The 55,965-nt window shown below is 70.8% G+C and carries 52 protein-coding genes and 2 pseudogenes; 32 read left to right on the top strand and 22 right to left on the bottom strand.

The window, feature by feature from the left end:
- The first annotated feature begins 384 nt into the window (after positions 1 to 384).
- From ACFXBC_RS09945 to ACFXBC_RS09920, 6 genes are all read left to right on the top strand, one after another.
- Positions 385 to 912, top strand: a complete 528-nt coding sequence (locus ACFXBC_RS09945) for a flavin reductase family protein (protein ID WP_385021048.1) — start codon at positions 385 to 387, stop codon at positions 910 to 912.
- A 238-nt stretch (positions 913 to 1,150) separates the two neighbouring features.
- Positions 1,151 to 1,702: a nucleoside 2-deoxyribosyltransferase gene (locus tag ACFXBC_RS09940; protein WP_385021044.1), complete on the top strand. Its 552-nt coding sequence runs from the start codon at positions 1,151 to 1,153 to the stop codon at positions 1,700 to 1,702.
- 95 nt (positions 1,703 to 1,797) lie between these two features.
- Entirely contained in the window at positions 1,798 to 2,661 is an 864-nt protein-coding gene (locus ACFXBC_RS09935) for a dihydroorotate dehydrogenase (RefSeq protein ID WP_385021041.1), read from the top strand.
- Positions 2,658 to 3,521, top strand: a complete 864-nt coding sequence (locus tag ACFXBC_RS09930) for a creatininase family protein (RefSeq protein ID WP_385021036.1) — start codon at positions 2,658 to 2,660, stop codon at positions 3,519 to 3,521. The genes ACFXBC_RS09935 and ACFXBC_RS09930 overlap by 4 nt, the downstream gene beginning before the upstream one ends.
- Positions 3,518 to 4,867, top strand: a complete 1,350-nt coding sequence (locus ACFXBC_RS09925) for an NtaA/DmoA family FMN-dependent monooxygenase (protein ID WP_385021033.1) — start codon at positions 3,518 to 3,520, stop codon at positions 4,865 to 4,867. The genes ACFXBC_RS09930 and ACFXBC_RS09925 overlap by 4 nt, the downstream gene beginning before the upstream one ends.
- A gap of 205 nt (positions 4,868 to 5,072) precedes the next feature.
- Positions 5,073 to 5,630 (top strand): NADPH-dependent FMN reductase, encoded by a 558-nt coding sequence (locus tag ACFXBC_RS09920; RefSeq protein ID WP_385021029.1) that lies wholly within the window; start codon positions 5,073 to 5,075, stop codon positions 5,628 to 5,630.
- 121 nt (positions 5,631 to 5,751) lie between these two features.
- Here ACFXBC_RS09920 and ACFXBC_RS09915 read toward each other — a convergent pair whose 3' ends face one another.
- A complete protein-coding gene (locus ACFXBC_RS09915) occupies positions 5,752 to 6,162 on the bottom strand; it encodes a winged helix-turn-helix transcriptional regulator (protein ID WP_385021026.1) in 411 nt (136 codons plus the stop codon).
- A gap of 91 nt (positions 6,163 to 6,253) precedes the next feature.
- Between ACFXBC_RS09915 and ACFXBC_RS09910 the strand changes: the two genes are divergently transcribed.
- The 3 genes from ACFXBC_RS09910 (at position 6,254) to ACFXBC_RS09900 (ending at position 11,030) form a co-directional block, all read left to right on the top strand.
- Complete coding sequence (locus ACFXBC_RS09910) at positions 6,254 to 7,831, top strand: MFS transporter (protein WP_385021023.1); 1,578 nt, start codon at positions 6,254 to 6,256, stop codon at positions 7,829 to 7,831.
- 305 nt (positions 7,832 to 8,136) lie between these two features.
- Positions 8,137 to 9,372, top strand: coding sequence for an Ig-like domain-containing protein (locus ACFXBC_RS09905; protein ID WP_385021020.1), 1,236 nt, complete (start codon positions 8,137 to 8,139; stop codon positions 9,370 to 9,372).
- Positions 9,373 to 9,527: 155 nt separating this feature from the next.
- Positions 9,528 to 11,030 (top strand): hypothetical protein, encoded by a 1,503-nt coding sequence (locus ACFXBC_RS09900; RefSeq protein WP_385021107.1) that lies wholly within the window; start codon positions 9,528 to 9,530, stop codon positions 11,028 to 11,030.
- 186 nt (positions 11,031 to 11,216) lie between these two features.
- Here ACFXBC_RS09900 and ACFXBC_RS09895 read toward each other — a convergent pair whose 3' ends face one another.
- Positions 11,217 to 12,263, bottom strand: coding sequence for an NAD(P)-dependent alcohol dehydrogenase (locus ACFXBC_RS09895; protein ID WP_385021017.1), 1,047 nt, complete (start codon positions 12,261 to 12,263; stop codon positions 11,217 to 11,219).
- Positions 12,264 to 12,432: 169 nt separating this feature from the next.
- Between ACFXBC_RS09895 and ACFXBC_RS09890 the strand changes: the two genes are divergently transcribed.
- Positions 12,433 to 13,293 carry a helix-turn-helix domain-containing protein gene (locus ACFXBC_RS09890; protein ID WP_385021014.1) on the top strand — a complete coding sequence of 287 codons (861 nt, stop codon included), beginning with the start codon at positions 12,433 to 12,435 and terminating at the stop codon, positions 13,291 to 13,293.
- Between the two features lie 216 nt (positions 13,294 to 13,509).
- Here ACFXBC_RS09890 and ACFXBC_RS09885 read toward each other — a convergent pair whose 3' ends face one another.
- The 5 genes from ACFXBC_RS09885 to ACFXBC_RS09865 all read right to left on the bottom strand — a co-directional run bounded on the left by ACFXBC_RS09885 (position 13,510) and on the right by ACFXBC_RS09865 (position 18,540).
- On the bottom strand, positions 13,510 to 14,193 hold the full coding sequence (locus ACFXBC_RS09885) for an ABC transporter ATP-binding protein (RefSeq protein ID WP_385021011.1): 684 nt from the start codon (positions 14,191 to 14,193) through the stop codon (positions 13,510 to 13,512).
- Between the two features lie 55 nt (positions 14,194 to 14,248).
- Positions 14,249 to 15,739 carry an ABC transporter permease gene (locus ACFXBC_RS09880; RefSeq protein ID WP_385021008.1) on the bottom strand — a complete coding sequence of 497 codons (1,491 nt, stop codon included), beginning with the start codon at positions 15,737 to 15,739 and terminating at the stop codon, positions 14,249 to 14,251.
- A 151-nt stretch (positions 15,740 to 15,890) separates the two neighbouring features.
- Positions 15,891 to 16,448 carry a DinB family protein gene (locus ACFXBC_RS09875; RefSeq protein WP_385021004.1) on the bottom strand — a complete coding sequence of 186 codons (558 nt, stop codon included), beginning with the start codon at positions 16,446 to 16,448 and terminating at the stop codon, positions 15,891 to 15,893.
- A gap of 215 nt (positions 16,449 to 16,663) precedes the next feature.
- Positions 16,664 to 17,932, bottom strand: coding sequence for an Ig-like domain-containing protein (locus tag ACFXBC_RS09870; protein ID WP_385021001.1), 1,269 nt, complete (start codon positions 17,930 to 17,932; stop codon positions 16,664 to 16,666).
- A 251-nt stretch (positions 17,933 to 18,183) separates the two neighbouring features.
- Positions 18,184 to 18,540 (bottom strand): hypothetical protein, encoded by a 357-nt coding sequence (locus ACFXBC_RS09865; protein ID WP_385020998.1) that lies wholly within the window; start codon positions 18,538 to 18,540, stop codon positions 18,184 to 18,186.
- Between the two features lie 275 nt (positions 18,541 to 18,815).
- Here ACFXBC_RS09865 and ACFXBC_RS09860 point away from each other — a divergent pair, with 275 nt between their 5' ends.
- A complete protein-coding gene (locus ACFXBC_RS09860) occupies positions 18,816 to 19,073 on the top strand; it encodes a hypothetical protein (protein ID WP_385020995.1) in 258 nt (85 codons plus the stop codon).
- A 31-nt stretch (positions 19,074 to 19,104) separates the two neighbouring features.
- Here ACFXBC_RS09860 and ACFXBC_RS09855 read toward each other — a convergent pair whose 3' ends face one another.
- From ACFXBC_RS09855 to ACFXBC_RS09840, 4 genes are all read right to left on the bottom strand, one after another.
- Complete coding sequence (locus ACFXBC_RS09855) at positions 19,105 to 20,247, bottom strand: diguanylate cyclase domain-containing protein (protein ID WP_385020992.1); 1,143 nt, start codon at positions 20,245 to 20,247, stop codon at positions 19,105 to 19,107.
- 110 nt (positions 20,248 to 20,357) lie between these two features.
- Positions 20,358 to 21,197 (bottom strand): enoyl-CoA hydratase/isomerase family protein, encoded by an 840-nt coding sequence (locus ACFXBC_RS09850; protein ID WP_385020989.1) that lies wholly within the window; start codon positions 21,195 to 21,197, stop codon positions 20,358 to 20,360.
- Positions 21,198 to 21,312: 115 nt separating this feature from the next.
- Positions 21,313 to 22,467: an adenylate/guanylate cyclase domain-containing protein gene (locus ACFXBC_RS09845; RefSeq protein ID WP_385020986.1), complete on the bottom strand. Its 1,155-nt coding sequence runs from the start codon at positions 22,465 to 22,467 to the stop codon at positions 21,313 to 21,315.
- A 181-nt stretch (positions 22,468 to 22,648) separates the two neighbouring features.
- Positions 22,649 to 23,539, bottom strand: a complete 891-nt coding sequence (locus tag ACFXBC_RS09840; protein ID WP_385020983.1) for a biotin--[acetyl-CoA-carboxylase] ligase — start codon at positions 23,537 to 23,539, stop codon at positions 22,649 to 22,651.
- A 119-nt stretch (positions 23,540 to 23,658) separates the two neighbouring features.
- Here ACFXBC_RS09840 and ACFXBC_RS09835 point away from each other — a divergent pair, with 119 nt between their 5' ends.
- Together ACFXBC_RS09835 and ACFXBC_RS09830 are read left to right on the top strand one after the other, a co-directional pair.
- Positions 23,659 to 25,242, top strand: coding sequence for an acyl-CoA carboxylase subunit beta (locus ACFXBC_RS09835; RefSeq protein WP_385020980.1), 1,584 nt, complete (start codon positions 23,659 to 23,661; stop codon positions 25,240 to 25,242).
- Between the two features lie 61 nt (positions 25,243 to 25,303).
- Positions 25,304 to 25,510: an acyl-CoA carboxylase epsilon subunit gene (locus tag ACFXBC_RS09830; protein ID WP_385020976.1), complete on the top strand. Its 207-nt coding sequence runs from the start codon at positions 25,304 to 25,306 to the stop codon at positions 25,508 to 25,510.
- A 151-nt stretch (positions 25,511 to 25,661) separates the two neighbouring features.
- On the opposite strand, the gene ACFXBC_RS09825 is transcribed toward ACFXBC_RS09830, so the two are convergent.
- Positions 25,662 to 27,059 (bottom strand): amidohydrolase family protein, encoded by a 1,398-nt coding sequence (locus ACFXBC_RS09825; RefSeq protein ID WP_385020973.1) that lies wholly within the window; start codon positions 27,057 to 27,059, stop codon positions 25,662 to 25,664.
- Between the two features lie 168 nt (positions 27,060 to 27,227).
- On the opposite strand from ACFXBC_RS09825, the gene mmpB reads away from it, so the two are divergent.
- Both mmpB and ACFXBC_RS09815 read left to right on the top strand, forming a co-directional pair.
- Positions 27,228 to 27,356, top strand: a complete 129-nt coding sequence (gene mmpB, locus ACFXBC_RS09820) for a morphogenic membrane protein MmpB (RefSeq protein WP_356828410.1) — start codon at positions 27,228 to 27,230, stop codon at positions 27,354 to 27,356.
- A gap of 24 nt (positions 27,357 to 27,380) precedes the next feature.
- Positions 27,381 to 27,992 carry a nucleoside triphosphate pyrophosphatase gene (locus ACFXBC_RS09815; RefSeq protein WP_385020969.1) on the top strand — a complete coding sequence of 204 codons (612 nt, stop codon included), beginning with the start codon at positions 27,381 to 27,383 and terminating at the stop codon, positions 27,990 to 27,992.
- Between the two features lie 76 nt (positions 27,993 to 28,068).
- Here ACFXBC_RS09815 and ACFXBC_RS09810 read toward each other — a convergent pair whose 3' ends face one another.
- Together ACFXBC_RS09810 and ACFXBC_RS09805 are read right to left on the bottom strand one after the other, a co-directional pair.
- A complete protein-coding gene (locus ACFXBC_RS09810) occupies positions 28,069 to 29,379 on the bottom strand; it encodes a carboxylesterase family protein (protein ID WP_385020966.1) in 1,311 nt (436 codons plus the stop codon).
- Positions 29,376 to 30,728: an MFS transporter gene (locus ACFXBC_RS09805; RefSeq protein ID WP_385020963.1), complete on the bottom strand. Its 1,353-nt coding sequence runs from the start codon at positions 30,726 to 30,728 to the stop codon at positions 29,376 to 29,378. Before ACFXBC_RS09805 ends, ACFXBC_RS09810 begins: the two co-directional genes overlap by 4 nt.
- Positions 30,729 to 31,028: 300 nt before the next feature.
- On the opposite strand from ACFXBC_RS09805, the gene ACFXBC_RS09800 reads away from it, so the two are divergent.
- The 8 genes and pseudogenes from ACFXBC_RS09800 to ACFXBC_RS09765 all read left to right on the top strand — a co-directional run bounded on the left by ACFXBC_RS09800 (position 31,029) and on the right by ACFXBC_RS09765 (position 38,242).
- Entirely contained in the window at positions 31,029 to 32,507 is a 1,479-nt protein-coding gene (locus ACFXBC_RS09800; protein WP_385020960.1) for a 2-hydroxymuconic semialdehyde dehydrogenase, read from the top strand.
- The gene (locus ACFXBC_RS09795) at positions 32,504 to 33,376 is read left to right on the top strand and encodes a 2-keto-4-pentenoate hydratase (protein ID WP_385020957.1); all 873 of its coding nucleotides are present in this window, start codon (positions 32,504 to 32,506) and stop codon (positions 33,374 to 33,376) included. The genes ACFXBC_RS09800 and ACFXBC_RS09795 overlap by 4 nt, the downstream gene beginning before the upstream one ends.
- On the top strand, positions 33,373 to 34,335 hold the full coding sequence (locus ACFXBC_RS09790) for an acetaldehyde dehydrogenase (acetylating) (RefSeq protein WP_385020954.1): 963 nt from the start codon (positions 33,373 to 33,375) through the stop codon (positions 34,333 to 34,335). Before ACFXBC_RS09795 ends, ACFXBC_RS09790 begins: the two co-directional genes overlap by 4 nt.
- On the top strand, positions 34,332 to 35,363 hold the full coding sequence (gene dmpG / locus ACFXBC_RS09785) for a 4-hydroxy-2-oxovalerate aldolase (protein ID WP_385020951.1): 1,032 nt from the start codon (positions 34,332 to 34,334) through the stop codon (positions 35,361 to 35,363). Before ACFXBC_RS09790 ends, dmpG begins: the two co-directional genes overlap by 4 nt.
- Positions 35,360 to 36,160: a 2-keto-4-pentenoate hydratase gene (locus ACFXBC_RS09780; protein WP_385020948.1), complete on the top strand. Its 801-nt coding sequence runs from the start codon at positions 35,360 to 35,362 to the stop codon at positions 36,158 to 36,160. The genes dmpG and ACFXBC_RS09780 overlap by 4 nt, the downstream gene beginning before the upstream one ends.
- Positions 36,157 to 36,570, top strand: a pseudogene (locus ACFXBC_RS09775) (RidA family protein); the annotation flags it as partial. The gene ACFXBC_RS09780 and the pseudogene ACFXBC_RS09775, both read left to right, overlap by 4 nt.
- A gap of 149 nt (positions 36,571 to 36,719) precedes the next feature.
- Complete coding sequence (locus ACFXBC_RS09770; protein ID WP_385020945.1) at positions 36,720 to 37,241, top strand: 3-hydroxyanthranilate 3,4-dioxygenase; 522 nt, start codon at positions 36,720 to 36,722, stop codon at positions 37,239 to 37,241.
- 2 nt (positions 37,242 to 37,243) lie between these two features.
- A complete protein-coding gene (locus ACFXBC_RS09765) occupies positions 37,244 to 38,242 on the top strand; it encodes an amidohydrolase family protein (protein ID WP_385020942.1) in 999 nt (332 codons plus the stop codon).
- A 137-nt stretch (positions 38,243 to 38,379) separates the two neighbouring features.
- Here the strand turns inward: ACFXBC_RS09765 and ACFXBC_RS09760 are convergent, their stop codons facing one another.
- On the bottom strand, positions 38,380 to 39,330 hold the full coding sequence (locus ACFXBC_RS09760; RefSeq protein ID WP_385020939.1) for a LysR substrate-binding domain-containing protein: 951 nt from the start codon (positions 39,328 to 39,330) through the stop codon (positions 38,380 to 38,382).
- Positions 39,331 to 39,406: 76 nt separating this feature from the next.
- Complete coding sequence (locus ACFXBC_RS09755) at positions 39,407 to 39,841, bottom strand: hypothetical protein (protein ID WP_385020936.1); 435 nt, start codon at positions 39,839 to 39,841, stop codon at positions 39,407 to 39,409.
- 567 nt (positions 39,842 to 40,408) lie between these two features.
- Here ACFXBC_RS09755 and ACFXBC_RS09750 point away from each other — a divergent pair.
- On the top strand, positions 40,409 to 42,163 hold the full coding sequence (locus ACFXBC_RS09750) for an acetyl/propionyl/methylcrotonyl-CoA carboxylase subunit alpha (RefSeq protein WP_385020933.1): 1,755 nt from the start codon (positions 40,409 to 40,411) through the stop codon (positions 42,161 to 42,163).
- A gap of 151 nt (positions 42,164 to 42,314) precedes the next feature.
- Here the strand turns inward: ACFXBC_RS09750 and ACFXBC_RS09745 are convergent, their stop codons facing one another.
- Together ACFXBC_RS09745 and ACFXBC_RS09740 are read right to left on the bottom strand one after the other, a co-directional pair.
- Complete coding sequence (locus ACFXBC_RS09745; RefSeq protein WP_385020930.1) at positions 42,315 to 43,289, bottom strand: DeoR/GlpR family DNA-binding transcription regulator; 975 nt, start codon at positions 43,287 to 43,289, stop codon at positions 42,315 to 42,317.
- A gap of 204 nt (positions 43,290 to 43,493) precedes the next feature.
- Positions 43,494 to 44,933 carry an NAD(P)H-quinone dehydrogenase gene (locus ACFXBC_RS09740; RefSeq protein ID WP_385020927.1) on the bottom strand — a complete coding sequence of 480 codons (1,440 nt, stop codon included), beginning with the start codon at positions 44,931 to 44,933 and terminating at the stop codon, positions 43,494 to 43,496.
- A gap of 250 nt (positions 44,934 to 45,183) precedes the next feature.
- Between ACFXBC_RS09740 and ACFXBC_RS09735 the strand changes: the two genes are divergently transcribed.
- From ACFXBC_RS09735 to ACFXBC_RS09725, 3 genes are all read left to right on the top strand, one after another.
- Positions 45,184 to 45,621: a gamma-glutamylcyclotransferase gene (locus ACFXBC_RS09735; protein WP_385020924.1), complete on the top strand. Its 438-nt coding sequence runs from the start codon at positions 45,184 to 45,186 to the stop codon at positions 45,619 to 45,621.
- 134 nt (positions 45,622 to 45,755) lie between these two features.
- Positions 45,756 to 46,586 carry a purine-nucleoside phosphorylase gene (locus ACFXBC_RS09730; RefSeq protein WP_385020921.1) on the top strand — a complete coding sequence of 277 codons (831 nt, stop codon included), beginning with the start codon at positions 45,756 to 45,758 and terminating at the stop codon, positions 46,584 to 46,586.
- 175 nt (positions 46,587 to 46,761) lie between these two features.
- Positions 46,762 to 48,456 carry a phospho-sugar mutase gene (locus tag ACFXBC_RS09725; protein WP_385020918.1) on the top strand — a complete coding sequence of 565 codons (1,695 nt, stop codon included), beginning with the start codon at positions 46,762 to 46,764 and terminating at the stop codon, positions 48,454 to 48,456.
- Between the two features lie 55 nt (positions 48,457 to 48,511).
- Here the strand turns inward: ACFXBC_RS09725 and ACFXBC_RS09720 are convergent, their stop codons facing one another.
- A complete protein-coding gene (locus tag ACFXBC_RS09720; RefSeq protein ID WP_385020915.1) occupies positions 48,512 to 49,219 on the bottom strand; it encodes an SDR family NAD(P)-dependent oxidoreductase in 708 nt (235 codons plus the stop codon).
- Positions 49,220 to 49,320: 101 nt separating this feature from the next.
- On the opposite strand from ACFXBC_RS09720, the gene ACFXBC_RS09715 reads away from it, so the two are divergent.
- Positions 49,321 to 50,157 carry a helix-turn-helix transcriptional regulator gene (locus ACFXBC_RS09715; RefSeq protein ID WP_385020912.1) on the top strand — a complete coding sequence of 279 codons (837 nt, stop codon included), beginning with the start codon at positions 49,321 to 49,323 and terminating at the stop codon, positions 50,155 to 50,157.
- A gap of 146 nt (positions 50,158 to 50,303) precedes the next feature.
- Here ACFXBC_RS09715 and ACFXBC_RS09710 read toward each other — a convergent pair whose 3' ends face one another.
- Positions 50,304 to 51,680 carry an FAD-dependent monooxygenase gene (locus ACFXBC_RS09710; protein ID WP_385020910.1) on the bottom strand — a complete coding sequence of 459 codons (1,377 nt, stop codon included), beginning with the start codon at positions 51,678 to 51,680 and terminating at the stop codon, positions 50,304 to 50,306.
- A 70-nt stretch (positions 51,681 to 51,750) separates the two neighbouring features.
- On the opposite strand from ACFXBC_RS09710, the gene ACFXBC_RS09705 reads away from it, so the two are divergent.
- Complete coding sequence (locus tag ACFXBC_RS09705; protein WP_385020907.1) at positions 51,751 to 52,347, top strand: TetR/AcrR family transcriptional regulator; 597 nt, start codon at positions 51,751 to 51,753, stop codon at positions 52,345 to 52,347.
- Between the two features lie 299 nt (positions 52,348 to 52,646).
- Here ACFXBC_RS09705 and ACFXBC_RS09700 read toward each other — a convergent pair.
- A pseudogene (locus tag ACFXBC_RS09700) lies at positions 52,647 to 53,028 on the bottom strand (IS5 family transposase); the annotation flags it as partial.
- A 316-nt stretch (positions 53,029 to 53,344) separates the two neighbouring features.
- On the opposite strand from ACFXBC_RS09700, the gene ACFXBC_RS09695 reads away from it, so the two are divergent.
- Positions 53,345 to 54,049 carry a DUF4232 domain-containing protein gene (locus ACFXBC_RS09695; protein ID WP_385020904.1) on the top strand — a complete coding sequence of 235 codons (705 nt, stop codon included), beginning with the start codon at positions 53,345 to 53,347 and terminating at the stop codon, positions 54,047 to 54,049.
- 75 nt (positions 54,050 to 54,124) lie between these two features.
- Here the strand turns inward: ACFXBC_RS09695 and ACFXBC_RS09690 are convergent, their stop codons facing one another.
- Positions 54,125 to 54,934, bottom strand: a complete 810-nt coding sequence (locus ACFXBC_RS09690) for a LysR family transcriptional regulator (RefSeq protein WP_385020901.1) — start codon at positions 54,932 to 54,934, stop codon at positions 54,125 to 54,127.
- Positions 54,935 to 55,002: 68 nt separating this feature from the next.
- On the opposite strand from ACFXBC_RS09690, the gene ACFXBC_RS09685 reads away from it, so the two are divergent.
- On the top strand, positions 55,003 to 55,155 hold the full coding sequence (locus tag ACFXBC_RS09685) for a hypothetical protein (protein ID WP_385020898.1): 153 nt from the start codon (positions 55,003 to 55,005) through the stop codon (positions 55,153 to 55,155).
- Positions 55,152 to 55,841 carry an SDR family NAD(P)-dependent oxidoreductase gene (locus ACFXBC_RS09680; RefSeq protein ID WP_385020895.1) on the top strand — a complete coding sequence of 230 codons (690 nt, stop codon included), beginning with the start codon at positions 55,152 to 55,154 and terminating at the stop codon, positions 55,839 to 55,841. Before ACFXBC_RS09685 ends, ACFXBC_RS09680 begins: the two co-directional genes overlap by 4 nt.
- Positions 55,842 to 55,965: the final 124 nt, after the last annotated feature.

The following is a 55,965-nucleotide window of genomic DNA, read 5'->3' as shown; positions in this document are numbered from 1 at the left end:
CCGTCTGATGGCGGTTCAGGGCTGGTTGGGAGGGGCGACAAGGATGCCGCTCAGCGCACGTCGTGCGCCGCCTCGGGGCGGACGGCCCGGGAGCCGGTGCGCCGTCGGCCCCGGCGGACGAGCGTGCGCTCGTGCGCGCCGGGGATCGGCGCGATTTCACCGCTGCCGGCTCGTGGATCGACCTGGAAAGCAGCTGTTACGCGCCAGTTGGCGCATTCCAGGATTCCTAAATCATTCACCATAACTGGATCATTACAAGTCCTTGCTCATGATCGGTAGGTGTCTTGCCTGAAGTCGCCATTTAGTGCAGACTTTTAAACCTCCGAGAAAGCTCACAGAACCACGTGCAGCTCGGGGTCCACCGTTCTACCGTGAGGAACGCTCTTGCATGGCGAAAGCGCATCCACCACAGTTCAGGACAGTGTTACCGACAGCTCGTTCCGTCTGGCCGTCGGAAGCTTCTGTACAGGTCTCACCGTCATCAGCGCCATGGGTCCGGACGGGCCCGTCGGATTTACCTGCCAGGCGTTCTCCTCCCTGTCCCTCGATCCGCCGCGGATTCTGATCTGTCCCGGCCGGACGTCCACCACCTGGCCGGTCATCAGGGGCGTGGGCAGGTTCTGCGTGAACGTCCTGGCCGCGGATCAGAGCGACCTGAGCAGGCGTTTCGCCCGCTCTGGCGGCAACAAGTACGCCGGCTTGAGATGGAGCTGTCCGCCCGGTGAGTCCCCGAGACTCGACGGCGCGTGCTCCTGGCTGGAGTGCGCGACCGAGACAGAGTTCGACGCGGGCGACCATTTCGTCGTCGCCGCCCGGGTTCTCGCGCTGAACACGGATGAGGAAAGAAAGCCCTTGCTCTATCACCGTGGCCGATATGCATCGTTGGCCGAAAATGCAGCCGGTACCACGTAACCGTAAAGGCAAAAATTGAGGCAGGAAAAGCGCGCTCAACCCCCGTACGTACACCTATCGCTTTCCCGCCAGATCATCGAAAGTCGGCCACTTGAAAGGGCCTGATCCTTTCTGGCCACCCCCTCCGGCGTCCCCTGATTATGGCGCAATTCAGTCCCGGCGCCGAATCCAGGCGATGCCGCCCCCACGCCCACATGGGCGCCATATGGACGCCCCATGTCTGTCAGGAGAATTTCACATGTCAACCACCCCCCGCCGGTCCGGTCTGCTCACCGGTCTCGACGTCTTCATCGGCGGCCCGATCCAGCACGCGATCCTCCCGGAGGGCTTCGCGGGTGACCTCCAGACCGCCATCACCAGGGCCATCGGGACCGTCCGGGACAACGGCGGCAACATCTTCTCCGCCCATGTGGCGGAGAAGTTCGGTGAGGACACCGCACAGTTCACCCCCGAGCAGGTCTCGGTCCGTGACTTCCGCTGGATGCGCAAGTGCGACGTGTTCGTCCCCGTGCTGCCGGTGCTGCCCGACCTCACCCTGCGCCGCACCGACGGCACCCACGTCGAACTCGGCTGGGCCACCGCGCTGGGCCGCCCCATCGTGCTGGTCACCAAGCAGCCGTTCGTGGACTCCGCCAGCCACCTGCTGAAGGGGCTGCACCGGGTGGGTTCGGTTCAGGTCATCGACTTCGACGAGTTCAACGAGAAGCCCGGCCTGTTGATCGACGCCGTCGTCGCCGCCACCGAGGTGCAGCGGGATGTGCTCGGGCCGGCCGTCGGCATCAGCGTCTGACGGCCCTCGCGGCCAGCCGCTCCTGCGCGCCCGGTGACCCCGGCTCCCGGCCTGCCGGCCGCGCTTCCCCTAGCCGCTCTACCACGGAGGATCACTTGTCCGACGTACGCATTCTGGGACTCACCCTCAAGAACGCCGTCGTTGTCGGGTCCGGTCTGCTCACCGACCAGGAACGCAACATCCGCAAGCTGCTGGCGACCGGTGCAGGCGCCGTCGTCACCAAAACGATCCACCCGAATCCGCCCAAGGATCTCGACGAGCGGATCTTACGACTGCCTTCGGGCATGCTCAACAGCACCACGTACTCCAAGAGGTCCGTCGAGCACTGGCTGACGGTACTGACGTCCTTCGCGGAGGAGCGGTTACCGGTCATCGCATCGGTGCACGCCGACAGTCCGTCCGAGCTCGGTGAGCTGGCCGCGCGGGTGGAGGCCACCGGCTGCCGGGCGCTGGAACTCGGCATCTCCTGCATCAACGAGGGGCCGGGCGGCGAGGACGACAGCCCCGATCGCGTCCACGCCTACACCACGGCCACCCGCTCACACTCGGCACTGCCTCTCTCGGTCAAACTCGCCATCGGCGAGGGCCTGGAGGAGCGGGTCCGCGCCGCCATCGCGGGCGGCGCGGATGCCGTCACCGTCAGCGACACGATCTCCGGTGCCGCTGTCTCGCCCGAAAGCGGTGAACTCGAACTCGGCGGTGTCTTCGGCTACTCGGGCCCCGCCATCAAACCCCTCGTACTCGCAGCCATCTGGCGGCTTCGCCGACATGGTTTCGAACTCCCCGTGCTGGGGTGCGGTGGTGTGAGTTCCGGCCGGGACGTCGCCGACTACCTGAGCGTGGGTGCGAATGTGGCCCAGGTCTACACGGCGCTGCACACCGACATGTACGAGACGCTGGACCGGCTCGTCACCGAGACCGACGCCGTTCTGGGACGCCCGGCGGGGGCGGTCCGGTGACCCGGCGGCCGTTCTCCGCCCTGACCAGCTCCGAAGTGAACCGGTCCGTCCAGGGGCGGACCCTGGTCTGGCCCATCGGCGCCACCGAACAGCACGGCCCTCATCTCCCGCTCAGCGTCGACTCCGATCTCGCCGAGGCGTTCGCGGCCGAGATCGCCGCCGGGCTCGACGCATTCACCCTGCCCCTGCATCAGATCGCCGCCCGCTCGCTCCCGCAGAGCGGCGGCGGGCTCTCCTTCCCCGGGACGCTGTACGTCGGCGGCGACACCCTGATCCGCTACATACGGGAGGTGCTGGAGTCGCTCGTCGCGCTTCCCTTCGAACGTCTGGTCATCGTGAACGGCCACTTCGAGAACGAGCCGTTCCTCTTCGAAGCGATCGACCAGGTACGGGGCCGGGGGCTCCTGGACGGTCCCGAGGTCTACGCGTTCAGCTGGTGGAGCCTGGTGCGGGAATCCTGGATCGCCGCCGAGGTACCCGGATTCCCGGGATGGCACGCGGAGCACGCGGGCCTGACCGAGACCAGCCTGATGCTGCACGTGCGCCCGGAGCTGGTGACCGAGGCACGGCCCGACCACGACAGCCCGCCGCGCAGCGGGGTCTATCTGCACCCCATCGACGTGAAGCAGACCACCAACAACGGGATTCTTTCTTCCACTTCGGGCTCCAGCGCGGAGCTCGGCGAGAAGCTCTTCCGGCACGTGACCGACGAGGCCCTGGCCATGATCCAGCGGGGCGAGGGACTGCTGCTGGCACGCAGCCGCCCGGACCGACGCGGCCGTACGTCCCCCAACGGCCACGAAGAGGACCTGGACCGGGCCGCACCGCCCGCAGCCGCAACGAAGGGACGAGGCGCATGACCCACGGCAACGCACAGCGGGAATCCGACCGGGCGGCGGGGAAGTTCCATCTCGCCTTCATCTTCAACTTCACCCCGGACGACTGGCAGGGCCCGTTCGGGACGGGCGGTTCGCCGTGGGACGGCAAGTTCCACACCGAGGTGGCCCAGGCGCTGGAGCGCGCCTGCTTCGACTACGTCATCGTCGAGGACAAGCTGATGGTCCCGGAGTCCTACGGCGGATCTTCCGAGGCGGCCCTCAAACAGGCGATGGTGGTGCCCAAGCACGACCCCGTGCCGCTGGCCGTGGCCATGGGGCTGTCGACCTCACAGCTGGGCATTGTGTCCACCCTGTCCACGCTGGCGTATCCGCCGTTCATGACGGCGCGGCTCTCCTCGACCCTGGACAGCATGCTGGGCGGCCGGTTCGGCTGGAACATCGTGACCAGCGCCGAGGACCTGGCAGCACAGAATTTCGGCCTCGACAAGCTGCCGTCGCGCGATGTCCGCTACGAGATGGCGGACGAGTACGTCGATGTCGTCAGGCAGCTCTTCGCCTCATGGGACGCCGACGCTGTCGTACTCGACCGCGAGAAGGGCGTGTACGCGGACCACACCAAGGTCCGTCCCATCCACTTCAAGGGCAAGTACTTCCAGGTGCGCGGCCCGCTCAACACCGTGCCCTCGCCGCAGCACCGGCCCGCCTTCGTCCAGGCAGGGGCCTCACCGCGGGGCCGGGCGTTCGCGGCCCGCAACGCGGACTCGATCATCGCCATCGCCAACGGCGTGGACGGCATGAAGCAGTTCCGCGACGATGTCCGGGCCCACGCCAAGGGCCACGGGCGCGACCCGGACGACATCAAGGTCCTGTTCTGTGTCACGCCCGTGCTCGGCGAGACCGAACAGGACGCGCGGGACAAGCACCACCGGATGGTCAACTCGCCCCAGTTCATCCACGACATCCTCGCCGAGACATCCGCGCTCACGGAGATCGACTTCGCGCAGTTCGATCTGGACGAGCCGCTCCCGTACCGGCTGGAGACCAATGGGGAACAGGGCTCACTCGACCAGCTCCAGCAGTGGGGCAGCGGCAAGACGCTGCGCGAGCTGGTCGTCGACGCCGCGGGCGGTCTGGTCTCCTCGATCGAGCTGATCGGAACCCCGGACCAGGTGGCCGAGCGGATGGGCGAGGCGATGGAGGAGGTCGGCGGCGACGGCTTCATGATCACGACACCGGTGCTGCGGCTGAACCGCCGCTACATCGCGGAGGTCACCGACGGGCTCGTGCCGGCGCTCCAGCGCCGGGGGCTCACCCGCTCCGCGTACACACCGGGAAACACCCTCCGGCAGAACCTGCTGGAGTTCTGAGTCCGGTTCCGCGGCCGTGTGCCGTCGTCGTGGCCCGTCGGGATCCGGCCCCCGGGCCACGACGGCGGCACGGCCGTGGGACCCGGGCGCGCCGGCCCCGGGCCGGCCCCTGGCTTGCGCGAGCACGCCGGGCAGGCCACGGGTCGGCAGGAACCGTGGGCCGCGTCCGGCCCTTCCCGGCCACCCGACAACTCACGGAGAATCCATGTCCGTCCACATCCTCGCCCTCGTCGGCAGCCTGCGCTCCGGCTCGTACAACCGTCAGCTGGCCGAGGCCGCCGTCAAGCACGCCCCCGAGGGCGTCGAGGTCACCGTCTACGAGGGCCTGGCCGATGTGCCCTTCTACAACGAGGACATCGACACGGACGAGCGGCGTCCCGCGGCCGCCACCCGACTGCGGGAGAGTGTCACGCGCGCCGACGCGCTCCTGCTCGTCACCCCCGAGTACAACGGCACCGTGCCCGCCGTGCTGAAGAACGCCATCGACTGGCTGTCACGCCCGTACGGAACCAGCACCCTGGCGGGTTCGCCGACTGCCGTCGTCGGCACGGCCCTCGGCCGGTACGGCGGTGCGTGGGCCCATGACGACGCCCGCAGGTCAGCCGGTATCGCCGGTGCCACGGTCCTGGAGGATCCCGGACTCTCGATACCCCGCTCGGCGAGCCGCTTCGCCGGGACGCACCCGGCCGACGACCCCGAAGCGGTCGCACAGCTGCGTCAGGTGCTCAGCGCCCTCGCCGCCGCCGGGGGCTCCGCGTCCTGAGCGCCCCGTGTCAGCACGCTCCGCACGGAGGTTCCGGTACCGGGTGGCGGGCTGCGCGATCGAGGCCACGGGTCCCGTAATCCCAGGCTTCGTGCGCCCGCCAGGGATTACGGGACGGCGCTCAAGGGCTGACGACGGTCAGGTCTGTGTCTTCATCGCGCGAATGGGCCACCGGGAATTCCCCGCCTGAACCTGTCGCCGCGGCCCGGCTGTCCCGGTACCAGCGTCCCCAGGAATCGAGCTGCTCCGCGATGCCGTCAAGGCTGCGTCCGATCTCGGTGAGTGAATACTCGACCTTCGGCGGCACCTGACGGTAAACGGTCCTCGTCACCAGGCCGTCGGTCTCCATTTCACGCAGCTGACGCGTCAGCATGCGCTGGGTGATGCGAGGCATCGCACGCTTCAGATCACTGAACCGCCTTGTCCCAGCCAGGAGTTCCTTCAGAATGGCCAGTTTCCATCGGCCGCCGAGAATTTCCATGGCGCATTCGATCGCGCAGTATTCCGGCGTCTCTTCCGCGCTGTCGCGCACGACTTCACCCCACCACGGTATACATCTTGATACTACGTCACATCGAAGACCGTACTTGTGCCTTGCATTCGTATCCCACGATAGTGCGAGCATGACGAATGGCGATGCCCCCACACATAATCCGGCCGGGCCGGATGTCATCTCCCAGCGGCGCAAATGGCTGGTACTCGCGGTGGTCTCCACCAGCCTCCTCCTGTGCGGAATCGACCTGACGGTCCTGCACGCGGCGGTGCCGAGCATGGCACTGGACCTGCATCCCAGCGCGGTGCAACTCCTCTGGATCGTCGACATCTACTCGCTGACGCTCGCCTCGCTGCTGGTCACCTGCGGAACCCTCGGGGACCGGATCGGACGCAAACGCATGGTGCTCAGCGGTTTCGCCGTGTTCGGGCTCGCCTCGGCCGCCGCCGCGTTCTCCACCTCGACGTCCCAGCTGATCGCCACTCGCGTCGCGTTGGGGATCGGCGCCGCGATGATCATGGCGTCGACCGTGGCCATCATCCGCGTCGTGTTCACCGATGACAGGGAACGGGCCATCGCGATCGGTATCTGGACCTCGGCCCACAGCGTCGGCGCCACCCTCGGCCCGCTGCTCGGCGGCCTGATCACCGAACGCTGGGGCTGGGGTGCGGTCTTCCTGATCAATGTGCCCATCGTGCTGGTCATCCTCGCCGTGGGCGCCCGAGTGGTGCCCGAGTCCCGCAATCCCGCCCCGCGCCACTGGGACATGGCCAGCGTCGTCATGTCGATCGCCGGGCTCGCGGGGGTCGTGTACGCCCTCAAGCAGGCGGGAGAGCACGTGGGCGTCGATCCGCTCATCCTGGCCGCGGCCCTCGTCGGCGGGCTGCTGCTCTTCCTGTTCGTACGACGGCAGCGCCGGCTGGCCGAACCCCTGCTGGACTTCTCGCTCTTCAGCAACCGCCGCTTCTCCACCGCGACGGTGTGTGTGATCGGCTGCTTCGGCAGCTATGTGGCCCTGCTGTTCTTCCTCACTCAATGGTTCCAGCAGGTCGGCGGGTTCTCGCCGGTCCGGGCGGGACTCGCCCTGATGCCCATGGCCGCCGCGAATGCCGTGGGCGCCACGACCGCGCCCTGGGCATCGGCCCGCTGGGGCAACCGCTGGGCCCTGACCGGTTCGCTCGCCCTTTTCGCAGCCGCGGCGGCCGCCCTCGCGCTGACCGGCGACACCGGACACTACGGCAGGCTCGTCCCGCCACTCATCGCCGCCGGGCTCGGCGCGGGAGTGGTCATGACCCTGGGTGCGGACTCCATCATGGCCGCGGCGCAGCCCGAACGCTCGGGGGAGGCCGCCGCCATCCAGGAAACCTCCTTCGAACTCGGCGCCGGCCTCGGTGTGGCCGTCCTGGGCACCGCGCTGACCGCGGCCTACCGCACCGGGCTGCCGATCGTGCCCGGCCTGAGCGCACAGCAGCAGAGCACCGCGCAGGAGTCCTTCGCCTCGGCGGAGGAACTCCTGAAACAACTCCCGTCGACGACCGCGACCCGGCTCACCGCAGCGGCCCGCCACGCCTACGACCACGGCTTCACCACGGTCGCGGGGGCGGCCGCGGTTGTCCTCGTGGTCACCGCGGTGCTGGCCGCTGCCATGCTGCGGCCCGGGACGGCGCGGTGTGAGGAGGAGCCGGCGGAGGCGAAGGCGGCACCGTAGGGCCGGAGCGGGCTCGCGCAGGGCCGGTCACCCCGGAACCGGAGGGCCTCCCCGGCGACGGCGCGCCGGACGAAGGCGGCCGGTGCCCCGGGCCGGCTCAGGCCGGTGCCCCGGCTCCCCCCTGATAGGCGCAACCAGAAGTGGCACTCCGCACGGGCTGCCGCAGACTGCAGACAGAGAGTCAGCGACAAGAAGTCAGCGACAGAGAGTCAGAAGAGCGCAAGAGAGCCAGCCGAAATCCGGCAGGACTCACCGCGGCCGGGCAATCGCTCCGGCCCTTCCTCGTCGCAGTGGAGGCGAGCGTCGTGATACCGATCAGCCGTCCTCGGACCCGTTGGGCCGTCCTGCTGGCCCTGTTCACCGTCGGGGTGGTGGCGCTCGCCGCCTGCTCCTCAGGGTCCGGAGGCGGCGGCAGCGGCGGTACCAGGACCCCGCAGCCCACCAGTACGAGCACGCCGCGGGCCCGGCTGTCGACCACGCCGGGGGACGGGGCCAAGAACGTCGGCATCAACACCGGTGACATCCGGGCCGCCGTGCAGAACGGCACCCTGACATCGGTCACCCTCACGGACCAGAACACCGGCCGGGCCGTCCCCGGCGCGATGGCCGCGTCCAAGGTCTCCTGGCGGCCGGGGAAGGGCCTGGAGCGCGGCACGCCGTACGTGCTGACCGCGAAGGCCAAGGACCCGGGCGGCAAGACGCTGGCGAAGATCTCCCATTTCACCACCGTCTCCGAGAGCAATTCGGTGATCGCCTTCTTCACCCCCGAGCCCGCCGCCAAGGTCGGTGTCGGCATGGAGGTCTCCTTCAACCTGGACAAGCCGGTGAAGAACGAGAAGGCCGTCGAGTCCGCGGTCACCATCACGTCGAGCGGCGGCGAGCAGGCCGTGGGCCACTGGTTCAATCCGCAGCGGCTGGACTTCCGGCCGAAGGAGTACTGGACACCGGGGTCGGTCGTGAAGGTGCGGCTGAAGCTGTCCGGGGTCAAGGTCTCCCCCGGTGTCTACGGCGTGCAGGACAAGACGTTCTCGTTCACCGTGGGGCGGTCGCAGATCTCCACCGTGGACGCGGCCAAGCAGTCGATGACCGTGGTGCGGGACGGCAGCCCGCTCAAGACCGTCCCGGTCTCCAGCGGCTCCCCCGCGCACGGTACGTACAACGGCACGATGGTGATCTCGGAGAAGTACCAGCAGACCAAGATGGACAGCACGACGGTCGGTCTGGGCAGCGAGTACAACATCCCTGACGTGCCGCACGCACAGCGGCTGACCCAGTCCGGGACCTTCATCCACGGCAACTACTGGGCCGCACCTGCCACGTTCGGCGCGCAGGCCACCAGCCACGGCTGCGTCGGTATGCGGGACGCGCAGGGCGGTACGGACACCTCCACCCCGGCCGGCTGGTTCTACGCCAACTCGCTCGTCGGTGACGTGGTGATCGTGAAGAACTCCGCGGGCGGCGGCCAGGTCGCCCCGGACAACGGCATCAACGGCTGGAACCTCCCCTGGGACAAGTGGACGGCCGGGAGCGCGCTGAAGTGACCCAGCCGGAAACCCTGGAGGGTGCCGCCCGCGGCACCCTCTAGGGTTTCCCCGTGGGGATCACAGAGAAGGTCCGGCCGCGCGCCGGGGGAAAGATACGCGCCGCCCTGACTTCCGGCGCGGGTTCCGGGCGGATATCCGGCCGGTGGTGGTTCGTGCCGTTGGTGGCCACCGGCTGCGTCCTTCCGCTGTACGCGGTGTGGGCGGCGGTGCTGGCCACCGGGGGCGGGGATCTGGCGGCCCAGTTCGCCTGGGCCGGTTTCGCCGCACGGCATCCGGCGTCGGCGTACAACCTGTTCTGGTACGGCGGGATCCACACCGCCAGCTACAGCCTCCTGGTGCCGTATCTGATGGCCTGGTGCGGGGCCAGAGCCGTCTCGGTGCTGGCCGGGGTCGGCGGGACCTGGGTGCTCTCGTGCCTCGTCGTGCGCTCCGGCGTACGGTGGCCGCTCGCGCCCGCCCTGCTCGGCGCCCTCGCGCTCTGGTGCAACGTCGCCTCCGGGCGTACCACCTTCGCGGTCGGGGTCGCGGTCGGGCTGCTCGCCGTGCTGTGGCTGGAGCGCCGGGTGGCCGCGCCGGTCTGTGCGGCGCTGGCGACCATGGCGAGCCCGGTCGCCGGACTGTTCCTGGTGGTGCTCGCGGGCGCCCTGCTGCTCGACCGCCGGTGGCGCACGGGGCTCGCTCTGGCGCTGCCGCCGTTCCTGGTGGTCGGTGCGACGACGCTGGTCTTCCCGTTCCAGGGCGAGATGCCGATGGCCGCGGGGAAGCTCTGGATGCCGCTGGCCGCGTGCGCCGCGCTGGGGGCCGCCGCGCGGCACCGGCTCATCCGGTACAGCGCCCTGGTGTACGGGGTCGGCGTCGTCCTGACGTATCTGATCGCCTCTCCGGTCGGGACGAACGTGGAGCGGCTCGTCGGTCTTGCGGGGCCGGTCGTGCTGCTGGTCGCGGTCCTCGCCGAGCACACCCGGGTACGGCGCGTGGTGCTGGTCGCCGCGCTCTGCCTCAACTGCTACTGGCTGGCCGACAAGACCGTCGACGACCTGCGGGTCTCCACCTCGGTGCCCGCCTGGGCCGCCGACACGAAGGGGGTCGTCGGCGCACTGGACGGGCTGCGGGCCGACCGTACCCGGGTCGAGGTGGTGCCCGCCCGCGACCACCGCGAGGCCACCGTGCTCGCCCCGCACGTGAACATGGCCCGCGGCTGGAACCGCCAGCTCGACGTGGAGCGCGGACGGCTCTTCTACGACGGGTCGCTGACCGCGGGCACCTACCGGGCCTGGCTGGACCGGTTCGCGGTCGGGTACGTCGTCCTGCACGACGGGCGCCCGGACGGCCCGGCGGAGGACGAGGCGGCTCTCGTACGGTCGGGGCCGTCGTGGCTCCGGCCGGTCTGGCACGACGCCCACTGGCGGATCTACCGGGTGCACCGTGCGACCCCGCTGGTGGAGCCGCCCGCGCGGGTGGTGAGCGGCGGGGACGCACGGCTGGTGGTGCATGTGCCGCGGCCGGGGACGGTGACGGTACGGATCGCGTACTCGCCCTGGCTGCGGGCGAGCGGCGGCGGTTCTGTGCACCGGAGCGGCGAGTGGACCGCGCTGACGGTGCGGCACGCGGGCGACTACCGGCTCGGCTCCGGATACGGGGGGCTGCTCGGTTGAGCGCGATGACGTGATGCCGGGAAGCCGGGATGCCGGGTGCTGATCGGTTCGGCGGCCCGGTCCGTACCACCGGGTCCCCCCGGCTCTCCCCGGCCGGCGGCCCCCGGCCGCCCCGTGACGTCGGTCACGGAGCAGCCGGTCGCACCGGTCCGGCGGCGCCCCGGGCGGAACCGGTCCGGCAGCGCCTCAGATCGTCGCGGTGTCGATCACGAAGCGGTAGCGCACATCGCTGCTGACCACACGCTCGTACGCCTCGTTGATCTTGTCGGCCCCGATCACCTCGATCTCCGCGCCGAAGCCGTGTTCAGCGCAGAAGTCGAGCATCTCCTGAGTCTCGCGGATACCGCCGATGCCGGAGCCCGCGAGGGTCTTCCGGCCGCCGATGACCGAGAACAGGTTGAGCGAGACGGGCTCCTCGGGGGCGCCGACGTTGACCATGGCGCCGTCGGTCTTGAGCAGGCTCAGATACGAGTCGAGCGGGAGCGGCGCGGAGACCGTGGAGACGATCAGGTCCAGGGTGCCGCGGAGCTCCTCGAAGGTCTTCGGGTCGCTGGTCGCGTAGTAGTGGTCGGCGCCGAGCTTCAGCCCGTCCTCCTGCTTGCGCAGCGACTGGCTCAGTACGGTCACATCGGCGCCCATCGCGTGCGCGATCTTGACACCCATGTGCCCGAGGCCGCCGAGACCGACGATGGCGACCTTCTTGCCGGGGCCCGCGTTCCAGTGGGCGAGCGGCGAGTACGTGGTGATGCCGGCGCAGAGCAGCGGCGCGGCCACGTCGAGCCCGATGCCCTCGGGGATGCGCAGGGTGTAGTTCTCGTCGACGACTATGTGTGTGGAGTAGCCGCCGTAGGTGGGCTCGCCCTGCTTGTCGAGGGCGTTGTACGTGCCGGTGTTGCCCCGGGCGCAGTACTGCTCAAGGCCGGCCTTGCAGTTGTCGCACTCCCGGCAGGAGTCGACCATGCAGCCGACACCGACCCGGTCGCCGACGGCGAACTTGGTGACTCCGGGGCCGACCTCCGCGACGATTCCGGCGATCTCGTGGCCGGGGACCATCGGGAAGATGCCCTCGCCCCAGCCGTTCCGGGCCTGGTGGATGTCGGAATGGCAGATACCGGCGTACTTGATGTCGATCAGTACGTCGTGCTCGCCGACCGGCCGCCGGGGCACGGTGGTGCGCTCCAGCGGGGCCTTCGGGGCGGGGGCGGCGTACGCGGCGACGGTGGTGACAGTCATCCGGAAACGTTCTCCTCAGGAATGGGGGGGTGCGTCCAGCCTGCCGGACGGTGCGGCTTTCGCCCATGCCCGGCCGTCTCCCTGCTGTGCCTACGCCTGCTGTGCGTACTACTGACAGGGTCAGGATGCTGGGCCTACGACCTGTGCCCGGGGCGCGGATACTGGGTGTATGGACCAGCGTGCCGAACTCAGCGAATTCCTCCGTTCCCGCCGGGCCCGCCTCCAGCCGCAGGACGTGGGCCTGCCCGAGCTGGGCAGGCACCGCAGGGTGCCGGGGCTGCGGCGTGAGGAGCTGGCGCAGCTCGCCGGGGTCTCCGTGGCGTACTACACCCGGCTCGAACAGGGGCACGGCAACAACGTCTCCAGCGAGGTCCTCGACTCGGTGGCGCGGGCGCTGCGGCTCTCGGACGCCGAGTCGGCGCACCTGGCGCATCTGGCGGGGCCGAAGCCGCGGAAGAAGCGGGCCGGGGCGGCCAGGCCGCAGCGGATGCGGCCCGAGCTCCAGCATCTGATGGACGCGATGGACGGGGTGCCCGCGTACGTCCTGGGGCGACGGATGGACGTCCTCGGTTCGAACCGGCTGGCGCGGGCGCTGTTCGTCGACTTCACGGCGCTGCCGCCCGAGGAGCGCAATATGGCGCGGATCGTGTTCCTCGACCCGAACTCCCGTGATCTGTTCATCGACTGGGAGTGCGTGGCCTCGGAGCTGGTGAGTTCGCTGCGGCTGTTCGCGGGCTGCTTCCCGGACGATCCGCAGCTCTCGGCGCTGGTGGGTGAGCTGTCGGTGAAGAGCGACGAGTTCCGGGTGCTGTGGGCGGCGCACACCGTGCGGGACAAGAGCTACTGCGTCAAGCGGCTGCACCATCCGCTGGTGGGTGAGCTGACGCTGACGTACGAGACGCTGAACCTCCCCGGCGACCAGGACCAGAGCCTGATCGCCTACCACGCCGAACCGGGCTCGGACTCGTTGGCGGCGCTGCGGCTGCTGGCCGCCTGGGGCATGGAGGAGACACCGCACCTCAGCCGGTAGGCACAGCGCACCTCGGCCGACGGGCCGGGCGGGCGGGACCTGTGGGCCGGGGCGGTGGGCCGGGCCGGTGAGCCGGGGCGTCCGGCCGCGCTCCCGTGCGGCCGACGCACCCCGTACCGCCCCTCCCCCTCCTTGCGGCCACCCCCCGTACGGCCGCTCACCGGGTCGCGGATCCCGCCGCCGGGACCCGGGGCCCGGAAACGGGGGCCGCGCGCCCTACGCTGCCGCGTTCTCGGTGATGGTGACCCTGCCCTTGCGGATGGTCGCAAGCCGGGGTGCCCTGCGGGCGAGCGCCGTGTCGTGGGTGACCATGACGAAGGTCAGCCCGTGCTCCTTCCAGAGCATTTCGAGCACCTCCATGATCTCGTCGCGCATGCCCTCGTCGAGGTTGCCCGTCGGTTCGTCGGCGAGCAGCACCTTGGGGTTCTTGACCAGCGCGCGGGCGATGGCGACCCGCTGCTGCTGGCCCCCGGACATCTCCGACGGAAGGTGTCCGAAGCGCTCGGCGAGACCGACCGAGTCCAGGGCGTCGGCGGCCCGGCTGCGCCGCTCGGACGGCCTGAGGCCGAGCGGGACGAGTGCGGTCTCGACGTTCTCCTGCGCGGTGAGCGTCGGTATCAGGTTGAAGGACTGGAAGACGAAGCCGATGTTCTGTGCGCGCACTTTGGTGAGCTTGGCCTCGCTGAGCTTCCCGAGGTCCACGCCGTCGAGCACGACACTGCCCTCGGTCGGCCGGTCTAGGCCGCCGAGCATCTGCAGCAGGGTGGACTTGCCGCCGCCGGTGGGGCCCTGGATGACCAGCCGGCCGCCGTCCTCGATGGTCAGGTCGACTCCGGCGAGCGCGTCGACGGTCTTCTTGCCGCGCTGGTAGCGCTTGGTGACTCCGCTGAGTTCGTACATGGAACGGTCTCAACTCCTGCTGTGCGGAAGGTGGGTGGGCGGCCGGGCGGTCGGGTTACTCGACACGGCGCAGGGCGTCGGCGGGGCGCAGCCGTGCGGCGCGCCAGCCGCCGAAGCCGCCCGCGATGAGCCCGCCGGCCACGGCGAGGGCGACCGCCAGACCGATGGTGGCGACCGATACGGGCGCGGTGAGCGCGATGTCGAGCGCCTTCGACGCCGCCCGCCTGCCACCGCCGAAGCCCCCTCCCATACCGCCGCCGCCCATACCGCCGCCGAAGCCGCCGCCCCCGAAGCCGCCCCGGCCGCCGCCCGACGAGCCGACCGATGCGGAGAGGGTCGGGCTGATGGCGGTCACGATGTACGCGCCGGCCAGCCCCAGCGCGATCCCGATGACTCCGCCGAGCAGCCCGTTGACCAGGGCCTCGCCGACGACCTGGCGGGTGACCCGGCCGCTCTTCCAGCCGAGCGCCTTGAGGGTGCCGAACTCCCGCACCCGGCGGCTGACGGCCGACGAGGTGAGCAGCCCGGCCACCAGGAAGGCGGCGATCAGGACCGCGATCGACAGCCACTTGCCGACGTTGGTGGCGAGGTTGGACGCGGTGGACAGGGAGCCGGACACGGTGTCCGCGAGATCGGCGGATGTGGTGACCGTGGTGCCGGGGACGTTCTTCTGGATGGCCGACTTGACCCCGGAGATCCGCTGGGAGTCGGTCGCCGCGACGTACACCGTGGTGACCTTGTCCTTGGCACCGGCGAGCGTCTGGGCCTGCTTGAGCGGCAGATAGAGGTTGGCTGCGGCGTCCCCGCTGTCGGGGGTGGCCACGCCCACGATCTTGTAAGCGACCGACTTGACGGTCACCGTGGAGCCCACCTTGAGCTTCTTCTTCTTGGCGTACGAGGCGTCCACGACGGCAACCTTGGCGTCGGTCTCCGTGCTCTTGAAGGTACGTCCGGAGGTGATCTTCGACGAGGTCAGCGGGCCGAGGCCGAGGTGGGCCACGTCCGTGCCGTACACGGTGTACGAGTCGACGTCGAAGTCGGCGCCGCCGCCCTGTACCTCACCCTGCGGGGCTCCGCCGCCGCCTCTGCGCCCGCCGGTGCCGCCGCCGGAGCGCTGCTTGAACTCGCCGCGCTTGAACTGGCCGTCGACCTTGAGCACGTTCAGGCTCAGTCCGCCGACGGCGCCCGAGACGCCGCTCTGCCCGCCGACCTTGCTCACGGTCGCCGACGAGAGGGTCTGGAAGCCCTGCACCATCACCCGGTCGCTGCTCTGCTTGGCGTCGTCGTCGCTGCCCTTGGCGCCGAACTGGAACTTGGGCCGTGCGTTGCCCCCGGTGGTCCCGGCGGGCGCCTCCGCCTTGGTGACGGTCATGTCCGTACCGAGGCCGTACAGCGACTGCAGGACCTTGTCCTGGGCCTGGCCCATCCCGGCGGAGACCGAACTGACGACGATGACCAGCGCAATACCGAGGGCGAGCCCCGAGGCGACGACGAGCGCCGCCTTTCTGCGGCGGCGCAGCTCGCGCCGGAGGTAGGTGAAGAACATGCGGTGAAATTAGGACCCGCCCGTGATGGCGGGATAAGGCCGGCGTGAGAGCCGGATGAGAACGGCCCCCGGGCCGCGGAGAGTTCACGACGACGCGTTCACGGCGCCGCGGTGGCCTCGGCGCGGTGGCCTCGGCGCGGGGGCCTCCCGGTCAGCCCATGCTCTTGGCGCCGTCGAGCGACTCACGGATGATGTCGGCGTGACCGGCGTGCTGGGCGGTCTCGGCGATGATGTGCAGCAGCACCCGGCGCGCCGACCACCGCACGCCGGGCTCGAACCAGGGAGCCTTCGGCAGCGGGTGGGAGGCGTCCAGGTCGGGCAGGGCGGCGACCAGTTCGTCGGTACGGGCGGCCGTGTCGGCGTAGTCGGCCAGCACCCCTGCGAGCGTCTCGCCGGGCAGCATCCGGAACTCGTCGGCCCGCCGGGCGAAGTCGGCCTCGGTCATGGTGGCGAAGTCCCCCATCACCGAGGGGCCCTCCACGATGAAGCCCGCCCACATCCGCTCGGCCGATGTGACGTGCTTGATGAGGCCGCCCAGACACAGCTCGCCCGCCGTGGTCCGCAGTCCGGCCTGCTCGTCGGTGAGTTCACGGGTGGTGAAGCGCAGGAAGTGCCGCTGCTTGGCCAGCGCCTCCAGCAGGTCGGCGCGCTCTCCGGTGACGGTGGTGGTTCCGGCCTGGTCGCGGTGGGCGGGCTCGTTGACAACCATGGTCTCTGCCTTCTGTCGGTTCTGTCGCACTGGGCGAGGAACACGCTAGAGGCCATCTAGGTCAGTCGCTGGCCGCCATACGAGCGCCGTACGAACGCCGTACGGTCCCCCGCGGAACGCACGGGCCGCAGACCGCGAACGGCGGCCCGTCCACCAGGGACGGGCCGCCGTTCGTGCGGGGCGGGGCGGGCTCACGCCCGGCTGGTCGGCAGCCGTCAGGCAGCCGAACCGGCCTTCCACTCCGACCAGTTCATGTTCCAGCCGTTGAGGCCGTTGTCCGGCTGGACCGTCTTGTCGTGGGAGTTCTTCACCACGACCACGTCACCGATGAGCGAGTGGTTGTAGAACCACGCGGCCGAGGTGTTCGGGTCGCCGGCGCCCTTGGTGTCCGAGAGCCCGACACAGCCGTGGCTGGTGTTGGCGGAACCGAAGACGGACTTGGCGCCCCAGTAGTTGCCGTGGATGAAGGTGCCGGAGCTGGACAGCCGCATGGCGTGCGGGACGTCCTTGATGTCGTACTCACCCTTGCCGTCGGCGTTGGTGAAGCCGACCGTGGAGCCGTCCATCCGGGTCTGCTTGTACTTCTCCGAGATCACCATCTGGCCGTTGTACGTGGTGTGCTCGGGGGAGCCGGCCGAGATCGGGATGGTCCTGATCGTCTTGCCGTCCTGGGTGACCTTCATCGTGTGCGACGCGGCGTCCACGACGGAGACCTGGTTGCGGCCGACCTTGAAGCTGACGGTCTTGTCCTGGACACCGGTGACGCCGCTGGCGCCCTCGACCCCGTCCAGGGCCAGCTTCATGGTGACGGTCGACCCTTCCTTCCAGTACTGGTCGGGGCGCAGGTCGAGACGGGTGGAGCTGAACCAGTGGCCGACGACCTGCTGGCCGCTGCTCGACGTCACCTTGACGGCGTCCTCGACGGCCTTCTTGTTGGTGATCGCCTTGTCGAAGTTGATCGAGACCGGCATACCGACGCCGACGGTCGAACCGTCCTCGGGCGTGAAGTTGCCGATGAAGCTGTGCGCGGGCGAGACCGTCGTGAACGAGGAGTTCTCGTGCGCCTGCCGGCCCTTGGCGTCCTTGGCCGTGACAGCGATCTTGTACGTGGTCGAGCGGTCGAGCGCGGTGTCCGGCTTCCAGCTGGCGCCGTCGGCCGAGATGGTGCCCTTGACCGTCTTGCCCGTGCTGCTGGTCATCGTGACCTGGGTGAGCTTGCCCGAGGTGACGGCGACCTTGGCGTCCTTGTTGATGCCCGCGTTGTCGGCGCCGCTCTTGGGCGTGATCGCTATTCGGGCGTCGGAGGTGTCCTTCGCCGCCGCCTCGTCGACCGCGCTCTGCGAGGACTTCTTCGCACCGTCCGGGCCGTCGGCCTTGCTGTCGCCTCCACTGCAGGCCGACAGCACCAGTACGCCGCCGAGCAGAGCGGACGCAGCCATCAGGCTCTTGCGCCGCCTACTTTCCGTCATCACACGCTTCTCCATCGTTGCCGAATACCCCGAAAATCCCCGAGCAGGTCACCTTGAGCGCCGTGACTGTGTGCCCGCACTGCCCTTTAAGAACATCTGTGGCGATGTGTCGGTTCCCCATCCGGTGAAGATGTGGGAAACAACACGTGCGGTCCCGGAAGGCCCCCGCCCCGGAGTGCGGTGCCCGCACTCCGGGATCCCGTGCCGCTCCAAGCCCCCCGCTCCCCGTGACTGCCTTGTCACACAACGGAGTTACGGAGAGGGGGTTACGGAGTCACACCCCCATCGTCGTCCGGCTCATCTTCCTCGTCCAGGTCCCATTCCAGCGAATCGGGGTCGTAGTCGATCTGTTCGCTCGACCACCCGGCCTGGACGAGTTCGACCCCCGGCACCTCGCCGAGCAGGTCGAGCGGGTCCACCAGGTGGGCGACCGCTTCTGCAGCGTCTTCCCTGACGGTGGCCTCGGCATGCGTACGGTCCTCACCGAGCATGCCGGGCTGCGCCCCTTCCGCGTCGTCCGCGATCCGTTCGAGCGCGGCCTCGCAGAGCGCGGGTGCGTCGTGGACCTCCAGCACCAATTCGACCTTGAGACGTACATAGCGGGATGTTTCTTCAGTGGTCATGCGACGGAGCGTAAGGCTCCCGGCCTCCGCGGCTTTCCTGCGACCCGCTGCTTTCACCAGTGCCGCGGCAGGCAAGGTTTGCCCGTCAAGGAGCGGCGTCCGGTGCGTGCTCTCGGCGTGCCGGCCGGAAGTCCTCGTACTGGACGTACTTGGGCTTTCGGCCGGTGCGGCGAGAGTGCGTGCCGGGCGTCGCGACGGGGCAAACCTTGCCTGCCGTGGCACTAGCATCGGCACACCAGCGCCAATTCAGGTTTGCAGCAAGGGAGATCGATCCTGTGTCAGCCCGCCGGCCGCTGTTGACCGCCGCATCGGCGGGGGTCCTGCTCTGCGCCCTGTGGTTCGTCCCCTCGGCACACACCTCGGGCGACCAGCGCTCCGGGGCCCGGGTGCACACAGGCCAGCGGCACACTGCCGCTCTCCCGGCCGCTCCCGGCCGGGCGGACACCACCGGGTACGTGGTCGGCGGCACGCTCTTCCTGGGCCTCGGGGCGGCATCGGTCGTCTACGTGGGGCGCCGTACGCCCACCGGCTGACGGGCCCGCAGGCCATCGGAGGGTCAGGCCCTCAGGTGGCGGGACCGGTCCGCTTGCCCCGGACCCGGCGGCGGTCGCCGGTCGGCGAAGGAGTGTCGGCCAGCCGCATCACCGCGCCGTCCCGCCCCGCCACCACCGGCTTCACCGACCGGGCGGCCTTGGCGCGGTACTGCGCGGCGTCCGCCAGCCGGAACAGCCGGGGGGCGGACTTCAGCGGCCCGATCGGATCGCCGGTGGACGCGACCCCGCACGCCACCCCGTCCCCCAGCTCCAGCTCGCCCGCCCGTACGCAGAGCTCGTCCGCGACCGCGATCGCCGCGTCCGCCGACGGGCCCACCGAGAGCAGGCAGAACTCGTCGCCGCCGAGGCGCGCGGCCAGCGCGCCCGGCAGCATCGCGCCGCAGACCGAGAGGACCGACCCGAAGCGTTCGAGCAGCCGGTCGCCGACCGCGTGGCCATGGGTGTCGTTGACCCGCTTCAGACCGTTCAGGTCGCAGACCATCAGGCTGACGACGGTTCCGTCCGCCAGGAACCGTTCCACCGCCGCGTCCAGCCCGATGTCGACCGCGCGGCGGTTGGCGAGCCCGGTCAGCGGGTCGGTGAAGGCCAGCTTCCTGACCTCCTCCAGGCGCTCGGTCTGCGCCAGTCCGGCCGCCACCACCGCGGCCAGCACCGTGGCGAAGTCCGCGTCGGCCCGGTCAAAGACAGGGGTCCCCACCGGCCTGGCCACATACAGCTCGCCCCAGGCCCGGCCGCGCAGCACTATGGGCGCGACCACACAGCTGCCGCGCCCGCGCCGGCGCAGCGCGGCCACCCGCTGGTGGCAGTAGCCGGCCGTGGACTCGGCCGGTCCGTCGGCCGTCTCGACCCAGGCGTTGGGTTCGCCGCCGCTCGCCCACCGCTCGTGCAGGAATTCGGCGATCTCCGGGAAGTGGTTGACCGGATAGGTCTCGGCGTCGGGGAACTCGGCCTCGCCCTCGACCCGCTCCCCCACATTGGCGAGCACCTTGAGCCGGCCCAGCTCCCGCTCCCAGACCGAGAGCGCGGCGAAACTGCCGCCCAGCGCCTCGCACGCGCCGAGCGTGGCCGCCCGCCAGGACGCACGCGGAGTCTGCGCCGACGCCATGGCCTGTGCCAGCGTCACCACTGCACGCAGCCGCACATCGTCACCCATTGCTTCAGCTTAAAGACGATGTGCGGCTTTTGAGTAGTTATGCGCTCACGCGCTGTGACATGCGGCTGTGGGATGCGGACGGACGGACGCTCCGGAGGACTCCGCGAGCCTCACTCCCCCGGCCACTGCGGCTTCCGCTTCTCGTTGAACGCCGCCACACCCTCCGCCCGGTCCCCCGAGAAGGCCACCGACCGCCAGGCCGCGTCCTCGACCTCAAGGCCGGCCCGCAGATCGAGACCGTGGCCCAGCCGCAGCGCACGCTTCGCCGCCCGCAGCCCGACCGGCGAGTTCGCCGCGATACGGTCCGCGAGCTCCAGCGCCCCGGTGCGGGCGTCGTCGGCCAGGATGTCGATCAGGCCCAGCTCGCGGGCCTCGGCCGACTCGACCCGCCGGGCGCTGAAGACCAGCTCGGCCGCGCGGGCCGCGCCGACGCGGCGCGGCAGCAGCTGGGTGCCGCCGCCCCCGGGGATCACCCCGACCGACACCTCCGGCAGGCCGACCACTGCCGTACCGTCCGCCACGATCAGATCGCAGGCGAGCGCCAGCTCGAACCCGCCGCCCAGCGCGAAGCCGTGCACGGCGGCCACGGTGGGCACCGGCAGCTCCAGTACGCCGGTGTACGCGGCGCGCGCCGTGGGGCGCTGGCGCACCAGCTCGGCGTCCGTGAGGGAGTTGCGCTCCTTGAGGTCGGCGCCCACACAGAAGGCCCGGTCATGGGTGGAGGTCAGCACCACGGTCCGCGCCGTGGAGTCCGCGGCCAGCGCCTCGCAGGCCGCCGCGATGGACCGTGCCATCTCCGTCGACACGGCGTTCATCGCCTTGGGCCGGTCCAGGACCAGTTCGGCGACATGGCCGTGGCGGCGCACGACGACGTACTCACCGAACCGCCGCTCACCCGCGTCCGTCCCGGCAGCCGTGCCCGTTCCAGTATCTGAGATTTCTGAGGTCATCCGCGCACGATAGGCCAGCGGGCACCGCGCGCGTCAGCCCCCGGCGGCCCCGGCCCGGCGTCCGGTCGGCAGCGCGCGGCCCGGCGCCCGCCGGAGCGTCGGCGGCCCCGGCGCCTCAGGTCGTACGACTCGTACGACGGGTGAGCAGCCAGGGCTCGACCACGCCGAGTCCGCGCACCGGCCGCTGCCACATCGGCTGGAGGGCGAAGCGGTAGGCGGGCGGCTCCTCGCCGTTCTTCTCGGCGCGCTCGGTCTCGGCCGCGGCCTCCGACTCGGAGACCGGCGCGTCACCGTGGCGCCCCAGCTCCTCGGCGAGCGCGCCGTCCACCAGGACCGTGTCCTTGGGCGCTATCGAGGTGAGCCGCGATGCCAGGTTCACGGTGGTGCCGAAGACGTCGCCCATCCGGGTCGTGACGGTGCCGAAGGCGATACCGACGCGCAGCTCCGGCATGGTCTCGTCGTTGCTCATGGTCTCGATGAGCCGCAGCGCGATCTCGGCGGCCGTGCCCGCGTCGTCCGCCGCGTACAGCACCTCGTCGCCGAGGGTCTTGATGAGCCTGCCGCCGTGTGCCGCGACCAGGTCGGCGCAGGTCGTCTCGAAGGCCTCGACCAGCTCGCCGAGCTCCTCCTCCTCCAGGCGCCGGGTCAGCCGGGTGAAACCGACGAGGTCGGCGAAGCCCACCGCGAGCCTGCGGTCGACCATCTCCTCGTCGTCCGCGGCCTGGACGACCCGCCCGGTGGCGGCCGCCAGCTGGCGCCGCCACACATAGCGCAAGAACTCCTCCAGTTCCGGAAGCAACAGCTCCACCAGCGGATAGGTGACCTCGGTGCGGGTCATCCCCGGCTCGGGCGGCTCGGTCAGGCCGGCCAGGAAGGAGTCGATCTGCCACTCGGCGAGCCGGGCGGTGGTCTGCCCGGTGGACCGGGCGACCTGCACCGCCATCGGCTCGCTCAGCAGCCCCGCCTCCACGAGCCCGGCCAGCCGGCGCAGCGCCAGCACATCGGCCTCGGTGAGCGCCTTGGCCTGGCCTATGTCGGGGAAGCCCATCGCCCGCCAGAAACGGGAGGCCAGCTCCATCGAGACACCGGCCGTACGCGCCGCCTGGAAGGGGGTGTAGCGCCGGTCGGCGCCGAGAATCAGGTGTTCGAGCCGGATCGCGAGCGGGTCGTTGCTCGGCTCCGCGGTGTGATCGACCTCATGGTGGGGGGTGCGGTACGGAGAGAACGGGGGCTCCTCCTCCGCGCCGGACGAGATGTTGTCGACGGTCACCTGCCGCCTCCTGCCCATTCCCTGCGCACTGCCCTGCCGATCTGGCTGACGCTCCGTGCTGATCTGCCCGCGGATCGCCTCAACCATACGGCAGGTGTGCCGTAGCTCACGTGCCCGGCGCTGTTCCGGCCGGTGTCGGGCGGGGCGCAGGTCCGGACGCCGCCCCGCCCCCGGACCGGTGTCAGACCGGGCGCAGGTGCACGATGTCACCCGCGCCGACCGGCCGCACGCCGTCCCCGGTTGCCAGCACCAGCCGCCCGTCGCCGTCGACGGCGACGGCCTCGCCGGTCAGCGAGGTGTCGCCGGGCAGCTCGGCACGGACGGTACGGCCCAGGGTCGAGCAGCCCGCCGTGTACGCCTCCTGGAGCCGTGAGGCGGCCGGGTCGCCGTCCTCGGCTCGCCACTCCCCGTACCACTGCTCAAGGGAGCGCAGCACGGCCCGCAGCAGTGGGTCGCGGTCGGTGGAGACCGCCCCGGCGAGGGCCAGCGAGCCCGCGGTGGGGACGGGCAGTTCCGCCGCGTGGAGCGAGACGTTGATGCCGACGCCGACCACCACGGCGCCGTCCGCGGTGCGTTCGACGAGGATGCCGCCCGCCTTGCGCTCGGCGCCGGACGGGGCATCCCCGGGGCCGGGCGGGCCGGAGTCCCCGGGAACCGTGACGAGCAGGTCGTTCGGCCACTTCAGCGCGGTGTCGACGCCCGCTGCCCGGGAGAGACCGGCGGCCACCGCGACCCCGGTGAGCAGCGGCAGCCACCCCCAGCGCTCGGCCGGGACCCGCGGGCCGGGCCGCAGGAGTACGGAGAAGAAGAGCCCGGAGCGCGCGGGCGCCGACCAGGTGCGGTCCAGCCGGCCGCGGGCCGCGCTCTGTTCCTCGGCCACCAGCACCGCCCCTTCCTCAAGTCCGGCGGCGCGCCCCACGAGGTCGGAGTTGGTGGACCCGGTGGCCGCGACCACGTCGAGCGAGGTCCACAGGGACCCCGGCCGCACCAGCGCGCGGCGCAGGGCCGTCGCGTTCAGCGGCGGGCGCTCCAGATCCGTCCAGCGGTTCCCAGGTACATCGGATGACGTCATGCAACCCACAGTAGGTGTGGCAAACGACGCACTGCCGAGGCGCATCAGCGCCGATACGCTACGTGTCTGTAGCCGAAACGCCCTGTCAGACGCCTGCGCACCCAGGGAGCCGCAACCCGATGTCCGAGCCGGAAGAGATCAACGTCCACACCACCGCGGGGAAGCTCGCGGATCTTCAGCACCGCATCGAGGAGGCGACCCACGCCGGTTCGGCGCGCGCGGTGGAGAAGCAGCATGCCAAGGGCAAGCTGACAGCCCGTGAGCGAGTGGAACTGCTCCTCGACGACGGGTCGTTCACCGAGCTGGACGAGTTCGCCCGGCACCGCTCCACCAACTTCGGCATCGAGAAGAACCGCCCGTACGGCGACGGTGTGGTGACCGGTTACGGCACGGTCGACGGCCGCCCGGTCTGTGTCTACTCGCAGGACTTCACCATCTTCGGCGGGTCGCTCGGCGAGGTGTACGGCGAGAAGATCGTCAAGGTCATGGACTTCGCCATGAAGACCGGCTGCCCGATCATCGGCATCAACGACGGCGGCGGCGCCCGGATCCAGGAGGGGGTGGCCGCGCTCGGCCTGTTCGCCGAGATCTTCCGCCGCAACGTCCACGCGTCGGGGGTGATCCCGCAGATCAGCCTGATCGTCGGCCCGTGCGCGGGCGGCGCCGTGTACTCCCCCGCCATCACCGACTTCACGGTGATGGTCGACCAGACCTCGCACATGTTCATCACCGGGCCCGACGTCATCAAGACCGTCACCGGTGAGGATGTCGGCTTCGAGGAGCTGGGCGGCGCCCGTACGCACAACACCACGTCCGGTGTGGCGCACCACATGGCGGGTGACGAGAAGGACGCGATCGAGTACGTCAAGTCGCTGCTCTCCTACCTCCCTTCGAACAACCTCTCCGACGCGCCCGCCTTCCCCGAGGAGGCGGATCTGGAGACCTCGGACGTGGACCGGGAGCTGGACACGCTCATCCCGGACTCGGCGAACCAGCCGTACGACATGCACACGGCCATCGAGCATGTGCTGGACGACGGTGAGTTCCTGGAGACCCAGGGCCTGTTCGCGCCGAACATCGTGACCGGTTTCGGACGGGTCGAGGGCCACCCGGTGGGCATCGTCGCCAACCAGCCGATGCAGTTCGCCGGCTGTCTGGACATCAACGCGTCCGAGAAGGCGGCGCGCTTCGTCCGCACCTGCGACGCGTTCAACGTCCCCGTCATCACCTTCGTCGACGTGCCGGGCTTCCTGCCGGGTGTGGACCAGGAGTACGGCGGCATCATCCGGCGCGGTGCCAAGCTGATCTACGCGTACGCGGAGGCCACGGTCCCGCTGATCACGGTGATCACGCGCAAGGCGTTCGGCGGCGCGTACGACGTGATGGGCTCCAAGCACCTGGGCGCCGACCTCAATGTCGCCTGGCCCACCGCGCAGATCGCGGTGATGGGCGCGCAGGGCGCGGTGAACATCCTGCACCGGCGCACCATCGCGGCCGCGCAGGACGCCGACGCGACCCGGGCCGAGCTGATCTCGGAGTACGAGGACACGCTGCTCAACCCGTATGTCGCGGCCGAACGCGGCTATGTCGACGCGGTGATCATGCCGTCCGAGACCCGCAGGCACATCGTGCGGGGGCTGCGTCAGCTGCGCACGAAGCGGGAGTCGCTGCCGCCCAAGAAGCACGGCAACATTCCGCTGTAGGAACCACTTCCGGACACTGCTTACGGACCGCTACCCACCCCATCCGCAGAAGGGCTCGACGATGATCAAGGTCGTACGGGGAAACCCGACCCCGGAGGAGCTGGCCGCCGCGGTCGCGGTGGTCCAGGCGCGCGCCGCCGCGGCGGCCGCCGCCCCGTCAGGAGCGCCGCTGCCACCGGAGGAGTGGTCGGACCCGGCGCGCATCGCCCGGCACCGGATACCGCAGCCGGGGCCGCGGGCGTGGGCGCGCACCTACTGGCCGGGGTAGGGCGGTACGGGCGGGTGCGGTCCCGCCAGGGCGTTGTGGCGGCCGGGTCACCACGGGCGGGTAGCTACGGGCGGGTCCCGGCCCGCCCCGGGGCGGGCCGTCCGGGTCAGACCGCCGGGGTCACGCCGCCGTACGTGTGCCGCCGCCCGGGTCAGGCCGCGCGTACGTGTGCCGCCGCCCGTTCCGCCGCGCGGACCACCTGTTCGGTGTCCACGTTCACCAGCTCCCCGCCGGACTTCCGCAGGTAGCCGTCGATGAAGACCTCACTGACGTTCGGCGGCTGGCCGTTGAGCACGATCTGGCTGACCCAGTCGAAGCGCGGGGCGAAGTTGAGGGTGCCGGGGTCCAGGACCAGAACGTCGGCGCGCTTGCCCGGCGTCAGTGAGCCGACCTGACCGGCCAGCCCGACGCATTCGGCGCCGCCCATCGTCGCCAGCCGCAGCACCGCCGGGATGGTCGGGTGGATCCCGGCGTCCAGGTGAAGCGCCCGCTGGAGGCCGACGGCCGCCTTCATCACGTTGAACATGTCGGATGTGTCGTTGGTGCCGCCGTCATGCCCGAGCCCGGCCCGGATGCCGCGCCGGTGCATCGCGGGCAGCGGCATGATGCCGGAGGCCAGCCGCATATTGCTGAGCGGGCAGTGCGCCACCCGTACACCGTGGTCGCCGGTGAGCGCTATCTCGTCGTCGGTGAGGTGGATCGCGTGGTTCATCAGCAGTCCGGGACCGAAGGCGCCGACCTCGCGCAGGGCGCGGATCTGCTCGTCCTTGCGGTCGTCGCGGTTCTCCAGGACATGGGAGTTGATCATCAGTCCGAGGTCCCGGGAGACCTCGTGCAGCAGCCGCAGATCCTTGATCCCGGGCATGCTCGCATGCACCGCCACCTGGGCGGATGCCAGCGGCAGCGGGTCCAGGAAGTCCTTCTTCACCTCGGGGATCAGCCGGCGGTCGGCGCCGCTCTGCGTCATCGCGTAGACGAACCTCAGCCCTGAGTCGTGCAGCGCCCGGACATAGCGCTCACTCGTCTCGTACGGGATGGCGTGCACCCAGTCCACGACGGTGGTGACTCCGGCCTGCAGCGCGTCCAGGGCCGCGAGATGGACGAATCCGTACATGTCCTGGGCGTCGATCTTCGGCAGCGTCGTACGGTTGCAGGCCGCGAGCCAGCCGGTCACGTTCTGGTCGGAGCAGCCGCCGCGGATGCTCGACTGCCAGAGGTGGTTGTGGATGTCGACGAAGCCCGGCATGACCAGCTTGCCGGTGGCGTCCACCACCCGCGCGCCGTGCGGGACGTCGAGTCCCCGGCCGACGGCGGCGATCCTCCCGTCCCGCAGCAGGACGTCGGTGCCGCCCTCCATGGTGCCGAGTTCGCCTTCGCCGACGCCCGGGTCCATGGTGAGGACGAGACCGGCGCCGCGCAGCAGGGTGGTCCGCCGCTCGCCCGGTTTCTCGCCGTGACCGGTCGGCCGTTCGTGGGCGGTGGCCGGTAACCCGGTGGCTGCCGCCAGCGGAACAGCACCAAGACCTGCGAGAACGCTTCGTCTGCTCATTTTCGGAAAGTTCATTCCATTTTTATATCCCGGCCCTGACGCGACGCATGAAGACGGCTTCCAGCCAACTGACGGGGCGTCAGCAATGGGGAGGTGTCCGACTCGTCCGGGCAGCCTGAGTACCCGTACTCAGGCGCCGGGACCCTCCCCGGCCGCACCATCGGGTGCATGCTGTGGTCCGATCCGGAGAACAAACCGCCCAAGGAGCTGCGGGACGCACAGGCGATGCTGCGCCGTGCCGGTCTCGTACTCGCCGCGGCGATGGTTCTCGTGATGGCGGTGCTCAGCCTGCGCTGAACGGGTCGCTCGTGCGGTCATACGATGGCCCGCATGACTGCACAGCGCCGACTCGTTCTCGGTTCCGCATCGCCCGCCCGTCTCGGACTGCTCCGCAACGCCGGACTCGACCCCGAGGTGATCGTCAGCGGCGTGGACGAGGACGCCCTCAGCGCCCCCACCCCCGCCGAGCTGGCTCTCGTACTGGCCGAGGCCAAGGCCCGGTCGGTCGCCGCCCGGGAGGCCGCGGCCGGCGCCCTCGTCATCGGCTGTGACTCCGTACTGGAGCTGGACGGCGAGGCGCTCGGCAAGCCGGCCGACGCCGATGAGGCCACCGCACGCTGGAGGGCCATGCGCGGCCGGGCAGGCATCCTGCAGACCGGTCACTGCGTCATCGACACCGCGACCGGCCGCACCGTGTCGGCCACCGCGTCCACCACGGTCCGCTTCGGCGAACCGACGGACGCCGAGGTCGCCGCGTACGTGGCGAGCGGCGAACCGCTCCATGTCGCGGGGGCCTTCACCCTCGACGGCCGCTCGGCACCGTTCGTCGACTCCATCGAGGGCGACCACGGCAATGTCATCGGACTCTCGCTGCCGCTGCTGCGCAAGCTGCTGGCCGAACTGGACGTGTCCCTCACAGACCTCTGGGTCTGACGGACCCCTGGGTCTGACGGACCTCTGGGTCTGACGGTCTCCGCATCCGAAACCGGTCAGACCTGGTCCGACCACGTCAGACCATGTCCGACCGCCCCGGGACCGGAACCGGCGCGGGCCCCTCGGCGCAGTGCAGCGGCTCCGGCGCCGCGCCGGGGACTCCGGTCCGTACGAAGCCCAGCCAGGTCGTCCGCAGTGCGGCGCCCAGCGCCTCGACCTCATCCCAGGGGGTGTCGCCCAGCATCGGGGCGCCCTCCCACGCCCCCCGGCCGCCGAGCAGCAGCGGCAGTTCGACGCAGTGGGTCGCACCGAGGGGCGAACCCGCGGGGCGCCAGTCGAGCCGGTAGGAGTGCACCCGGGCGCCCGCCCGTTCGAGCCGGGCGCCCAGCTCCGCGAGGGGTGCGGCGTACATCCGGGCGGTGAGCTCCGCCGGGTCGCCCGTCTCGCCCGGGAAGGCGGTCATGTCGTCGGCGTTCCAGCCGTACAGGACGTCCAGGCCGCGGACGTTCGCCGCGAAGGCGGCGCCGTCCCGGCCGATCACCCCTTCGACGGGGCTGAACGGCGGCTCCAGGGAACTGGCCGCCTCCCGGAGATGGGCCGCCGCGGTCACCCGCTGTGCGTCGAGCAGCGCCGCCGGGCCCGCAGTCGACGGGGACTCGCCCAGCGTGGCGAGGTGATCCGCGAAGATCCGCCCGAGCGCCTCGGCGTCCTCGCGGGACCGCTCGGTGAGCACCAGGGGGGCGCTCTGCAGAATCGCGCGGTGGAAGAGCCCCCGGGCCTCGGCCATCTCCATCAGCAGCCGGATCGAGATACCGCCCGCCGACTGGCCGAAGACGGTGACACTGCCGGGGTCGCCGCCGTACTCCGCGATGTGCTCCCGCACCCAGCGGAGCGCTTCGAGCTGGTCGTACAGGCCGAGGTTCCCCTCGCTGACGCCGTCGAGACAGAGATAACCCAGTGCGCCCACCCGGTAGTTGACCCCGACGACCACCACATCGCCCTGTGCGGCGAGCGCCCCGCCGTCGTACCAGTCCATCAGGCCGGCGCCGCTGCTGAACCCGCCGCCGTGGAACCAGACCATCACCGGCCGGGCCCCGCCGCCCCCGGCCGGGGCGGTGACCGTCAGATTCAGGCAGTCCTCGCCCTGGGGCCTGCGGTCGTGGGGCGGGCCCATCACCGCGTCGAGCCTGGACGGCGGCTGCGGGCAGATCTCGCCGCCGGCGGGGCGGGCGTCACGGGCCGCCACGGCACGCGGCCGTCCGAAGCGCTCGGCGGTCGCATAGCGGATGGGGCCCGTACGGACAGGCTCCGCACCGGCCGGGCCGGTGCCGCTCGTCCCGGTACCGGTCGGCCCCGTACCGGTCGACCCAGTGCTGGAGCCTGTCATGCCGTACCTCCTGTGCCGGTCAGCGGCCCACCGGGTACGGCGTCCGCGGTTCCAGTCTCCACCGGTTCCGGCGCCTGCGCCGGGGCGCTCTCCGGCACCAGCCGGAACAGCGCGACCGCACCGCCCAGGCTGACCGCGCAGATCACCGCGAGATACCAGGTCACCCCGGTGGACGTCCCGTCGGTGTTCAGCAGCGCGGTGGCGATCATGGGGGCGAGCCCGCCGCCCAGGATGGCGCCGCTCTGCAGGATCACCGAGGACCCGGAGTACCGGACCCGGGCCGGGAAGGTGTCCGCGATGAGGGAGCCCTGGACGCAGTGGGTCACGGGGATGATGAGCCCCATGCCCACCAGCGCGACCACGGCGAGCACCGGGCTGCCGGTGTCCAGCAGCGGGAAGAAGGCCACGCACCAGACCAGGATGGCGGCGGAGCCCGCGATGAACATGGTGCGCCGGCCGTGCCGGTCCGCGTACGTCGTCCACACCGGTATCGCCGCGAACCAGAGCACCGCCGCCGCCGTCACGCTCAGGATCAGGAACTGCTTGTCGTAGTGCAGGTGTTCGCTGCCGTACGAGAGCGTGAACACCATGAACACATAGGCGACGGCCGAGTTGGCGACCACCGCGAGCAGCGTCAGCACCAGCCGGGGGAATCCAACCTTCAGGGACTCGGCGAGCGGGAACCTGACCACCTCGCCATCGGCGAGCACCCGGTGGAAGGACGGCGACTCGGTGACCCGGAGCCTGATCACCAGGCCCACCGCGACCAGGACGAAGCTCAGCAGGAAGGGGATGCGCCAGCCCCACGCGGTGAACGTGTCGTCGCCGAGCAGCGAGTTGGCGGCCAGGAAGACGACGTTCGCCAGGACCAGTCCGGCCGGGGTCCCCATCTGCGGGAAGCCCGCGTAGAGGTTCCGTCTGGTCCCCGGCGCGTGCTCCATCGACATCAGGGTGGCACCCGCGCCCTCACCGCCCAGCCCGATGCCCTGGATGATCCGCAGGGTCACGAGCAGCGCCGGTGACCAGAAGCCGATGGACGCGTATCCGGGGAGGAGGCCGATGAGAGTGGAGCCGATCCCCATCAGGACCAGGGAGACCACCAGGGTCGCCTTGCGTCCGATCCGGTCGCCGAAGTGGCCGAAGACCAGGCCCCCGAGGGGCCGGGCGACGAAGCCGACGGCGAGCGTACTGAAGCTGGCGAGGGTGCCGGCCGCGGGGCTGAGCGACGGGAAGAACTGCTTGTTGAAGACCAGTGCGGCGGCCGTGCCGTAGAGGAAGAAGTCGTACCACTCCAGGGTCGTGCCGGCGAGCGTCGCGACAGCGGTCCTGGCGGGGGACGGGGGGTTCACGGGGGGATTCACGGACTGGTCCCCGGGGGTCGGATTCACCGGGGACGGGATCACGGGCTGGTACCCGGGGGACGGATTCACGGGCTGGTTCACGGGGGTGACCTCTCGCTTGTTCCGTGGATCGTGGCGCCGTGGGCCATCACACACAAATACTGAAAACGGAGTTCACCATAGCTGTTTCGGTATACCGGAAGCCTTCCCTCCGGCCACTCCGCACCAGGAGCAGGTATACCAGTTTACTTATACCGAGGCGCAGGAAGCGCATTTGTACGGTATGGGTCGGCGGCCCACAGTGGACGCATGACGGCAGATACAGGGCGGTGGATCCGCAACTTCGTAGAGGGACGGTTCGTGGAACCGGACGGGTCGGTCCGGGGCTTCGACGCGGTGGACCCGGCGACCGGCCGGGTGTACGCCCGGGTGCACGAGGCGGACGGACCGCTGGTGGACCGGGCCGTACGGGGGGCCAGACGGGCTCTGCACGACGGCTGGGCGGGTACGCCCGTCGGGGAGCGGACCGCGCTGCTGCGGCGGGCCGCCGACCGGATCGAGGAACGCTTCGAGGAGTTCGTGGCCGCCGAGGTGGCCGACACCGGCAAGCCGGTGGCCCAGGCCCGTTCGCTCGATGTCGCACGGGCCGTCGCCAACTTCCGTGCCTTCGCCGACGTGGTCGGGGCCGCCGGCCAGGAGTCGTTCGTGACCGACCTCCCCGGCGGCCGGCAGGCTCTCAACTACGCGGTGCGCAAGCCGCTCGGGGTCGTCGCGGTCATCGTGCCGTGGAACCTGCCGCTCCTGCTGCTGACGTGGAAGGTCGCCCCCGCGCTCGCCTGCGGCAACGCGGTGGTGGTCAAGCCGAGCGAGGAGACGCCCGCCACCGCGACCCTGCTGGCCGAGGTGCTGGCCGAAGTCGGCCTGCCCGCCGGGGTCTACAACGTGGTGCACGGCTTCGGCGGTGGTTCGGCGGGCGCGTATCTGACGTCCCATCCGGGGATCGACGGGGTGACCTTCACCGGCTCGTCCGCCACCGGCTCGCAGGTCATGCGGACCGTCGCACCCCGGGTGCGGCCGGTCTCCTTCGAACTGGGCGGCAAGAACGCCGCCCTGGTCTTCGACGACGCCGACATCGAGGAGACGCTCGACGGACTGGCCAGGTCCGTCTTCACCAACACCGGCCAGGTCTGCCTCTGCACCGAGCGGGTGTACGTACAGCGCTCGGTGTTCGCGGACATCGCGGACGGCCTGACCGCACGCGCCCGCGCCCTGCGCCTCGGCTCCCCCGGCGACGAGCGGACCACCACGGGGCCGCTCATCTCGCAGGCCCACCGCGCCAAGGTGCTGGGCTACTTCGACCTCGCCGAGCAGGCCGGGGCGAAGGTGCTCACCGGTGGCGGTGTGCCGGAGCTGGGCCCGGAGCTGGCGGGCGGTTCGTGGATCGAGCCGACGCTCTGGACCGGGCTGGACCAGACGGACCGGCCGGTACGCGAGGAGATCTTCGGCCCGGTGGCCGCACTGATCCCCTTCGACACCGAGGAGGAGGCCGTCGCGCTCGCCAACGACACCGAGTACGGCCTCGCGGCCTCCGTCTGGACCAACGACCTGCGCCGCGGCCACCGGGTGGCCCAGGCGATGGACACCGGGATGGCCTGGGTCAACACCTGGTTCCTGCGCGATCTGCGCTCCCCCTTCGGCGGTACCGGGCTCTCCGGCATCGGCCGGGAGGGCGGCGCGTCCTCGATGCACTTCTACACAGAGCCGACGAATGTGTGCGTACAGCTGTGAACGATCACCCCTCCCCCAGGACCGGCGCCGGGACGGCCGCCGAAGGCCCCGATGCCGACGCCGGTGTCGGCGCCGCTGTCGCCCGGCTCGCCGAGGCCGCCGCCACCCGCACCCCGTGCGCACCCGTCAGGGAGTTCATCGGCCGCACCGATCTGGACGCCGCCTATGAGGTGCAGCGCCGGCTCACCGAGGCCAGGAGCGCGGCCGGCGCCCGGATCGCGGGCGCCAAGATCGGGCTCACCGCCCCCGCCGTACAGCAGCAGTTCGGTGTCTACCAGCCGGACTTCGGGGTGCTCTTCGACGACATGGTGTACGCCCACACCGAGCCGCTGCCGTACGGCCGGTTCCTCCAGCCACGCGCCGAGGGCGAGATCGCGTTCGTACTGGGCCGGGACATCGACCGGCCGGGCGCGGGCGTCGCGGACGTCCTGCGGGCCACCGAGTTCGTGCTCCCCGCCATCGAGATCGTGGACTCGCGGATCGCCGGCTGGGACCTGTCCCTCACCGACACCGTGGCGGACAACGCCTCCAGCGGCGCGGTGGTCCTCGGCACCACCCCGTACTCACTGACCGGCCTCGACCTCGCCCGGGTCGGGATGACGCTCCGGCGCGACGGCGATCCCGTCGCGTTCGGCGCCGGTCACGCCTGCCTCGGCTCACCGGTCGTCGCGGTCGCCTGGCTGGCGCGCGAACTCGCCGCGCGGGGGCGGCCGTTGCGGGCCGGTGACGTGGTCATGTCCGGCGCGCTCGGGCCGATGGTGCCGGTCACCGGAGGGGGCCGGTTCCGGCTCGAACTGGACGGAATCGGCGAGGTCGACGCCGTCATCGAGGCGGCGGCACGGACCGCCGGCGAAGAGAGGACCCAGTGAGCACATCAGCATCGGCGTCCGGCACCGTCCCGGTCGCCGTCATCGGCTCCGGCAATATCGGCACCGACCTCATGATCAAGGTGCTGCGGCTGTCGAAGACCCTGCGCATGGGCGCGATGGCCGGGATCGACCCGGCGTCGGACGGCCTCGCCCGCGCCGCACGGCTCAAGGTCGCCACCACCCACCGGGGCGTCGAAGGGCTGGTGGAGATGGCGGAGTTCGCCGACATCAAGGTGATCTTCGACGCCACATCGGCCGGCGCCCATGTCCGTAACGCCGAACTCGCCCGCGCCCACGGCAAGTTGATGATCGACCTGACCCCCGCCGCGCTGGGTCCGTTCGTCGTGCCGTCCGTCAACCTGGACGAGCATCTGGACGCACCGGACGTCAACATGGTGACCTGCGGCGGGCAGGCGACCATCCCGGTCGTCGCCGCGGTCTCCCGGATCGCCCCCGTCGCGTACGGCGAGATCGTCGCCTCCATCGCCTCCCGCTCGGCGGGGCCCGGCACCCGCGCCAACATCGACGAGTTCACCGAGACCACCGGCGAGGCCATCCGGGTTGTCGGCGGCGCCGCGGTGGGCAAGGCGATCATCGTGCTCAACCCCGCCGAGCCCCCGCTCGCCATGCGCGACACGGTGCACTGCCTGGTCGAAGGGGCCGTACCGGCCGGTGTACGGGAGCGGATCGCCGCCTCCGTACGCGAGATGGCCGAGGCGGTACGCACGTATGTGCCCGGCTACCGGCTCAAGCAGGAGATGCAGTTCGAGGAGGTCACCGATGTCCTGGTCCCGGCGCTCGGCCGCCGGGTCACCGGACTCCGCGTCTCCGTCTTCCTGGAGGTCATCGGCGCGGGCCACTACCTCCCGGACTACGCCGGGAACCTCGACATCATGACCTCCGCCGCGGTCCGCACCGCCGAGAAGACCGCCGCACTCCGAGGATGGGTGACCCCATGAAGCTCTACATACAGGATGTGACCCTCCGCGACGGCATGCACGCGATGGGTCATATGTACACCGTCGACCAGGTGCGCCGGATCGTCGGCGCACTGGACCGGGCGGGGGTCGCCGCCATCGAGGTCGCGCACGGCGACGGGCTCGGCGGGTCGAGCGCCACCTACGGCTTCGGCGCGCACTCCGACGAGGAGTGGATCGAGGCGGCGGCCGACGTCCTGGTCCAGGCGAAGCTCACCACCCTGCTGCTGCCCGGCATCGGCACCATCGAGCATCTGCGCCGGGCGCACGCGCTGGGCGTACGGAGCGTACGCATCGCCACCCACTGCACCGAGGCGGATGTCGCGGCGCAGCACATCGCCTGGGCGCGCGAGAACGGGATGGACGTCTCGGGCTTCCTGATGATGAGCCACCTCAACTCCCCGCAGGGACTGGCCGGGCAGGCCGCGCTGATGGAGTCGTACGGCGCGCACTGCGTGTATGTGACGGACTCCGGCGGGCGGCTGACCATGCGGGACGTCGCCGACCGGGTCGCCGCGTACCGCGAGGTGCTCGACCCGGCCACCGAGATCGGCATCCATGCCCACGAGAACCTCTCGCTCTCGGTCGCCAACAGCGTCACGGCGGTGGAGCACGGCGCGCGCCGGGTGGATGTGGCGCTGGCGGGGCAGGGCGCGGGGGCGGGCAACTGCCCGGCCGAGCCGTTCGTCGCGGTCGCCGACCTGATGGGCTGGGAGCACGGCTGCGATCTGTTCGCGCTCCAGGACGCGGCCGACGACATCGTCCGGCCGATGCGCGACCGCCCGGTGCAGGTGGACCGGGAGACCCTGACCCTCGGGTACGCGGGCGTCTACTCCAGCTTCCTGCTGCACGCCGGACGAGCGGCCGAGCGGTACGGGCTCGACACCCGGGAGATCCTCCTGGAGGTGGGACGCCGGCAGCTGGTGGGCGGCCAGGAGGACCTGATCGTGGACATCGCACTGGACCTGGCCGCACGGCGCGGGTCCCTGACGGACGGGAGCGGCCAGTGACCGAGCAGGAGACCACCACGGGCCCGGGGCCCCTCGGCGCGGCCACCGTGGCGGAGCTGGCGGCGCGGCTCGACACGGCGCAGACGTCCGGGACCGACACCCCGAGCCTCGCCGACACCCACACCTTCGGCATCGATGACGCGTACGCGGTGCAGGCGGCGCTGCTGGCCCGCAGGCAGGCGCGCGGCGAGCACATCACCGGGGTGAAACTGGGCTTCACCAGCAAGGCGAAGATGGCCCAGATGGGCGTGTCCGACGTGATCGTCGGCCGGCTGACCGACGGGATGCGAATCGCGGACGGCGGCGATGCCGCACTGGACCGCTTCATCCATCCGAAGGCCGAGCCCGAGGTCGCGTACCGGCTCTGCCGCGATGTGGACCTGGCCGGCCCGCTGACGGACATCGAGTCCTGTGTGGACGCGATGGCGCCGGCGATCGAGATCATCGACTCCCGGTACCGGGACTTCCGGTTCACCTACGAGGACGTCGTCGCGGACAACACGTCGGCGGCCGGTTACGTGATCGGCCCCTGGCGCCCGTTCGGCGAAGCGGCCAACCGCGCGGTGCTGCTGCGCTCCGGTGAGGCCGAGGCGACCGGTTCGACCGCCGCCATCCTGGGCGACCCGGTCCACGCGCTGCACGCGCTGCTCGACATGTGCCGCCGCCGGTCCATCCCGCTGCGGGCCGGCCAGGTCGTGCTCGCGGGCGCGGCGACTGCGGCGCTCCCGCTCGCGGAGGGCGTGACCACGTGCGATGTGGCCGGGCTCGGCACGGTCTCGCTGAAGGGGATCCGATGAGCGGCGCACAGGTGATCAGAGGGCGGGCCACCCCACGCGGCCGGTTCCCGCATGTGAAGGTCGTCGGCGATGTGGTCTATGTGTCGGGCACCAGCTCGCGCAGGCCGGACAACACCTTCGTGGGCGCCGAGGCCGACGAACTCGGCACCACCCGCCTCGATATCAGGGCGCAGACCCGCGCCGTCATCGAGAACATCCGGGGCATCCTCGCCGAGGTCGGCGCCGAGCTGTCGGACGTCGCCCAGCTCACCACGTATCTGGTCTCCATGAACGACTTCGGCGGCTACAACGAGGTCTACGGCGAGTACTTCGACGAGCAGGGCCCGACCAGGACCACGGTCGCGGTGCACCAGCTGCCGCATCCGCATCTGCTGATCGAGATCCAGGCGGTGGCCCATCTGCCGCGCTCCGCCGGACCGCCCGCAGAACCGCCCGCCGCACAGACCACGGACACGGCACAGAACACGGACACGGCGCAGAACACGCACAGCACGACCAGCACGACCAGCACGCACGGCAAGAGCAGCAAGAACAGCACGATCAGCACGGAGGTGCTCCCATGACCGCCATCCCCCCGGTCATCGATTTCCAGGGCTGGATCACCGAGCACGAGCACCTGCTCAAGCCCCCGGTGAACAACAGGACCATGTCGCTCGGCGAAGACTTCATCGTCCAGATCGTCGGCGGCCCCAACGAGCGGACCGACTACCACCTCGACCCGTACGAGGAGTGGTTCTACCAGGTCAAGGGCGCGATGCAGGTGAACGTCATGACCGAGGACGGCCCGCGGACCGTGCACATCAAGGAGGGCGAGGCCTGGCTGCTCCCCGGCAGCCTCCCGCACTCCCCGCAGCGGCCCGACCCCGCCTCGATCGGCCTGGTCATCGAGCGGGTGCGCGAGGAAGGGACCCTGGAGCGGTTCCAGTGGTACTGCCCCGAGTGCGCGGCCCTCGTCCATGAGACCGAGCTCCAGGTCCGGGACATCGTCGCCGATCTGCCGCCGGTCTTCGCCGAGTTCTACGGCGACGAGAAGGCCCGGAGCTGCCCGCAGTGCGGCGCCCTCCACCCCGGGAAGGGCTGACCGTGGACCCGACGATCGACATCCACACCCACTATGTGCCGCGCGGCTGGCCCGATCTGACGGCCGACGGCGGGCCGGACGCGCCCTGGCTGCGGATCGAGTCCGAGTCCGAGGCCATGATCATGATGGGCAGCCGGGAGTTCCGCCGGATCCAGCGGGACTGCTGGGACGCGGAGACCCGGCTGCGCGACATGGAAGCGGACGGCGTACGGGCCCAGGTGGTCTCCCCCACCCCTGCGTTCTTCCAGTACGGCAGGTCCGGCGCCGAGGCCGCCAGGATCGCCCGGATCTTCAACGATCTGGCCCTGGAGATCACCGCCCCGGCGCCGGACCGGCTGATCCCCTTCTGCCAGGTGCCGCTCCAGGACACCGACGCCGCCTGCCGCGAGGTGGAGCGCAGTCTCGCCAACGGCCACCGGGGGGTGGAGATCGGCAACCATGTCGGGGACCTCGACCTGGACAGCGAAGGGGTCGTCACCTTCCTCCAGCACTGCGCCTCGCTCGGCGTTCCGGTCTTCGTGCACCCCTGGGACATGGCCAGTTCGCCCCGGCTCGACCGCTGGATGGCGCAGTGGCTCACCGCGATGCCGGCGGAGACCCATCTGTCGATCCTCGCGATGATCCTGGGCGGGGTCTTCGACCGGGTCGACGAACGGCTGAAGATCTGCTTCGCGCACGGCGGCGGTTCGTTCGCCTTCTGGCTCGGCCGGATGGAGAACGCGTGGCACGGTCGCAACGACGTCATCGGCACCTCGCTGTTTCCGCCGTCGCACTACATCGGCCGGTTCTCGGTGGACTCGGTGGTCTTCGACGACCGCGCACTGCGGCTCCTGGTCGACACGGTCGGCGCCGACCGCGTGATGGTGGGCAGCGACTACCCGTACCCGCTGGGCGAACGCCCGGTCGGCGACGTCGTACGCAAGAGCGGCTTCCTCAGCGAGGCGGACCGCGCGCTGATCACGCACGGCAACGCGGAGCGCTTCCTGGGGACGGGCGGCTGAGAGCGGCCTCCGGGGCGCGGACTCCGGGCCGGGTGCGGGCCCCGGGCCGCCCGAGGGTACGGACTCCGGCCGCCGGGGCGGGAACTCCGGCTCGGGAAAAGGGACTTCGCTTCCTGAGCGCCGGGAGCGGGCCCCGCTCAGGAGGAGCTGCCGCCGCCACCGCCCTGCCGGGCCATACCGGCGGCGACCTCCTCCAGGGCCAGGATCAGCGCCCGCGCGGACGGGCTGGGGGTACGGGCCGCGGGCAGGGTCAGTCCGACGCTGTGGCCGATCGGCTCCAGGGGGACGCCGAGGCGGACGATCCTGGGGTCGTCGCGGGCGATCAGGCTGGGCAGCGCCGCCACCACATCGGTCTCCAGCAGGAGTTGACGTACTGTCAGGAACGAGGTGGTCTCCACCCGGTTCCTCGGCAGGGCGATCCCGTGGCGGGCGAAGAACTCCTCGATCTCCCGGCGCAGCGCGGTCTCGGCACCCGGCAGGATCCACGGATAGTCCGCCAGCTCCGCGAGATCCACCGCGCCGTGCCCGGCGAGCGCGTGCGAGGCCCTGACGACCAGTTCGACCGACTCGTCGTACAGCTTGCGGCGCACGGTGCGCTCGTCGGACGGTACGGTCAGCCGCCCCACGGTGAAGTCGATGCGCCCGGCCTCCAGTTCGAGGAGCAGCGCCTCGGGCGATGCCTCCCGGACCACCACGGTGAGGTGGGGGCGTTCCTTCTTGACCGCCGCGATGGCGCGCGGGAGCAGCACGTTCGACCCGGCGAGGTGGGTGCCGACGATCACCGTGCCGCGGTCGGCGTCGGCCAGCTCGACCACATGGCGGCCCGCCTGGGTGACCTCGGCGAGCACGGTCCTGGCGTGGGTGAGGAACGCCTCTCCGAAGACGGTCGCGGTGACGCCCCGGGGGCCGCGCTCGAAGAGCGGTACGCCGAGGATGTCCTCCAGCTCGTGGAGGCTGCGGGTGGCGGCCGGCTGTGTCACATGGAGTTCGACGGCGGCGCCGACCACGCTGCCCCGGCGGGCGAGGGCGTCGACCAGGACCAGATGACGGAACTTCAGCCGGCCGTCGAGCAGGCGGGGGATCTTCACCCGGCCGACCTTAGGGCGTGCGTGCCGGACGCCGCGCGACGGGCGACACTTTGACGACGGGCCCCGGGGCCTGAGGTCAGGCCGCCGCGGGCGCCCCGTCCGCCGGGGTGGGCTCCGGGCGCTCCCTGTCGTACGCGACCAGGAGCAGGACGATCAGCCCGAGCACCACGATCATCGCGACGAAGGCGGGCCAGCCGACCAGGCCTAGGGTGAGCGCCCCCAGGACGCCGTGCACGACCGCGCAGGTGATCAGCAGGATCCGGCCGAAGCGGCCGGGCCCACGGTCCGTGAGGGATGCGCGCAGCGGGAAGTACGCGCAGAGCAGCAGATAGACGCCGAAGACGCCGCCGCCCACCCAGGAGCCGGTGCTTATCGCGCTCGGCTTCAGGCCCGCCAGGGACATGTGCTGGTTGTGGGCCACCTTGCCGAGTATCAGATTCACGAAGGCGATCCCGAACGCCTCAAGGACGAGGACGATCGCAGCCACCAGGGCCACCGGCCTGCGTGCCATGAGTCCACCCACCCCCAGTCGGATCCGGCAGCCGGACCCGACAGTCAGATCCGGTCGGATCCCGGTCGGATCGCTGTCGGATCACGCTTGTTACCGCAAGTACGTGCGACACGCGCAGGCTACTAACGGGTAGTCGCGGGGACAAGGGCCGGGGCGATGACGGGTCATCGACCAGGACAGGGACCCGGGCGGGGCCTGGCCGGGGACCCGGGCGGGGATCGGCACAGGGGCCCGGAACCGGCGGCAAAGAATCGCCCGCCCCTTCGTAGGGACTCCACAAAGAAACGCGAGCGGCAGCGGCCCTGACCGACAGAGACCTAACCCACATGACGGGGCTACTGTGGGTTTCGGGAACCATCCGTACCGTGGTGTGACAAGGGAATTCACGGCCCGCCCGAGGCCCGTGTCACACCGTGTGTGGGGAAGCTCACCCATGGGGACAGGTCGAAACACGGTGTCGGCAGTCCCTAAACTCAGCTTGTTTCAGCGAACTCTTCGGCACGATGACCTGCCGAGTAAACCCGGCTCGGGTGCGAGCGGGGAAAACACCGCAAGGAGGGAGCCATCGTGCACAAGGTGCTCATCGCCAACCGTGGCGAAATCGCTGTCCGCGTCGCACGGGCCTGCCGGGACTCCGGGATCAAGAGCGTAGCCGTCTACGCGGATCCGGACCGGGACGCGCCGCACGTACGCGCGGCCGACGAGGCGTTCGCCCTGGGCGGTGACACCCCGGGCACCAGCTACCTGGACATCGGCAAGGTCCTCCAGGCCGCGAAGGACTCGGGCGCCGACGCCATCCACCCCGGCTACGGCTTCCTCTCGGAGAACTCCGAGTTCGCCCAGGCCGTCCTGGACGCCGAACTCATCTGGATCGGCCCCCCGCCGCACGCCATCCGCGACCTCGGCGACAAGGTCGCCGCCCGGCACATCGCGCAGCGCGCGGGCGCTCCGCTGGTCGCCGGTACCGCGGACCCGGTCGAGGGCTCCGACGAAGTCGTGGCGTTCGCCGAGGAGAACGGCCTGCCGGTCGCGATCAAGGCGGCCTTCGGCGGCGGCGGGCGCGGCCTGAAGGTCGCCCGCACCCTTGAGGAGATCCCCGAGCTCTACGACTCGGCGGTCCGTGAGGCCGTGGCCGCCTTCGGCCGCGGCGAGTGCTTCGTCGAGCGCTACCTCGACAAGCCCCGGCACGTCGAGACCCAGTGCCTGGCCGACAAGTTCGGCAATGTCGTGGTGGTCTCCACCCGCGACTGCTCGCTCCAGCGCCGCCACCAGAAGCTGGTCGAGGAGGCGCCCGCGCCGTTCCTGAGCGAGGAGCAGAACGCCGAGCTGTACGCGGCGTCCAAGGCCATCCTCAAGGAGGCCGGTTACGTCGGCGCGGGCACCGTCGAGTTCCTGGTGGGCCTCGACGGCACGATCTCCTTCCTGGAGGTCAACACCCGCCTCCAGGTGGAACACCCGGTCACCGAAGAGGTGTCGGGCATCGACCTGGTCCGCGAGATGTTCCGCATCGCCGACGGCGAGGAGCTGGGTTACGACGACCCGAAGCTGCGCGGTCACTCCTTCGAGTTCCGTATCAACGGCGAGGACCCGGGCCGCGGCTTCCTGCCCGCGCCCGGCACCGTCACCACCTTCGCGCCGCCGACCGGCCCCGGCGTCCGCCTCGACGCGGGTGTCGAGTCCGGTTCGGTCATCGGCCCCGCCTGGGACTCGCTGCTCGCCAAGCTGATCGTCACCGGCGCCACCCGCGAGCAGGCCCTCCAGCGTGCCGCCCGCGCGCTGGGCGAGTTCACCGTGGAGGGCATGGCCACCGCCATCCCCTTCCACCGCGCGGTCGTCGTCGACCCAGCCTTCACCTCGGACCCCTTCCGTATCCACACCCGCTGGATCGAGACCGAGTTCGTCAACGAGATCCCGCCCTTCGCCCCGGCCGGCGGCGAAGCGGACGAGGACGAGTCCGGGCGCGAGACGATCGTCGTCGAGGTCGGCGGCAAGCGTCTTGAGGTCTCGCTGCCGTCCTCGCTCGGGATGTCCCTGGCCCGTACCGGTCTCGCGGCGGGTGCCAAGCCCAAGCGCCGGGCGGCCAAGAAGTCCGGTTCCGCCGTCTCCGGCGACACCCTCGCGTCCCCGATGCAGGGCACGATCGTCAAGATCGCGGTCGAGGAGGGCCAGGAGGTCAAGGAGGGCGACCTGGTGGTCGTCCTGGAGGCGATGAAGATGGAGCAGCCGCTCAACGCGCACCGCTCCGGCACCGTGAAGGGCCTCGCCGCCGAGATCGGCGCCTCCGTCTCGTCCGGCGCCATGATCTGCGAGATCAAGGACTGACGGCACAGCTGAAAGTTACGGGGTGAGCCCCGGCCGGACACCGTGAATTCTGGTGGTCGGGCCGGGGCTCACCCCGTAGCTGCTCCATGCGGCGGAACCGGCCACAGCCGCACAGCCGCAGCCTCACATCCGCAGCCGAACAGCGGCAGAGCTAGCGGCGCCGCATATCGGCCACCCGCGCCTGCTGTTGCTGCTGTTGCTGCTCGGCCAGCGAGACCGCGCTGCGCAGCGGCTGCGGCCCGCCCGGGTGGGTGCGCCGCTGACCGGGGAGCGGCATGTCCCGGCGCGGCGGCCGGCCGGCCGGGTGGGGCTCACCGCCCGGCCCGGGGCCGGCCGCAGTCCCACCCGGCCCGGCCACCGCGATCTGCACGCCCTGGTCGGCGAGCGCCTGCAACTCCGTTACCGCACGGTCGTCCTGGGGGGACGGCTCATCGGTGACCAGCCGGGTGATCACATCCGTCGGCACCGTCTGGAACATGGTGTCGGTGCCCAGCTTGGTGTGGTCGGCGAGGACCACCACCTCCGCCGCGGCCTGCACCAGGGCCCGGTCCACGCTGGCCGAGAGCATGTTGGAGGTGGAGAGGCCGCGCTCGGCGGTCAGCCCGCTGCCGGAGAGGAAGGCCCGGGAGACCCGTAGCCCCTGGAGGGACTGCTCGGCACCGCTGCCCACCAGGGCGTAGTTGGACCCGCGCAGGGTGCCGCCGGTCATCACCACCTCGACCCGGTTGGCATGGGCCAACGCCTGGGCCACCAGCAGGGAGTTGGTGACCACCGTCAGCCCGGGGACCCGCGCGAGCCGGCGGGCCAGCTCCTGCGTGGTGGTCCCCGCCCCCACCACGATGGCCTCGCCTTCTTCGACGAGCCCCGCGGCGAGATCGGCGATGGCCGTCTTCTCGGCGGTCGCGAGATGGGATTTCTGCGGGAAGCCGGATTCTCGCGTGAATCCACCCGGCAGCACGGCACCGCCGTGGCGGCGGTCGAGGAGTCCTTCCGCCTCCAGCGCCCGCACGTCCCGACGTACGGTCACTTCGGAGGTCTGGACGACACGGGCGAGCTCACGGAGCGACACGGCCCCATTGGCGCGCACCATTTCAAGGATCAATTGGCGACGTTCAGCAGCGAACACGGAACAGACAGTAACCCCACCGGCCCATCGTTCTCAGCACTTTGCGCCGAAAAACAGAAGGTGCGCACAGATGGGATCAGCAGGTGGTATACGGGGCACGAGCACCGACCGGCCGCACATCGACCGCTCCCCCGGCCGCACCCCCGCCGGACCCGGCGGACCCGCCGCTGCCCCGGTGCCGGCCCTCGCCGTCAGCCCCCGGCGTCAGTCCTCGCCCGCCACCTTCCGGGTGTGCAACTGCCGTGCCACCTCGGCGATCGAGCCGGAGAGGGACGGGTACACGGTGAAGGCATTGGCGATCTGTTCCACCGTCAGGTTGTTGTCGACGGCGAGCGAGATCGGGTGGATCAGCTCACTGGCCCGGGGCGCCACGACCACTCCCCCGACCACGATGCCGGTTCCGGGGCGGCAGAAGATCTTGACGAAACCGTCCCTGATGCCCTGCATCTTGGCGCGGGGGTTACGCAGCAGCGGCAGCTTGACGGTGCGCGCCTCGATCCTGCCCGAGTCGACGTCGGCCTGGCTGTAGCCGACGGTGGCGATCTCCGGGTCGGTGAAGACGTTGGAGGAGACCGTCTTGAGGTTCAGCGGCTGCACCGCGTCACCGAGGAAGTGGTACATCGCGATACGGCCCTGCATGGCCGCGACCGAGGCGAGGGCGAAGACCCCGGTGACGTCGCCCGCCGCGTAGACACCGGGGGCGCTGGTACGGGAGACCTTGTCGGTCCAGATGTGGCCGGACTCCTTGAGCCGCACCCCGGCCTCGTCCAGGCCCATACCGGCGCTGTTGGGGATGGCACCGACCGCCATCAGACAGTGCGAACCGGAGATGACCCGGCCGTCGGCCAGGGTGACCTCGACCCGGTCGCCGACCCTCTTCGCGGAGGCGGCGCGCGAGCGGGCCATCACGTTCATGCCCCGGCGGCGGAACACGTCCTCCAGGACGGCGGCGGCGTCCGGGTCCTCGCCGGGGAGCACCCGGTCCCGGCTGGAAACGAGCGTGACGCGTGAGCCGAGCGCCTGGTAGGCGCCCGCGAACTCGGCGCCCGTGACACCGGAGCCGACCACGATCAGCTCGTCGGGCAGCTCGTCCAGGTCGTACACCTGGGTCCAGTTGAGGATGCGCTCGCCGTCCGGCTGCGCGTCCGGGATCTCCCGGGGGTGGCCGCCGGTCGCGAGCAGCACCGCGTCGGCCGTCAGCGTCTCCTCGGTGCCGTCGGCGGCGGTGACGATCACCTGGCGGGAGCCGTCCATGGCCTGCTGCCCGGCGAGCCGGCCACGGCCGCGCATCACCCGGGCCCCGGCCCTGGTGACCGACGCGGTGATGTCGTGGGACTGGGCCAGGGCGAGCCGCTTGACCCGCCGGTTCACCTTGCCGAGGTCCACGCCGACCACCCGGGCCGCCTGTTCCAGCGGCGGGGTGTCGTCGGCGACGATGATGCCCAACTCCTCGTACGAAGAGTCGAAGGTCGTCATCACCTCGGCCGTGGCGATCAGAGTCTTGGACGGTACGCAGTCGGTGAGCACCGATGCCCCGCCGAGGCCGTCGCAGTCGACGACGGTCACCTCCGCGCCGAGCTGGGCGCCCACCAGGGCCGCCTCGTATCCGCCAGGTCCGCCGCCGATGATCACGATCCGGGTCACGAAAAATCCGCCTCGCGTTGTCACCCCGGCCGCACTGCCGCCCCGGCCGGGGGTCCGGGGGGAGCCCCCGGGGAATGCAGTACGTGCTTCATTGTCCCGCACTCTTCAAGATGCTTCACCCCCGGGGCTCCCCGGGCCCGCCGGGGCCGGTCCCGGCCCCTTCCGGACGGCCCGGTCCCGGCCCTCTTCCGGGCGGCTCGGTCGGCCCAGTGACCCGGCCCGGAAATGCCACTGTCGTACCCTCGACAGCATGTCGCTCTACGCCGCGTACGCCGGCAACCTCGACGCGCGGCTGATGAGTCGCCGCGCCCCCCACTCCCCCCTGCGCGGCACCGGCTGGCTCAACGGCTGGCGGCTGACCTTCGGCGGGGAGCAGATGGGCTGGGAAGGAGCGCTCGCCACGCTGGTGGAGGCTCCGCGCTCGCAGGTCTTCGTCGCCCTGTACGACATCGCCCCCATGGACCAGGACTCGATGGACCGCTGGGAGGGCGTCGGCCTCGACATATACCGGCGGATGCGGGTCCGGGTGGACACCCTGGAGGGCGAGGAGCCGGCGTGGCTCTACGTACTGAACGGGTACGAGGGCGGGCTGCCGTCCGCGCGGTATCTGGGCGAGCTGGCCGACGCCGCCGAGTCCGCGGGCGCCCCGCACGACTATGTGATGGAGCTGCGCAAGCGCCCCTGCTGAGGCGCGCGGATCCGTCCTGCCGGGCCCCCTCGGGGCTCCCCCGCGGCGTTCGTCGGAAACGACAAGACAACGATCGCAACTCCGTCGGCCAGAACATCTACGCGCGTAGGCCGTTTCCGGTTACCCTCTTCGGCGTGAACGCTTCTGTAAACCCGGACATCCAGGGCCCCGCCGACAACCCCACTGTCGCCGCCGACGCCGCCGCCACCCGCCTGCGTGAGCTCACCGGCGCAGAGACCCACGACGTGGCCCTCGTCATGGGCTCCGGCTGGGCCCCGGCCGTCGACGCGCTGGGCACGCCCGTGGCCGATCTCGCCGTGACCGAACTGCCCGGGTTCCCGCCGCCCGCCGTCGAGGGGCACGGCGGGCGCATCCGCTCGTACGCCGTCGGGGGCAAGCGCGCGCTGGTCTTCCTCGGCCGCACCCACTACTACGAGGGCCGCGGCGTCGCCGCCGTCTCGCACGGAGTGCGTACCGCGGTCGCCGCGGGCTGCAAGACGGTCGTGCTGACCAACGGCTGCGGCGGTCTGCGCCCCGGGATGCGGCCCGGCCAGCCGGTCCTCATCAGTGACCACATCAACCTGACGGCCACCTCGCCGATCATGGGCGCCAACTTCGTGGACCTCACCGACCTGTACTCGCCGCGGCTGCGCGCGCTCTGCAAGGAGGTCGACAGCTCGCTGGAGGAGGGCGTGTACGTCCAGTTCCCCGGCCCGCACTACGAGACGCCCGCCGAGATCAACATGGTCCGGGTGCTCGGTGGCGACCTGGTCGGCATGTCCACGGTGCTGGAGGCCATCGCGGCGCGCGAGGCCGGTGCGGAGGTGCTCGGCATCTCGCTGGTCACGAACCTGGCGGCCGGGCTGACCGGGGAGCCGCTCAACCATGAAGAGGTGCTGCAGGCGGGGCGCGACTCCGCCGCGCGGATGGGTTCGCTGCTCTCGAAGGTCCTGGAGCGGATCTGAGGCGCCGGACCACGCAGGGGGCGGCGGGGTTGGAGTCGTCCTCAAGCGCCGGACGGGCTGAAGGACGGTCTCACACGCCGGCCGGGCTCGAACGATGTCCTCAATCGCCGGACGGGCTGGAATCTGCCTCGTCGACCAACACCACACCCCCCGCGCCCGAGAAAGGCAGACCACCGTGGAGCAGGACCTGATCGCCCGCGCCAAGACCTGGCAGGCGGAGGACCCCGACGCCGACACCCGTGAGGAGCTGGCACAGCTCATCGAGGCGGCCACGGCCGACACCGGGGGATGCGGCATCGGGGGCGACGCCGTCGCCGAGCTGGCCGACCGCTTCAGCGGCACCCTCCAGTTCGGCACCGCAGGGCTCCGCGGCGAGCTGGGCGCGGGGCCGATGCGGATGAACCGGGCCGTCGTCATACGCGCCGCGGCCGGCCTCGCCGCGTATCTGAAGGCGCAGGGCCAGGACGGCGGCCTGGTCGTCATCGGCTACGACGCCCGCTACAAGTCCGCGGACTTCGCCCGGGACACCGCGGCCGTGATGACCGGCGCCGGGCTGCGCGCGGCCGTGCTGCCGCGCCCGCTGCCCACCCCGGTCCTGGCCTTCGCCATCCGCCACCTGGGCGCGGTCGCGGGCGTCGAGGTCACCGCGAGCCACAACCCGCCGCGCGACAACGGCTACAAGGTCTATCTGGGCTGGGGGTCCCCCCGGATGGAATCTGGGGGAGGCTCGCAGATCGTCCCCCCGGCCGACACCGGGATCGCGGCCGAGATCGACGCGGTGCGCAGCCTGCACGACGTACCGCGTCCGGAGAGCGGCTGGGAGACCCTCGGCGAGGACGTCCTGGCGGCGTATCTGGCCCGTACGGACGCCGTACTGACCCCCGGCTCCCCCCGTACCGCCCGCACCGTCTACACGGCGATGCACGGGGTCGGCAAGGAGACGCTGCTCGCCGCGTTCGCCAGGGCGGGCTTCCCGGAGCCGGTGCTCGTCGCCGAACAGGCCGAGCCCGATCCGGCGTTCCCGACGGTCGCCTTCCCCAACCCGGAGGAGCCGGGCGCGATGGACCTCTCCTTCGCGACCGCCCGCCGCGCCGCCCCCGACCTCGTCATCGCCAACGACCCGGACGCGGACCGCTGCGCGGTGGCCGTCCCGTACGAGGGCGACTGGCGGATGCTGCGCGGCGACGAGCTGGGCGCGCTGCTCGCCGCGCATCTGGTCCGGCGCGGCGTGACCGGCACCTTCGCCGAGTCGATCGTGTCGTCGTCGCTGCTCGGCCGGATCGCGGACGCGGCCTCGCTGCCGTACGAGGAGACACTGACCGGCTTCAAGTGGATCGCCCGCGTCGACGGCCTGCGGTACGGGTACGAGGAGGCGCTCGGCTACTGCGTCGACCCGGACGGCGTACGCGACAAGGACGGCATCACGGCGGCCCTGCTCGTCGCCGAACTGGCCTCCGTACTGAAGGCCGAGGGCCGCACTCTGCTCGACCTGCTCGACGAACTGGCCGTACGGCACGGGCTGCACGCGACGGACCAGCTGTCGGTGCGCGTCGAGGACCTGTCGGTGATCGCGGACGCGATGCGCCGGCTGCGTGAACAGCCGCCGGCGGAGCTGGCCGGTCTCAAGGTCACGAGCGCCGAGGACCTGTCCGCCGGCACGGAGCACCTCCCGCCCACGGACGGCCTGCGCTACCACCTGGAGGGCGCCCGGGTGATCGTCCGCCCGAGCGGCACCGAGCCGAAGCTCAAGTGCTACCTGGAGGTGGTCCTGCCGGTGGAGGCCGTCGCGGACGTCCCGGCGGCCAGGAGCCGCGCGGAGGGGATCCTGACGGCGCTCAAGGCGGACCTGTCGCGGGCGGCGGGGCTGTAGAGCCGCCCGTCACCCGCCACCCCAGCGCCCTGTGGGCCCCCTGCCGGGACCGTCGTCACCAGGGCAGGGGGCCCTCGGCGTCGAAGTAGCCCCCGGTGGGCCCGTCCGGGGACACCTGGGCCATGCGCACGATGATTCCGGCGCCCTGCTCGACGCTCTGGGTGCCGGTGTTCCCGTTCAGATCGGTCTTGGTGAAGCCGGGCTCCACCGCGTTGATCCGCATCTCCGGGAACGCCTTCGCGTACTGCACGGTGACCATGTTGACCGCCGTCTTCGACGCCGGGTAGGCGACGCCCGGGTAGGCGTACCCCGGGGAGTCAGGGGCGGAGGCCCCGGTCAGTGAGGCCAGACCGCTGCTGACGTTGACCACGACGGGGGCGGCCGAGCGGCGCAGCAGGGGGAGGAAGGCGTGCAGGACCCGGACCGTGCCGAAGACGTTCGTCTCGAAGGTGGCGCGCATCGTGTCGGCCGTCAACTCGGCCGGCCCGATCACGGAGTTGTCCGCGGCGCGCTCCTCGATACCGGCGTTGTTGACCAGGACGTCGAGCCCTCCCCGGGCGGCGACGGCCTCGGCCGCCGCCGCCACGGACGCGTCGTCGGTGGTGTCGATGACGACCAGCCGGGCGCCCAGCTCATCGGCGGCCCGGCGCCCGCGTCCGGCGTCCCTGCTGCCGAGGTAGACGGTGTGCCCCGCCGCGATGAGCCGGCGGGCGGTCTCGTGGCCGAGACCCTTGTTCGCTCCAGTGATCAGTGTGGTGGTCATGGCTCCACGATGCGGCTTCCGGGTGCGGTCAGCCAGGCGTCCCGTCTTCCTGTGACTGCCAGTACCAGGAAGATCCGCGCCGCCGGGGGCAGAGTGGTGCCATGACGGCCACGGAGTTCGGCAAAGCGGTACGGCGCTGGCGCGACCGGGTCTCCCCCGGAGCGGCCGGGCTGCCCGTCGGCGGCCACCGGCGCGCGGCCGGGCTGCGCCGCGAGGAGCTGGCTCTGCTGGCCGGGATCTCGGTCGACTATGTCACCCGCCTCGAACAGGGCCGGGCCGCCAACCCGTCGGTGCAGGTCGTCGAGGCGCTGGGCCGGGCGCTGCGCCTCTCGGCCGCCGAGCGTGAGCATCTGTTCCGGGCCGCCGGACTCGTACCGCCGGGGCGGGGCACGGTGCCCGCCCACCTCACGCCCGGCGTCCAGCGGATGCTGGACCGGCTGACCGGCACACCGGTCGCGGTCTTCGACGCGGCGTGGACGCTGCTGCTGGCCAACCCGCTGTACACCGCCCTGATGGGCGAGTGGCACGGCAAGGACCGCAACGCGGTGTGGCGCAACTTCCTGGGCTCGGGGACTCGTGCCCGCCACACACCGGAGTCCCGGCGCGCGCTGGAGGCGGCACAGGTCACCGGCTTGCGTACGGCGGCCGCCCGGTACCCCGCGGACCAGCGGCTGCGGCGCCTGATCGCGGAGTTGCGCGCCGGGAGTGAGCGGTTCGCTGAGCTGTGGGACTCCGGGGTGGTGGCCGAGTACGAGGCCCCGCACAAGACCATCGACCACCCGCAGGTGGGCGCGGTGACGCTCGACTGCGACCTGCTCGGCGTCACCGGCAGCGATCTGCGCATCATGGTCTACACGACCGAGCCGGGCACCCGGGATGCTGAACAGCTCGCGCTCATCGGGGTGTTGGGTACGCAGGCGCTAAGGGCTGTCCCGTAATCCCTGGTGGATCAGCGCGCGGCGTCAGATGCGGTGCATCGCAAGGCGGAGGGGCGTCCGCATACTGGCTGTATTCGGGCGTTCCGACAACGCGGCGAGGCGCCGTAACTGTCGTCGAGCGCCCGCCAGGGATTGCGGGACAGCCCTTAGCCGACGTGGCCGTCGGGGCGAATGTGTACCGTGTCGCCGTCCGCAGTGCCGTAGGCGGCGAAGGCGTGTCCTTCAGCGTCGATGACGTATGCGCCGGGCGAAGACTGGCCGGGGCGAAGGACCGCGTAGGTGTGGGGCTCGTCGGGAGCGGGTGCCCCGAACACAAGGCGGGTCGCGTGTGGACCTCGGCAGAGGTCGAACAGTCGGATCGCCTTGCCATCGGGGTCCCTCAACGGCGCGTCAGGGGCACGGTCGCCCGCGACGAGCCGGCCTTCGGAGGTCCGGTAGCTGACATCGAGTTGCCGGGTGTTCTCGCCGCGCTCGTACGCGTCCTCGACGCCGTCCTTGTGCCGCTCCAGGAGTTCCTCGCTGAGGGTGAGCGTCCTGGTCGCGACCGTGCGCCGTTCGCTCTCGTAGGTGTCGAGCAGTTCCGGCGAACCGTCAGCCAGCTTCCAGCCAAGGTTGTAGGCGTCTTGCACGCCCGTGTTCAGCCCCTGGCCTCCGGTCGGCGGATGCACGTGCGCGGCGTCACCTGCGATGAACACCCGGCCGATACGAAATCGCTCGGCCAGGCGGATGTTCGGCCGCCACACTGTCGACCACGCCAGATCGGCCAACCGCACGCCGGCATCAAGCGCGTCGAGCTTCTCCTGCAGGGTGCCCAGCGACGGCTCGGTGTCCTGCTCGGACAGCGGTGTGCCGAACTGGAACAGTCCGCCCCTGTTCGGCAGCGGGCTGAGCTGGATCCCGGAGGACACATCGGCGGCACGGGCGAACCAGTACCCGTACTCGTGGTCAAGTCCGTCCGCCGACACGTCCCCGAGCAGAACCCGCATCGATTCGTCCGTTGTGCCCTCGAACGCTATGCCCAGTGTCTTGCGGACGGTACTGCGCCCACCGTCGGCGCCCACCAGGTACGCCACCCGCACGGTCTCACCCGTGGACAGGTGAGCCGTCACCCCGTCCGGGTCCTGCTCGAAGCCGATCAGCTCCGTGTTCAGTTCCACACTCGCCCCGAAGGCGGCGAGCCGGTCGCGGAGTACGGCCTCCGTCTGGGACTGCCCGAGGATCCAGGCGTTCGGGTAGGGGACATCGGGCGTCGGCTGGAGGTGTTCGGCTGTCCGCCTCTCTCCCACGAACTCTCCGTCGAGGTGCACACGCGTCGTCGGCACGGATCGTCCCTGGTCGAGCACCGTGTCGAGGACGCCGAGGTCGTCGAACACTTCCAGCGTGCGCGGCTGGAGGGTGTCGCCGCGCGAGCCGGCGAAGTGGCAAGCCGCCTTGTCGATGACGCGTACGTCGATTCCGCGCCGGGCGAGGTCGATGGCCAGGGTCAGACCGGTGGGCCCGGCTCCCGCGATGAGGATCCGCATGACTGAACTCCAATTCACTGAATATGGATTCAGGTTGATCCCTTGGTACGGTTCGTGTCAAGGAGGTGCCGTGAAGCGCACGGAGATGGCGGCGGAGACCGAGGCCGCGCTGAAGGCCGCGGCGAAGCGGGTGTTCGCCGCTCGTGGCTACCTGAACGCGAAGATCACCGACATCACCGCCGAGGCCGGCCGCGCGGCCGGATCTTTCTACAACCACTTCGCGAGCAAGGAAGAACTGCTCGAAGCGCTCCTGGCCGACATGCTGGCGGACAGCGCCCTGAGAGCCTCCGCTCCCGACCACAAGCCGGACTTCACCGACCCCGACGCGATCCGCTGGCATGTCAGGGACTACGTCGGCTTCTACCGGGAGAACGCCGCGACTTTGCGCGCCATGCAACAGGCCGCACTGGTCAGCGAAACCTTCGCGAGGACGCTGGCCGAGTACGGCGCCACCGAGAGGGCCGACCTCATGGATCACGTCGAGCACATCACCCACGCCGGGCTCCGGTTGCCCGCCTCACCCGAGGTCAGCCTCCAGTTCATGCACGGGCTCCTCGACACCTGTCTGCAAACCGGGCAGCAGCTCTCGCCGGACCTCGACGACGAGGAACTGACCGAAGTGGTGACGCGTTTCGTCTACCGCGGTCTCACCGGCCGCGACTATTGAGCCGGACCCGGCCGGGCCAAGCCGGTCCGTGCGGGCAGCCGGGCTTGGCGATCAGTCGCTCATGCCGGGCAGCGTCCCCGCTCTGGTCCGGCTGCGGAGCAAGCGTGATCCAGTAATACAGCCGGTGGTTTCACGGTGAGTGAGCTCGTGCGGTGCGGGTGCGGTAGTGGCCGACTCGGGCTCGGGACTGGCGGCGGGTGCGCCAGCGGTGCCAGTGCATGACAAGGCAGGTCCGGGCGGTGCGGGCGGGGGCGGGGACGAACCGGTCGTACAGTCGGTGGATCTCGTTCACGGTCGCGGCGGGAGCGGCCGAGTGCATGATCGGCGGGCTCTCCCGGGCGGGCCTCCCCCCTCTTTGCGTGCCCCGGTTTTGCGTGCCCCGGCAGCGTGCTGGTGGGCCCGCACGACCGTGGAGTCCACCGACACCGTCCAGTCGAGGTCGTCGTCAGCGTCCGCCGCCGCCAGGACGGCGGCGAGGATCATCTCCCAGGTGCCGTCGACGGCCCATCTGATCAGTCGTTTGTGGGCGGTCTGGAACGGGCCGAGCTCGTCGGGCAGGTCCCGCCAGGGCGAGTTGGTGCGGTACTGCCACGCGATGGCCTCAAGGGTACGGCGATGGTCGGCCCACCGCCGCCCGTGGACCGGATCGGCCGGCATGAGCGGCTCGATCCGGTCCCACATCGCATCAGGGATCACTAATCGGACAGACCTATCCGATCAACTGACCAACCCACCAAAGAGACACGCCCTCGCCGAGCTGTGGCCGTCGGCGGTGACCGGACCTCGTGTCCGCTGAAACCCGTATGCCCTGATCCTCACGTTCCCCGACCCCGTGTCCCCGTGTCCCCGTGTCCCCGTGTCCCCGTGTCCCCGTTGCCCGTGTGTCACGGGAGTGTTGCGGTCCGGGCCGTCTGCAACCGCCGCAGGTCTCTCCTGCCTCCCTTTCACTCAGAAGGGTCCGCAAGGAGTGGGCCGGCATCCGACCTACGGAGAAGCAATGCGCAGCAACAAGAGGCTCTCGGCTCTCGGCATCGTCGTCGTGGCCGCCGCACTGTCCCTGACGGCCTGTGGACCCGACGACTCCAGCGCCTCCGGGACATCGTCGTCCGGTGCCTCCGACTCCGCCTCGGCGTCCGGCTCGTCCGGCGCGACGTCCTCGTCCAGCGCCACGGCCGGCCAGGACAGCTCGTCCGGCAACGGTTCCAGCAATTCCAGCAGTTCAGGTGGCGGCAGCAGCACCAGCGGCGGTTCCGGCTCGTCGAATTCCGGCTCCGGTTCCGCGTCCGGCAGCGCCTGCAAGACGGCCAACCTCACGGTCTCGACCCAGCACGGCATCTCGGGCGAGGGCCAGGAGATCGTCGACTTCAAGAACAGCGGCTCCATTTCCTGCACGATGCGCGGCTACGCGGGCGTCGACCTCAAGGGCAAGGGCGACTCGAAGGGCATCAGCGCCGAGCGCGGCGGCTCCAACGAGCGGCCCCTCGTCAAGCTGGCCCCCGGCGAGTCGACCCAGTTCGTCCTGAACTACCCGCTGAACAAGACCGGCGGCAGCGGCTACACGTTCACCACCATGGTGGTCACGCCGCCCGGCGAGACCCACTCGAAGACCCTGAGCACCTCCATCAACGTCGGCGTGGGCAACCCCGACGCGGGCTCCGACTCCCCCGGCATCGTCATCTACGCGGTCGGTACGGGCAAGTAGCGGCCCCACAAAAGGCGTTGAGCGGCGGCGCGGCGGGGCGGACACCGGCCGGGCCCCGGCGGGTCCGGCGGCCGCTCAGCCGCGCCGCAGCGTCGCGGTGGCGATCTCCAGGAAGTCGCGCAGCAGCCTCCCCCGCCGGTCCGCGACGGCGACCAGGCACGTCTCGATCCCGGGGGCGTCGGTGACGGGCAGATGGGTGAGATCGGGGCGGGGGTAGGAGCGCGCGACGCTCAGCGGGACGAGCGCGATGCCGTGCCCGGAGGCGATGAGCTCGAATTTTTCCTCAAGTGAGGACGTACGCCGCCTCGGTGCGTCGAGCATTCGCTCGCCATCGAGCTCCGCGGAGGTGAGCTGGTCACGGTGCGCGAGCGGGTGCGTCACGGGCAGGCAGGCGACCCTGGGCTCCTGGCCGATGGGGACGGTGTGCAGCCCCGAGTCGTCGAACGGCCGCCGCAGATATCCGGCCTGGGCCCGTCCGTCCCGCAGCGGCGCGTCCTGCTCCCACCAGCGCGTCGGTACGACATCGGTCTCGACCTCCGGGTGGCGCGAGGTGAACGCCCGGATCGCCTCCGACACATGGAGCCCCGGAGAGAAGGCGACGGCGATCCGCTGGATGCCCCGGTCGGCGTCCACCACCCGCCGCAGCGCCGATGTGGCGGCCGTGAGGATCCCCTGCGCCTCCTCGTAAAGCTGCTTCCCGGCAGCTGTCAGCTCCACGCTGCGGGTGGTCCGCTCAAGCAGCGTGCACTCCAACTCCTGCTCGAAGGCCCTGATCTGACGGCTTAGCACCGGCTGGGCGATGTAGAGCTGTTCGGCCGCGCGGCCGAAGTTCCGGTGCTCGGCCACCGCGACGAAGTAGCGGAGCTTGCGCAGATCCAGATCCATACCCCGAAGGTATCAATGGTCCGGAAAGGTATTGGACGGTTCCGGGTGACCGCGCCGAGACTCAGGGCATGATCGTGATCACTACTCCTGCCGGCAAGACCGGCAGTGAACTCCTGGGCGTCCTGCATGAGGACACCTTTGAACGCACCCCCGGGGCCGCCGGCCCGACCACCTTCCACCAGCGGTGCGAGGAGCTCATCAGGCCGGCGGTGCAGGCATGAGCGCCCCGACCGCACTCATCATCGGGGCCTCCCGCGCCCTCGGTCTCGGCCTCGCCACCGAGTTCGCACGCCGCGGCTGGGACGTCATCGGCACCGTACGGGGCAGTGAGCGCACCGGACTCCACGACCTGGCCGACGCCTCCGGGGGCCGGGTCACGGTCGAGTCTCTCGACATGACGAAGCCCGAACAACTGGCCGCGCTGCGCGAGCGCCTGGCCGGACGCACGCTCGACCTGCTGTTCGTCAACGCCGCCATCACCCGGGGCGACATCCCGGTCGGCGAGGTCCCGGAGGAGATGTTCACCGAGGTCATGGTCACGAACGCGCTCAGCCCGATGCGCGTGGTCGAGTCCCTGCGCTCACTGGTCGCACCGGCCGGGACCATCGGTGTCATGTCCTCGCGCCAGGGCAGCCTCACCCTGAACACCAGGGGCGGTCACGAGGTCTACCGGGCCAGCAAGTCCGCGCTGAACCAGCTGATGCGCAGCTACGCCGTCCGATACGCCGACGCCGCCCACACGCTGCTGCTCATGTGCCCCGGCCATGTACGCACCGAACTCGGCGGGCCTGACGCCCCCCTGACCATCGATCAGTCCGTGCCCGGTGTGGTGGACACGATCGAGAGCCACCGGGGCGAACCGGGCCTGCACTTCCTCAACTACCGGAACGAGACCGTGCCCTGGTAGCGCTCCCTGCCCTGACGGCGGGCGGGGGGGGCGGGGGGGGGGGGCGGGGGAGACCGGCCCGCCCCCCCCGAACCAGAGAGCTGTTAGGAATAACAGTTTTGGGGTGTGCGAGAGGGCGGGGGCG

It is taken from the genome of Streptomyces sp. NPDC059398 (assembly GCF_042751845.1).
Lineage (GTDB): Bacteria > Actinomycetota > Actinomycetes > Streptomycetales > Streptomycetaceae > Streptomyces.
Note: the sequence above shows the minus strand (reverse complement) of the source record. Positions and strands in the feature narration are given on the sequence as shown.

Excerpts from the sequence above, each read along its gene's own strand:
- ACFXBC_RS09940 (WP_385021044.1), top strand. The coding sequence starts at position 1,151 with ATGTCAACCACCCCCCGCCGGTCCGGTCTGCTCACCGGTCTCGACGTC.
- ACFXBC_RS09925 (WP_385021033.1), top strand. The coding sequence starts at position 3,518 with ATGACCCACGGCAACGCACAGCGGGAATCCGACCGGGCGGCGGGGAAG.
- ACFXBC_RS09920 (WP_385021029.1), top strand. The coding sequence starts at position 5,073 with ATGTCCGTCCACATCCTCGCCCTCGTCGGCAGCCTGCGCTCCGGCTCG.
- ACFXBC_RS09910 (WP_385021023.1), top strand. The coding sequence starts at position 6,254 with ATGACGAATGGCGATGCCCCCACACATAATCCGGCCGGGCCGGATGTC.
- ACFXBC_RS09895 (WP_385021017.1), bottom strand. The coding sequence starts at position 12,263 with ATGACTGTCACCACCGTCGCCGCGTACGCCGCCCCCGCCCCGAAGGCC.
- ACFXBC_RS09890 (WP_385021014.1), top strand. The coding sequence starts at position 12,433 with ATGGACCAGCGTGCCGAACTCAGCGAATTCCTCCGTTCCCGCCGGGCC.
- ACFXBC_RS09885 (WP_385021011.1), bottom strand. The coding sequence starts at position 14,193 with ATGTACGAACTCAGCGGAGTCACCAAGCGCTACCAGCGCGGCAAGAAG.
- ACFXBC_RS09880 (WP_385021008.1), bottom strand. The coding sequence starts at position 15,739 with ATGTTCTTCACCTACCTCCGGCGCGAGCTGCGCCGCCGCAGAAAGGCG.
- ACFXBC_RS09875 (WP_385021004.1), bottom strand. The coding sequence starts at position 16,448 with ATGGTTGTCAACGAGCCCGCCCACCGCGACCAGGCCGGAACCACCACC.
- ACFXBC_RS09870 (WP_385021001.1), bottom strand. The coding sequence starts at position 17,932 with ATGGAGAAGCGTGTGATGACGGAAAGTAGGCGGCGCAAGAGCCTGATG.
- ACFXBC_RS09865 (WP_385020998.1), bottom strand. The coding sequence starts at position 18,540 with ATGACCACTGAAGAAACATCCCGCTATGTACGTCTCAAGGTCGAATTG.
- ACFXBC_RS09855 (WP_385020992.1), bottom strand. The coding sequence starts at position 20,247 with ATGGGTGACGATGTGCGGCTGCGTGCAGTGGTGACGCTGGCACAGGCC.
- ACFXBC_RS09850 (WP_385020989.1), bottom strand. The coding sequence starts at position 21,197 with ATGACCTCAGAAATCTCAGATACTGGAACGGGCACGGCTGCCGGGACG.
- ACFXBC_RS09840 (WP_385020983.1), bottom strand. The coding sequence starts at position 23,539 with ATGACGTCATCCGATGTACCTGGGAACCGCTGGACGGATCTGGAGCGC.
- ACFXBC_RS09835 (WP_385020980.1), top strand. The coding sequence starts at position 23,659 with ATGTCCGAGCCGGAAGAGATCAACGTCCACACCACCGCGGGGAAGCTC.
- ACFXBC_RS09830 (WP_385020976.1), top strand. The coding sequence starts at position 25,304 with ATGATCAAGGTCGTACGGGGAAACCCGACCCCGGAGGAGCTGGCCGCC.
- ACFXBC_RS09825 (WP_385020973.1), bottom strand. The coding sequence starts at position 27,059 with ATGAGCAGACGAAGCGTTCTCGCAGGTCTTGGTGCTGTTCCGCTGGCG.
- mmpB (WP_356828410.1), top strand. The coding sequence starts at position 27,228 with ATGCTGTGGTCCGATCCGGAGAACAAACCGCCCAAGGAGCTGCGGGAC.
- ACFXBC_RS09815 (WP_385020969.1), top strand. The coding sequence starts at position 27,381 with ATGGCCCGCATGACTGCACAGCGCCGACTCGTTCTCGGTTCCGCATCG.
- ACFXBC_RS09810 (WP_385020966.1), bottom strand. The coding sequence starts at position 29,379 with ATGACAGGCTCCAGCACTGGGTCGACCGGTACGGGGCCGACCGGTACC.
- ACFXBC_RS09800 (WP_385020960.1), top strand. The coding sequence starts at position 31,029 with ATGACGGCAGATACAGGGCGGTGGATCCGCAACTTCGTAGAGGGACGG.
- dmpG (WP_385020951.1), top strand. The coding sequence starts at position 34,332 with ATGAAGCTCTACATACAGGATGTGACCCTCCGCGACGGCATGCACGCG.
- ACFXBC_RS09770 (WP_385020945.1), top strand. The coding sequence starts at position 36,720 with ATGACCGCCATCCCCCCGGTCATCGATTTCCAGGGCTGGATCACCGAG.
- ACFXBC_RS09755 (WP_385020936.1), bottom strand. The coding sequence starts at position 39,841 with ATGGCACGCAGGCCGGTGGCCCTGGTGGCTGCGATCGTCCTCGTCCTT.
- ACFXBC_RS09735 (WP_385020924.1), top strand. The coding sequence starts at position 45,184 with ATGTCGCTCTACGCCGCGTACGCCGGCAACCTCGACGCGCGGCTGATG.
- ACFXBC_RS09720 (WP_385020915.1), bottom strand. The coding sequence starts at position 49,219 with ATGACCACCACACTGATCACTGGAGCGAACAAGGGTCTCGGCCACGAG.
- ACFXBC_RS09715 (WP_385020912.1), top strand. The coding sequence starts at position 49,321 with ATGACGGCCACGGAGTTCGGCAAAGCGGTACGGCGCTGGCGCGACCGG.
- ACFXBC_RS09710 (WP_385020910.1), bottom strand. The coding sequence starts at position 51,680 with ATGCGGATCCTCATCGCGGGAGCCGGGCCCACCGGTCTGACCCTGGCC.
- ACFXBC_RS09695 (WP_385020904.1), top strand. The coding sequence starts at position 53,345 with ATGCGCAGCAACAAGAGGCTCTCGGCTCTCGGCATCGTCGTCGTGGCC.
- ACFXBC_RS09690 (WP_385020901.1), bottom strand. The coding sequence starts at position 54,934 with ATGGATCTGGATCTGCGCAAGCTCCGCTACTTCGTCGCGGTGGCCGAG.
- ACFXBC_RS09685 (WP_385020898.1), top strand. The coding sequence starts at position 55,003 with ATGATCGTGATCACTACTCCTGCCGGCAAGACCGGCAGTGAACTCCTG.
- ACFXBC_RS09680 (WP_385020895.1), top strand. The coding sequence starts at position 55,152 with ATGAGCGCCCCGACCGCACTCATCATCGGGGCCTCCCGCGCCCTCGGT.